Here is a 52,816-nt window from a genome sequence, read left to right as displayed (position 1 = left end):
TCCCCCGCCCCCCGCGCCGGCCGCGGGGCGGGCCCGCCCCGGCCCCCCCCCCCCCCCCCCCCCCCCCCCCCCCCCCCCCCCCCCCCCCCCCGCTCCCACAGGGTTCAGTGTTGGGTTTTGGTACCGTTTTCAGGCTCGCGGATCTTGTACCAGGCCACATACAACGCCGGCAGGAACAACAGCGTCAGCAGCGTTGCGCTGATGATGCCGCCAATCATGGCGTAGGCCATCGGCCCCCAGAACACCTCGCGGGCAATCGGGATCATGCCCAGGCTCGCCGCGGCGGCCGTCAGCAAGATCGGCCGGCGGCGGTGGTTGGTCGCTTCCATCACCGCGTCCCAAGGGGCATAGCCCTGCGCTTCGAACTCGTCGATCTGGGTGACCAGAATCACCGAGTTACGAATGATGATGCCCGCCAGCGCCAGGATGCCAAGGATCGCCACAAAGCCCATCGGCGTGCCCGTCGGCACCAGCGCCAGCACCACGCCAATCAGCCCCAGCGGCGCCACGCTGACCACCAGGAACAGCTTCTGCACGCTGTGCAGCTGGATCATCAGGAAGGTCGCCATGAGGAACAGCATCAGCGGAATGACCTTGGCAATCGGCCCCTGGGCCTTGCCGCTTTCTTCCACCGTACCGCCCGTGGCCACTTCGTAACCGACCGGCAGCTTGCTGGCAAACTCGTCGATTTTCGGCTTCAGCTCGGCCACCAGGTCGGTGGGCTGGATTTCGCCGTTGACCGAGGCCTTGATGGTGATGGTCGGCTTGCGGTCGCGGCGCCATACCAGCGGCTGCTCCAGCTCGTAGCGCACGGTGGCGAACGACAGCAGCGGGATTGAGGTGCCGTTGGGGGTGAGGATCTGCAGGTTCTGCAGGGTATCAGGCGAGCCGCGTTCGCTGTCTTCGGCACGGGCGACCACGTCGACCAGGTAGATGCTGTCGTTGACCTGGGTAATCTGCACGCCACTGACGATGCTGTTCATCACATTGGCCACGTCTTCCGACGACAACCCCAGCTGGCGCGCCTTGTCCTGGGCGATTTCCACGCGCAGCACCTTACCGGGCTCGTTCCAGTCGTAGATCATCTCGCCGATGTGCTCGTTCTGGTTGAGCAAGGTGGCCAGGTCGATGGCGTGCTTGCGCACCTCGTCGATACTGGCGCCACTGACCCGGTACTGGATCGGCCGGCCCACCGGCGGGCCCATTTCCAGCGATTGCACGTTGGTGCCGATGCCGACGAACTCTTCATGCAGGATCTTCTGCAAGCGCTCGATCATGCCCTGGCGCTCTTCGAAGCCCTTGCTGACAATCACCAGCTGCGCGTAATACGGGTTCTGCAGCTGCTGGTCGAGCGGCAGGTAGAAGCGGATGGCACCCTGGCCAATGTAGGTGCTCCAGTGCACCAGGTCAGGGTCGTCCTTGATCCGTGCCTCGAAGCGGTCGACCACCTTGCGTGTCTCTTCGATCGAAGCGTTTTGCGGCAGGTTGAGGTCAACCAGGATCTCCGGGCGGTCCGACGAGGGGAAGAACTGGTTCTGCACGAAGCGCATGCTGAACAGCGACAGGGCAAACAGCAGGATGGTACCGATGATGGTCAGCCAGCGATGGCGCATGCACCACAGCAGCCCGCCCTCGAACGCCCGGCCGACCCGCCCGGGCTCGGCTTCGTGGGCCTTGAGCTTGCTGCTGCTGAGAATGTGCACCCCCAGCACCGGGGCGAAGAACACGGCGACGATCCATGACACCAGCAAGGCCACGGCAATGACCGCGAACAAGGTGTAGGTGTACTCGCCCGCGGAGCTGGCGTTGAGGCCGATCGGCACAAAGCCGGCCACCGTCACCAGGGTACCGGTGAGCATCGGGAAGGCGGTGGAGGTATAGGCAAAGGTTGCCGCCTGCTCCTTGGTCTCGCCCATCTCCAGCCGCGTGACCATCACCTCGACGGTGATCATCGCATCGTCCACCAGCAGGCCTAGGGCAATGATCAGCGCGCCCAGCGAAATGCGCTGCATGGTGATGCCGCTGTACTCCATGAACACGAACACCATGGCCAGCACCAACGGAATCGAGCAGGCCACCACCAGCCCGGCACGCATGCCAAGGCTGACGAAGCTTACCGCCAGCACGATCACCACCGCTTCGAACAGCGCGCTGGTGAAGCCGCCAACCGCCTGCTTGACCACCACTGCCTGGTCCGACACGGTGTGCACGCCAACGCCAATCGGCAAATCCTGGATCACCTGGTCCATGCGCTTTTTCAGCGCGGCACCAAATACCTGCATGTTGCCGCCCGCCTTCATGCCAATGGCCAGGCCAATGGCGGCCTGGCCGTTGTAGCGGAACATCGGTGACGGCGGGTCGACATAGCCGCGCTCGATGTCAGCGATATCGGCCAGGCGGAAGAAACGGTCGTTGATCTTCAGGTTGACGGTTTGCAGGTCTTTTTCCGAGGCGAACTGCCCGGAGGTACGCACCGAGATGCGCTCCGGCCCGGCCTCGATCACCCCGGCCGGGGTAACCGCGTTCTGCGCCTGCAGGGCCTGCATGACCTGGCGCTGGTCAATGCCCAGGGCCGCCAGCTTGCGGGTGGAGAAGTTCAGGTACAGCACTTCATCCTGGGTGCCGATGAACTCGATCTTGCCGATGTTGGGCACATCGCGTACTTCGGCCCGCGCCTGCTCAACGTAGTCACGCAACTGGCGCAGGGTCAGGCCGTCGGCAGTAAAGGCGTAGATCGAGCCGAACACGTCGCCGAATTCGTCGTTGAACCCCGGTCCCTGGATACCGGCGGGGAACTGGCCGCGGATGTCCTGGATTTTCTTGCGTACCTGGTACCAGATTTCCGGGATGTCCTTGGCCTTGGTGGTATCACGCAGGTACACATAGACCGTGGATTCGCCGGGGCGGGTGTAGCTCTTGGTGTAGTCGAGCGAGTCGAGTTCCTCGAGCTTTTTCTCGATACGGTCGGTGACCTGGTACAGGGTTTCGTCCTGGGTCGCACCGGGCCAGCGGGTCTGGATGACCATGGTCTTGATGGTGAACGACGGGTCTTCTTCACGGCCCAGGTTGAAATAGGAAAAAATCCCCATCAACAGGCCGACGAACATCAGGTACCAGACGAACGATTGATGCTTGAGTGCCCAGTCGGATAGGTTGAAGCCGCCTTTCATTGCGCATCCTCGTCGAAGGTGACCTTCTGGCCAGGCTTGAGGCTGTTCACGCCCGCAGTCACCACGCGCTCACCGGGCTGCACGCCGGCGGCCAGGACGATGCTGTCGGACGTGCGGTCGATCAGGGTGACGTCACGGGTATCGACCGTTTTCTGCCCGGTATCGATCACCCACACCTGGGTCTTGCCGTCACGTTCAAGCAAGGCACTCAAGGGCAGCTCGCTGCGCGGGGACACTTGCGAAGTCAGGGTCACACTGACCGCGGTGCCCAGGTGGAACGCTGCCGGGGTGCTTGCCAGGGTCAGGCGTGCACGGCGGGTACGGGTGGTGGGGTCGGCCTGCGGCTCCAGCTCGCGCAGGGTGGCGGTGGTGTTGATGGTGGGGTCGAGCTGCGAGGCGACGGTGAAGGTCAGGTCCTTGTTCAGTTGCTCGGCCAGGCCGATCGGCAGGTCGATCACCGCCTCCTTCACGTCGGGCCGTGCCAGGGTCACCACGGCCTGGCCGGCAGTGACGGTTTGCCCGGCTTCGGCCTGCCAGGCGGTGATTACCGCTGCGTGGTCGGTGCGCAGGGTGCTGTAGTCCAGCTGGTCACGGGCCTGGCTGAGCGCAGAGCGCGCCTGCTCCAGCGCGGCACTGGTGGTTTTCAGGTTGGTCTGGGCGATATCCAACTGCGCCTGGGCACCGACGCCTCGGTCATACAGCTGTTGCTGGCGGCGGGCATCGGCCTGGGCGTTGATCCATTGCGCCTGCACCTTGGCCAGGTCGCCTTCGGCGGCACGCAGCTGGTTCTGCTGGTCGGTGGGGTCCAGCGTGGCCAGTGTGTCGCCCGGCTTGACCTGGGCGCCCACATCCAGCCAACGGCGGGCAATACGCCCGCCAACCCGGAAGCCCAAGGTGCTTTCGAAGCGCGCTTCGATATTGCCGGCAAAACGGCCCAGCTGCGACTGCACCTGGGGTTCTACCGTCACCGACAGCACCGGCCGGATCGGTTCCGGAGCTTGTTCCTCGCTCCCGCAGGCGGCCAGCAGCAGGCCGGCCGACAGCATCAGCAGGCGCTTCATAGCGCACCCCCTTGGGCCTTGGAATCGACCTTCTGCACCTGCATGCCGGGGTGCAGTAACTGGCTACCCGTGACCACCACGGTCTCGCCAGCCTGCAAGCCGCTGGCGACGACGATCTTGCCGGTCAGGTAACGGCTGACCTCGACCTTGCGCAGCTCGACCTTGTCGCCCTCGCCCACGACCCACACGGCAGGCTCATGCAGGGCCTTGGTCAACGCCGACCACGGCAGCTCGATGCTCGGCCGCCCCACGGCATTGGTGCTGGCCGTTACCGGTGCACCCAGCTGCATGCCCGCTGGCACGTCCTTCAGGGCCACCTTGACCTGCACCGTGCCACTTTGCGCCGACACGGTGGGGGTGATTTCGCGGACAAAGCCGTGTGCCTGGATCTTGGGGTCGTCCAGCAGGCTGACGATCACACCGGCGTCGCTGGGCGGTGCCACCAGCAAGGATTCATAGACGTTGAACACTGCATCGCGATCACCATCGACGGCCAGGCCGAAGATCGGCATGGTCGCCTGCACCACCTGGCCCACTTCGGCCTGGCGCTCGGTAATGACCCCGGCGGCTTCGGAAACCAGCGCGGTATAGCTGAGTTGTTCGTTGGCATTGGCCAATTGCGCCTGGGCGGCCTTGAGTGCGCTCTGGTTGCTGCGCAGCGCAGCTTCGGCGGAATCGTATTCGCTCTGGCTGGTGTAGCCCTTGGGCAGCAGTTTTTGCTGGCGCACGAAGGCAGCGCTGGTCTGGGTAACCCGCGCCTGCGCGGCGAACACCTCGGCCTTGGCCGAGTTGACGTTGTTTTGCAGGTCCTTCGGGTCCAGGCGTGCCAGCACCTGGTTGGCTTTTACGTGATCACCCACATCGACGCTACGGGAAATGATCTTGCCCCCCACGCGGAACGACAAGTCGGTCTGCACCCGTGCTTGCACATCGCCCGTCAGGGTGACCCTGGCAGCGAAATCGGTGGGTTGGACCTGTTGCACACCAACCCGAGGCAGCGTCTCGGGGACCTCTTCCTTGCTACAGCCGGTGAGCATGTACAGCAGCCCCAGGCAAACGACCGACAGCGGACGTATCAACGCCATGCTGGCTCCTTGCTTGCGCACAAATGATTTGTGGGATGCGACTGTGAGCGTAGTTCAGGGTTCGATAAACATCACTGACGGGGATCAGTTCGGCATTGTCGGCGCCTGTGCGGGCCTCTTCGCGGGCACGCCCGCTCCCACAGGGAGAGCGCAGGTCTGGAGGCTTGTGCAGTACCTGTGGGAGCGGGCGAGCCCGCGAAAGGGCCGGCACAGCCAAGCACATGCTTCAGTTATATCCGGAAACCATCAACCACCGGGCCACCCCGCTTCAGCCACTACTTTCAAAGGGAGGTTCAACTTCAAGGAAGATCACAATGCCGTTAGCCGAATCCCACCTGCTACGCCGTGGGCGCTTTTCCGAGCCGGGCAGGCTCTACCTGCTGACTACCAAAACACATCTGCGCCTGCCACTGTTCCATGACTTCGACCACGCTCGCCTGGTGGTCAGACACCTGCGGGTTTCTGATGACATTGAGGACTGCCGGTCGCTGGCCTGGGTAGTGATGCCCGACCATCTGCATTGGCTGATCGAGTTGAAGGAAGTGGCATTGGGAGCGCTGATGCGCAAATTCAAATCACGCACTGCCATTGCATTGCGCAAGGCAGGTGTCAGGCATAAGCCGATATGGCAACCGGGATACCACGACCATGCGCTGCGACGGGAAGAAAGTGTGGTGCATGTGGCCCGGTACATCGTTGCCAATCCCTTGAGGGCTGGGTTGGTCAGGAGTGTCCGGGATTATCCACACTGGGATGCGGTATGGCTTTGAATCGGTGTTGGGGCCTTCGCGGGCTTGCCCGCTCCCACAGGGAGAGCGCAGGCCTTGAGACTTGCGCTGTACCTGTGGGAGCGGGCAAGCCCGCGAAGGGGCCGGGTCAGGCGGACGCAGCCACCTGCGCCGGGCGCTTGACCTGCGGCTGCGAAGCATTGGCCGCAGCGCCTTCTTCGATGGCCTGCTGAATCGCCCGGCGGCGATTCTCTTCGGCACGGCGGCTGAAGAACCAGACAAAGAAGGTCACCAGCGAGACCGACAGCAGAATCAAACTGGCCACGGCGTTGATCTCTGGCTTCACACCCAACCGCACCGCCGAGAACACTTCCATCGGCAAGGTGGTCGAACCCGGGCCGGACACAAAGCTGGCCAGTACCAGGTCATCCAGCGACAGGGCGAACGACATCATGCCGCCCGCCGCCAGCGATGGCGCGATCATCGGGATGGTGATCAGGAAGAACACCTTCCACGGCTTGGCACCCAGGTCCATCGCCGCTTCCTCGATCGACAGGTCCAGCTCACGCAGGCGGGCCGACACCACCACCGCCACATACGCCGCACAGAACGTGGTGTGGGCGATCCAGATGGTGACGATGCCGCGCTCCTGCGGCCAGCCGATCATCTGCGCCATGGCCACGAACAGCAGCAACAGCGACAGACCGGTGATCACCTCGGGCATGACCAGCGGTGCGGTGACCAGGCCACCGAACAGCGTGCGGCCCTTGAAGCGGGTGACCCGGGTCAGCACGAAGGCCGCCAGGGTACCCAGCGCCACCGCCGCCACCGCCGTGTAGCAGGCGATTTCCAGCGAGCGCATCACCGAACCCATCAGCTGGGTGTTGTCGAGCAGGCCAACGTACCACTTCACCGACCAGCCGCCCCACACCGTCACCAGCTTCGAGGCGTTGAACGAGTAGATCACCAGGATCAGCATCGGCAGGTAGATGAACAGCAAGCCGAGCACCAGCATCAGCTTGGAGAAACTGAAGCGTTTCATGCGCGGCCCTCCATCTCTTTGGCCTGGCTGCGGTTGAACAGCAGGATAGGCACGATCAGGATCGCCAGCATCACTACCGCCAGCGCAGATGCCACCGGCCAGTCACGGTTGTTGAAGAACTCTTGCCACAGCACTTTACCGATCATCAGGGTTTCCGGGCCGCCGAGCAGTTCCGGAATCACGAACTCGCCCACCACCGGGATGAACACCAGCATGCAACCGGCGATGATGCCGTTTTTCGACAGCGGCACGGTGATCTTCCAGAAGCTGTTGAAGGTGCTCGACCCCAGGTCCGAAGCCGCCTCCAGCAACGCCGGGTCATGCTTCACCAGGTTGGCGAACAGCGGCAGGATCATGAACGGCAGGTACGAATAGACCACGCCGATGTACACCGCCAGGTTGGTGTTGAGGATCTGCAGCGGCTGGTCGATCAACCCGGTCCACATCAGGAAGCCGTTGAGCAGGCCGTTGTTGCTGAGGATGCCCATCCAGGCATAGACGCGGATCAGGATCGCGGTCCAGGTCGGCATCATGATCAGCAGCAGCAATACCGTCTGCGTCTCCTTCTTGGCGTTGGCGATGGCATAGGCCATCGGGAAGCCGATCAGCAGGCACAGCAGGGTGCTGAAGAAGGCCATCTTCAACGAACCCAGGTAGGCCGAGAGGTACAGCTCATCCTCGGTCAGCAGGCCGTAGTTGGCCAGGTTGAGTACAAGCTGGATCTTGTCTTCGACGTAGCTGTAGATCTCGGTATACGGCGGGATCGCCACGTCGGCTTCGGCGAAGCTGATCTTCAGCACGATGAAGAACGGCAGCATGAAGAACAGGAACAGCCAGATGAACGGCACGCCGATCACCACATGCCGCCCCTGCGGGGTCAGGCGCTGGAAGGCTCGCTTGAGCTTACGCAGTTTCATGACCGCAGTACCACGCCGCTGTCGTCTTCCCACCACACGTACACTTCATCGCCCCAGGTCGGTCGGGTGCCCTGGCGCTCGGCGTTGGCCACGAACGATTGCACGACCTTGCCGCTCGGCAGCTCCACGTAGAACACCGAGTGGCCGCCCAGGTAGGCGATGTCATGGACCTTGCCGCGCGACCAGTTGTGCTCGAACTCTGGCTGGCTGGTTGTCACCAGCAGTTTTTCAGGGCGCAGTGCGTAGGTGATGTGCTTGTCTTCGACCGAGGTGGTGATGCCGTGGCCCACGTAGATCTTGCGCTCCAGCTCGGGGCTGGCAATGATCGCGTGGCCTTCGGCATCATCAACCACATCGCCTTCGAACAGGTTGACGTTACCGATGAACTCGCACACCAGGCGGCTGGTCGGCGTCTCGTAGATATCCACCGGCGAACCGATCTGGGCGATCCAGCCCAGATGCATGATGGCGATGCGCTGGGCCATGGTCATGGCCTCTTCCTGGTCGTGGGTCACCATCACGCAGGTCACACCCACGCGCTCGATGATCTCCACCAGTTCCAGCTGCATCTGCGAACGCAGTTTCTTGTCCAGTGCACCCATCGGCTCGTCGAGCAGCAGCAGCTTGGGGCGCTTGGCCAGCGAGCGGGCCAGGGCCACACGCTGACGCTGGCCACCGGACAGCTGGTGCGGCTTGCGCTTGGCGTACTGGGTCATGTGCACCAGCTTGAGCATCTCGGCCACGCGGGCGTCGATCTCGGCCTTGGGCATCTTGTCCTGCTGCAGGCCGAAGGCGATGTTCTGCGCCACGGTCATGTGCGGGAACAGCGCATAGGACTGGAACATCATGTTGATCGGCCGCTCGTAAGGCGGCATGTCGGTGATGTCGACGCCATCGAGGAAGATCCGCCCTTCAGTCGGGCGCTCGAAGCCGGCCAGCATGCGCAGCAAGGTGGACTTGCCGGAACCGGAGCCGCCCAGCAGGGCGAAGATCTCGCCCTTGCGGATTTCCAGGGACACATCGTCCACGGCTACGGTTTCGTCGAATTTTTTCGTAACCCGGTCGATCTTGACCAGCACCTGCTTGGGTTGCTGGCCACCCTCGAGGGCTTTTTTATAGGCACCGGAGGCAACTGCCATGAGTGAAACTCCCAACAAGATTTTTGTGCCCGCGCGGCCTGTATTCCAGGTACCGCAGCGGGTCTGGATAATTACTTGCCCGACTTGACCTTGGTCCAGCTACGGGTCATCAGCCGTTGCACCTTGGGTGGCAACTCTGAGTTCACGAACATCTTGTCCAGCACTTCCTGCGGTGGGTAAACCGCGGCGTCAGTCCTCACGGCCTGGTCCATCAGGTCGCCAGCCTTGGGGTTCGGGTTGGCGTAACCGACGTAATCACTGACCTGGGCGATAACCTCAGGTTTCAGCAAATAGTTGATGAAGGCATGCGCCTCTTTCACGTTTTTGGCGTCCTTGGGAATCGCCAGCACGTCGAACCAGAGATTGCCGCCTTCCTTGGGAATGGCGTAGGCCAGGTTCACGCCCTTCTTCGCTTCTTCAGCGCGGGCCTTGGCCTGGAACACATCACCCGAGAAACCTGCCGCGACGCAGATGTCGCCGTTGGCCAGGTCGGTGATGTACTTGGACGAGTGGAAGTAGGTCACGTACGGGCGCACGGCCAGCAGCTTCTGCTCGGCCTTGGCGTAATCCTTGGGGTCGGTGCTGTTGGGGTTGAGGCCCATGTAGTTGAGTACCGCGGGGAGCATTTCGTCCGCCGAGTCGAGGAAGGCTACACCGCACTTGGAGAGCTTCTTCATGTTCTCGGGTTCGAACAGCACGGCCCAGGAGTCGATGGTGTCCACGCCCAGCGCGGCCTTGACCTTGTCGACGTTGTAACCGATGCCGTTGGTGCCCCACAGGTAAGGCACCGCGTACTGGTTGCCCGGGTCGTTCTTTTCCAGGCGCTTCATCAACGCCGGGTCGAGGTTGGAATAATTGGGCAGCAGGTTCTTGTCGAGCTTCTGGAACGCGCCCGCCTTGATCTGCTTGCCGAGGAAATGGTTGGACGGCACCACCACGTCATAGCCGGTGTTGCCGGCCAGCAGCTTGCCTTCCAGGGTTTCGTTGGAGTCGAACACGTCCTGCACGGGCTTGATGCCCGTGGCTTTCTCGAAGTCCGCGAGCGTGGTCGGGCCGATGTAATCGGACCAGTTATAGAAGTGCACCGTTGGCGCCGCTTGGACGCTGCATGCCAGCGTCAGGCCCGCGCCAGCCAGCAAGGCCTTGCGGAATACAGAAATAGACAAGTGGGTGGTCCTCACAATCAGTGCCTGGGTAGCGACAATGCTGCCGCACACGCAAAACCGGCGCGCAACTTACCTTCGCAGCTTCGATGCCGCAATCATCAATTGCCTTTCACTGGCTCTGGGCCGGAAAACCCCGGCCCAGAGGTGCCGCATCGGGGTTACTTGCCCGACTTGATCTTGGTCCAGCTGCGGGTGATCACACGCTGTACCGAAGCATCAGGCGCAGCGATTGCGTACAGCTGCTTCTTCACGTCGGCTGGCGGGTAGATGCTCGGGTCGCTGGTGATGTCCTTGTCCACGAACGGTGTAGCGGCAGCGTTGCCATTCGGGAAGCGTACGGCGTTGGTGATTTCAGCCATGATTTCCGGCTGCATCAGGAAGTTCATGAACTGGTAGGCAGCGTCTTTATGCTCGGCATCCTTGGGGATGGCGACCATGTCGTAGAAGGTACCGGCACCTTCTTTCGGAATGATGTAATCCACTTTGACCTTGTCGCCGGCTTCGTGGGCGCGGGCCTTGGACTGCTCCAGGTCACCCGAGTAACCGACGGCCACGCAGATGTTGCCGTTGGCCATGTCGCCGATGTACTTGGACGAGTGGAAGTAGGTGATCGAAGGACGGATCTTGAGGAACAGGTCCTCGGCAGCCTTCAGGTCTTCTTTCTTGGTGCTGTTGCTTGGCAGGCCCAGGTAGTGCAGCGCAGCCGGCAGCATTTCGGTCGGGGCATCCAGGAAGCTCACACCGCAGCTTTTGAGCTTGGCAATGTTCTCAGGCTTGAACACGGCATCCCACGAGTCGATGTGGTCCACGCCCAGCGCGGCCTTGACCTTCTCCGGGTTGTAGCCGATGCCGATCGAGCCCCACATGTACGGGAAGGCGTGCTTGTTGCCATTGTCGCTGGCATCGCCCACGGCCTTGAGCAGGTCCGGGTCGAGGTTTTTCCAGTTTGGCAGCTTGGTGCGGTCCAGTTCTTCGTACACGCCAGCCTTGATCTGCTTGGCCAGGAAGTTGTTGGACGGCACCACGATGTCGTAACCCGATTTGCCGGCCAGCAGCTTGGCTTCGAGGGTTTCGTTGCTGTCGAAGACGTCGTACTTGACCTTGATACCGGTCTGCTTCTCGAACTTGGCGATGGTGTCCGGAGCGATGTAGTCCGACCAGTTGTAGACATTCAACACTTTGTCTTCAGCCTGTGCAGCAGTAGCCATGGCACCCATCAGGGCTGCGGCCAGCAACGTCTTGCCCATTTTATTCATGCGTCATGCTCCAGATTTTTTTGATTAGCCATCCGTTCAGCAGCCAGGTCCCGCAGTACACGCGTTTGGGCGACTGAAGCAGCCGCTAGTCTGGCAAGTTACAAGGCCCTGTTTCAAGGAAAGCAGGGCCATGTAACGACTTAATGTCACATCGCTAGCCTAGCAGGTGCTCAGTTGATCGCTTCGAGGGTGAGGTCCAGGCACTTGCGGGCCTTTTCCACCAGCTCGTCGATCTCCGCGTGGCTTATCACAAGCGGCGGCGCGATGATCATGGTGTCGCCCACCGCACGCATGATCAGGCCGTTCTCGAAGCAGAAGTTACGGCAGATCATGCCTACGCCCTTGCCTTCGTAACGGCTGCGGGTGGCCTTGTCCTTGACCAGCTCGATCGCACCGAGCAGGCCCAGGCCGCGTACCTCGCCCACCAGCGGGTGGTCCTGCAGCTCACGCAAACGCTTTTGCAAATACGGTGCCGCTTCGGTGCGCGCCTTCTCGACAATTTTCTCGTCGCGCAGGATGCGCAGGTTTTCCAGGCCCACGGCGGCCGCCACCGGGTGCCCGGAGTAGGTGAAACCGTGGTTGAAGTCACCGCCTTCGCTGATCACCTTGGCCACGGTGTCACGCACGATCACACCGCCCATGGGGATGTAACCGGAAGTCAGCCCCTTGGCGATGGTCATCAGGTCGGGCTTGAGGCCGTAGTAGTCGGCGCCAAACCACTCGCCGGTGCGGCCGAAACCGCAGATCACTTCGTCGGCGACGAACAGGATGTCGTACTTGGCAAGGATCTCTTTCACCTTCGGCCAGTAGGTCTCAGGCGGGATGATCACGCCGCCCGCGCCCTGGATCGGCTCGGCGATGAAGGCGGCAACGTTGTCTTCGCCGACTTCGAGGATTTTCTGTTCCAGCTGCTCGGCGGCCCACACACCGAATTCATCCGGGGTCATGTCGCCGCCTTCGCCAAACCAGTACGGCTGCGGGATGTGCACGATACCCGGGATCGGCAGGCCGCCCTGCTCGTGCATGCCACTCATGCCGCCCAGGCTGGCACCGGCCACAGTAGAGCCGTGGTAGCCGTTGATGCGGCCGATGATGGTCTGCTTCTGTGGTTTGCCTTTCAGCGCCCAGTAGTGGCGGACCATGCGCAGCACGGTGTCGTTGCCTTCGGAGCCGGAGCCGGTGAAGAACACATGGGTCATGCCCTCTGGCGCCACGTCGGTGATCGCTTTGGCCAGCTCCAGCGCAGGCGGGTGGGCGGTCTGGAAGAACAGGTTGTAGTAGGGCAGCTCGCGCATCTGCTTTTCTGCCGCCTGCACCAGCTCTTCACGGCCGTAACCGACCGCCACGCACCACAGGCCGGCCATGCCGTCGAGAATCTTGTGCCCCTCGCTGTCCCACAAATGCACACCCTGGGCCTTGGTGATGATGCGCGGCCCCTTCTCTTTCAGCTGCTTGTAGTCACTGAAAGGTGCGAGATGGTGCTCCCCGCTCAGGGTTTGCCATTCACGGGTTTGCGGGTTGTTGACGCTCATGTGCTTCTCCGTTGTTCGACAGCCGCGCTCCAGCGGCACCAAGGTTGATCAGACAGCGAACAGCAGGAACTCACGCTCCCAGGAACTGATGACACGCTTGAAGTTTTCGTGCTCGGCGCGTTTGGTGGCGACGTAGCCGGTAATGAATTTCTTGCCCAGGTACTGCACCAGCGCACGGCTGTTTTCCATGCGTTCCAGGGCGTCTTCGATGGTCAGCGGCAAGCGCAGGTTGCGGCGCTCATAGCCACGGCCCTGTACGGGCGCGCTGGCTTCGATGCCTTCGACCATGCCGATGTAGCCACACAGCAGGCTGGCGGCGATGGCCAGGTACGGATTGGCGTCGGCGCCCGGCAGGCGGTTCTCGACCCGGCGGCTTTGAGGGCCGGCATCCGGTACGCGCAGGCCGACGGTGCGGTTCTCTTCGCCCCACTCCACGTTAACCGGCGCCGAAGTGTCGGGCAGGAAGCGACGGAACGAGTTGACGTTGGGGGCGAACAGCGGCAGCGCCTCGGGGATGAACTTCTGCAGGCCACCAATGTGGTTGAGGAACAGCTCGCTCATGCTGCCGTCTTCGTTACTGAAGATGTTCTTGCCGGTGGCCACGTCGACCACGCTCTGGTGCAGGTGCATGGCACTGCCCGGCTCGCCGGTCATCGGCTTGGCCATGAAGGTGGCGGCCACGTTGTGCTTGAGCGCAGCTTCGCGCATGGTGCGCTTGAACACGAGGATCTGGTCGGCCAGGTGCAGGGCGTTGCCGTGACGGAAGTTGATTTCCATCTGCGCCGTGCCGTCTTCGTGGATCAGTGTGTCCAGGTCCAGCTGCTGCAGTTCGCACCAGTCGTAGACGTCTTCGAACAGCGGGTCGAATTCGTTTGCAGCTTCGATCGAGAACGACTGGCGGCCGGTTTCCGGGCGCCCCGAACGGCCAACCGGCGGTTGCAGGGGGAAGTCCGGGTCTTCGCTGCGCTTGGTCAGGTAGAACTCCATCTCGGGCGCCACAATCGGCTGCCAGCCCTTGTCGGCGTAGAGTTTCAATACCTTCTTCAGCACGTTGCGCGGCGACAGTTCGACCGGGTTGCCCTTCTTGTCGTAGGTGTCGTGGATCACCTGGGCAGTCGGCTCGATGGCCCACGGCACCAGGAACACGGCGTTCTCGTCGGGGCGGCAGATCATGTCGATGTCGGCCGGGTCGAGCAGTTCGTAATAGATGTCGTCGTCGACGTAGTCGCCGGTCACGGTCTGCAGCAGCACGCTCTCGGGCAGGCGCATGCCTTTTTCGGCGATAAATTTGTTGGTAGGCGAAATCTTGCCGCGCGTGATGCCGGTCAGGTCACTGATCATGCATTCGACTTCGGTGATCTTGTGCTCTTTCAACCAATCGGTGAGCTGGTCGAGGTTGTTACTCATAAATACCTCAGGAGGTAAGGTGGTCCGCGACTTGATTCTGGATGGTGTAGGTTGCTAAAGCAAAAACACCCGCGCAGAGCCACAGTGGATACACTGAAAACAGCTGTATCCGTAATGAGTTCGATAGGCAGAAAGACGAAGCGAAAGGCGGCAAGCCGCTACGAGGGCGTGTCCGGGTACGCCAAACGTCAATTATTGCGGCCAGGGCGGCCACGCCATTGACGAAGCTTGCAAAAACGGCGGAGGTACCCGATGGCACTGCGCAGGCAGTGCTTTCAGGTCGCGGCAAGCGGACCATGTGACCCTCGTATTATTGTGTTTTGGGTTGAGACCGAGCTTAGCCTTGTTCATTTTTTTACACAACACCTGCGTAAAAAATAAAACACGGCACGCTTGAGATAGCCCTTCACAGGTGAAATAGCGGATAATGGCACGCCCCGATATGCAGCAAATCTGCCGTAGATGTGCCATTTCAGGGCATCATGGGGTTGGCTTGACATCAGTTGGGCTTTTCGATTGACTGGTCTTGCAAGCCCCCCTTGATTGATATTTTTAACAACAAAGGTGTTGCATCATGTCGGTACCCCCGCGTGCCGTTCAGCTTAACGAAGCGAACGCGTTCCTTAAGGAACATCCTGAGGTTCTCTACGTTGACCTTCTGATTGCAGATATGAATGGTGTGGTGCGTGGCAAGCGCATTGAGCGCACCAGCCTCCACAAGGTTTACGAGAAAGGCATCAACCTGCCGGCCTCCCTCTTCGCCCTGGACATCAACGGTTCCACCGTCGAAAGCACCGGGCTGGGTCTGGATATCGGCGATGCCGACCGCATCTGCTATCCAATCCCCGACACACTCTGTAACGAACCGTGGCAAAAGCGCCCTACCGCCCAGCTGCTGATGACCATGCACGAGCTGGAAGGCGAGCCGTTCTTCGCCGACCCGCGTGAAGTGCTGCGCCAGGTGGTGAGCAAGTTCACTGACATGGGCCTGACCATCTGCGCCGCGTTCGAGCTGGAGTTCTACCTGATCGACCAGGAGAACGTGAATGGCCGCCCGCAGCCACCACGCTCGCCTATTTCGGGCAAGCGCCCGCAGTCGACCCAGGTGTACCTGATCGACGACCTCGATGAATATGCCGACTGCCTGCAGGACATCCTCGAAGGCGCGAAGGAACAAGGCATCCCGGCCGACGCCATCGTCAAGGAAAGCGCCCCGGCGCAGTTCGAAGTCAACCTGCACCACGTGGCCGACCCGCTCAAGGCCTGCGACTACGCGGTACTGCTCAAGCGCTTGATCAAGAACATTGCGTACGACCATGAAATGGACACCACCTTCATGGCCAAGCCCTACCCGGGCCAGGCAGGCAACGGCCTGCATGTACACATTTCCGTGCTGGACAAAGATGGCAACAACATCTTCACCAGCGAGGATCCCGAGCAGAACGCCGCGTTACGTCACGCTGTCGGCGGTGTGCTCGAGACCCTGCCCGCGTCCATGGCGTTCCTTTGCCCGAACGTCAACTCGTACCGCCGCTTTGGTGCGCAGTTCTATGTACCGAACGCGCCAAGCTGGGGCCTGGACAACCGCACCGTGGCCCTGCGCGTGCCGACTGGCTCGGCGGACGCCGTGCGCATCGAGCACCGCGTGGCCGGTGCCGACGCCAACCCGTACCTGATGATGGCTGCTGTGTTGGCCGGTGTGCACCATGGCCTGACCAACAAGATCGAGCCGGGCGCCCCGATCGAAGGCAACTCGTACGAACAGCTGGAGCAGAGCCTGCCGAACAACCTGCGCGATGCCCTGCGCGAGCTGGACGACAGCGAGATCCTGAACAAGTACATCGATCCGAAGTACATCGACATCTTCGTCGCGTGCAAGGAGAGCGAGCTGGAGGAGTTCGAACACTCGATCTCCGACCTCGAGTACAACTGGTACCTGCATACCGTGTAATCAAAAACGCCGCCCCTAAGGGCGGCGTTGTTGTTTGAGATCGGTGTCGCCTGCTTCGCGGGCTTGCCCGCTCCCACAGGTACATCACAGGTTTCAGGCCTTGTGATTATCCTGTGGGAGCGGGCGAGCCCGCGAAGAGGCCGGCACAGGCTTACAGAGACTTCTCGAAAATCTTCGAATTGCGCTGGTAGTTGTACAGCGAAGCCCGCGCCGCCGGCAGCCGCTCTACCCCGCTCGGCGCAAAGCCACGCTCACGGAACCAGTGCGCAGTACGCGTGGTAAGCACGAACAAGGTATTCAGCCCCATCTGCCGCGCCCGGCTCTCGATGCGCTCCAGCAATTCATCGCCACGCCCGCCATGACGGTACTCCGGGTTCACCGCCAGGCACGCCAGTTCCCCTGCCTCGGAATCGGCTATCGGGTACAGCGCCGCGCAGGCGATGATCATGCCCTCGCGTTCAACCACGCTGAACTGCTCGATCTCCCGCTCCAGCACCTCGCGCGAACGACGCACCAGGATGCCCTGTTCTTCCAGCGGGCTGATCAGCTCCAGCAAGCCACCCACGTCCTCGATGGTGGCCTCGCGCACCACTTCGAACTGCTCCTGCGACACCAGCGTACCGCCACCGCCACGGGTGAACAGCTCGGTCAGCAAGGCGCCGTCTTCGGCATAACTGACGATATGGCTGCGTGCCACACCGCCTTTGCAGGCCTCGGCGGCAGCATCCAGCAACTCGCTCTGGTAGTCGCTACCCAAGCGCTGAAGATGCGGGGCAACCTGCTGCGGGCGCAGCTCCCGTACCAGCTTGCCGTCGGCATCCAGCAGCCCCGGCTCGGCACCGAACAGCAGCAGCTTGTCAGCGCCCAGCTCGATGGCAGCGCGGGTGGCCACGTCTTCGCAGGCCAGGTTGAAAATCTCGCCGGTTGGCGAGTAGCCCAGTGGCGACAGCAGCACGATGGAACGCTCATCCAGCAGGCGGCTGATGCCCTTGCGGTCGACCCGGCGCACTTCGCCGGTGTGGTGGTAGTCCACCCCTTCGAGCACGCCGATCGGCCGTGCGGTCACCAGGTTGCCAGACGCTACACGCAGGCGTGAGCCCTGCATCGGCGAAGCAGCGATGTCCATCGACAGGCGCGCCTCGATGGCCAGGCGCAGGGCACCCACGGCATCGATCACGCAGTCCAGGGTGGCTGCGTCGGTGATGCGCAGGCCATGGTGGTAATGCGGGGTCAGCCCGCGATCAGCCAGGCGGCTTTCGATCTGCGGGCGCGAGCCATGCACCAGCACCAACCGCACGCCAAGGCTGTGCAGCAGCACCAGGTCATGGACGATGTTGCCGAAATTAGGGTGTTCCACCCCATCGCCAGGGAGCATGACCACGAAGGTGCAGTCGCGATGGGCATTGATGTACGGGGAGGCATGACGCAGCCAGTTGACGTAGTCGGGCATGACAGGGCCTGTGGATAAGTGGACGGAGAACGGCGATACAGGGGGCGTTCAGGATCATCGTCGGAACAGGCTTGCGGTCACGCGCGGTCTCCTCTAGGCAGGAACGAATCAGGTCAATGGACGTTTAGTCCAGGCAATAGTGCCGGATCAAGTCACGCAATAGACGCACGGTAGGCTCGATTCGTGACATTTCAAGGTATTCGCCGGGCTGGTGGGCACAGGCGATATCGCCAGGGCCGAGCACGATGGTCTGGCAGCCCAGCTGCTGAAGATAAGGTGCTTCGGTGCCGAACGCCACCGCTTCGGCGCGATGGCCGGTCAGGCGCTCTGCCACTTGTACCAGCTCGGCGTCGGCCGCCTGCTCGAACGGCGGAACCTCCGGGAACAGCGGCGCGTAGTCGATGCGCACATCATGGCGCTCGGCCACGGGCACCAGCTTGTCGCGAATGGCGGCACGCAGTTGCTCCACATCCATGCCCGGCAACGGCCGCAGGTCGAACTCCAGGGCGCACTGGCCGCAAATGCGGTTAGGGTTGTCGCCACCGTGGATGCAGCCAAAGTTCATGGTCGGGGTGGGCACGGTGAATTGCGGGTTGCTGTAGGTTTGCTGCCAGTGCTGGCGCAGGCCCATCAGCTCGCCCATGACCGCGTGCATGGCCTCCATGGCACTACGGCCCAGGTTTGGGTCCGACGAATGGCCGCTGCGCCCGAGGATGTCGATGCGGTCCATGAGAATGCCCTTGTGCATGCGGATCGGCCGCAGGCCGGTCGGCTCGCCGATCACCGCCGCACGGCCCAGCGGCTGGCCGGCCTCGGCCAAGGCGCGGGCACCGGACATGGAGCTTTCTTCGTCGCAGGTGGCAAGGATCAGCAGTGGCTGCTTGAAGTCGTGCTCCAGCAGCGGGATGACCGCCTCGATGACCAAGGCGAAGAAGCCTTTCATGTCACAGCTGCCCAGGCCCACCCAGCGGCCATCGACCTCGGTCAGCTTCAGCGGGTCGCTGCTCCACAGCTGTTCGTCGTAGGGTACGGTGTCGCTATGCCCGGCCAGCACCAGGCCACCCGGGCCTGTGCCGCGGCTGGCCAGCAGGTTGAACTTGCCGGGGGTGACCTGCTGGATGTCACATTTGAAACCCAGGTCGCCCAGCCACCCCGCCAGCAGGTCGATGACCTGGCGGTTGGACTGGTCCAGCGCAGGTTGGGTGCAACTGACCGAAGGCGCGGCGATCAAGGCGGCAAACTGGTCTTTCAGCGTCGGCAACGGCATGCGCGTACTCCTTGGAAGCGTTGCCCATCATAGCAATGCCATTCGTTCGCAGGGCAACCGTGTGGCCTTCTTCGCGGGCTTGCCCGCTCCCACAGGGATATCACTGCCCTCAAGAGCCGCGTTTCACCTGTGGGAGCGGGCGAGCCCGCGAAGAAACCACCACGATCCAACAGACCACAGCCGACTGCTGTAAACTCCTTGCCAACCACGCCCCCTCCTTCGAGTCTGTGATGCACAAAGAAACCGAACTCAAGCTCCGCGCCAGCCGCGAGACCCTTGCCGCCCTGCGCGAGCACCCTCTGCTGAAAAAGCGCAACAAGTCCGGCTGGCAGACCCGCGAACTGACCAACCAGTACTTCGACACCCCCGAGCGTGAGCTGTCCGCCGCGCGTGTCGCCCTGCGCCTGCGCCGCGATGGCGATGTGGTCATCCAGACCCTCAAGTGCCGCGGCCAGAGTGTGGCGGGCCTGTCCGAGCGCAACGAGTACGAGTGGAACCTGGACAAAGCCAAGCTCGACCTGAAAAAGCTCGACGCCACCTGCTGGCCCGAGCAACTCGCCGAGCTGGACAAAAAGACCATCAAGCCACTGTTCACCACCGACTTCACCCGCGAGTTCGCTGAAATCGCCTGGGGCCGAGGCAAGAGCAAAGTCGTGATCGAGGCCGCGCTGGACCAGGGCTTCGTGGTGGCCGGCAAGCGCAAGGAAGAGATCTGCGAGCTGGAACTCGAACTGCGCGAGGGTGAACCGCAAGCCCTGCTGGAACTGGCCGCCGAGCTGGCCGCCAGCCTGCCACTGATGCCCTGCGACATCAGCAAGGCCGAGCGTGGCTACCGCCTGCTGGAGCCGGACAGCTACGAGCTGGGCCTGCCGCACACCGAGCTGGACGCCGAAATGGCCGTGGACGACGCCTACGCCGCGCTGGCCTGGCAACTGCTGGGCAGCAGCCAGCGCCTGGCTGAGCAATATCGCCATAATGGCCACTGGCGCCTGCTGCAGGATTGGGTCGCGTGCCTGAGCGAGCTGCGCGCCATCACCGCCAGCCTGGGCCAGGCCGCGCCGCGTGCCACTACCCGCGACCTGCGCAGCAGCCTTGATGCCTTGCTGGAAGACTGGCGCCCGCTGGTACAAGCCGGCAACGATGACGAAGACATCCGCCGCGCCGCCCCCGAGCAATTCGCCGAAGAGCTGGAGGACGTGCGTTGGGGCCAGTTCTCGCTGGAAACCTCGCGCTGGCTGCTGGCCCGTGCCTGGACCTCAGAGCGCAAGGGCCGTGGCGAACGCCAGGGCAAAGCGCAACTGGCCAGCTGGCTGGGGCATTTGCTGGGCGAAGAAGGCCGAGCGCTGAAGCTGCCGCTGTACACCCAGCGCCCGGAAGACCTGGCCGAGCAGTTGCCGCGTATCGAACAGCTGCTGGCCTGGCTGCACCATGCCCGTCAGGTACTGGAGGCGCCGCAGATGGACCGCTTGTATGGCGACCTGAAGAAACTGCATGAGCTGGCAGAGCTGCCGATCAGCGATGAAGTGCTTGAGGCACGTATCGAGCAAGCTCGGGCTGTGGACCAGAGCCGTGGCTGGAAGCACCTGCTCAAGGCGTGATACCGCGTCGCCTGCTTCGCGGGCGCGCCCGCTCCCACAGGAAATTGCGCCAGGCCTGAAGCCTGCACAGGACCTGTGGGAGCGGGCAAGCCCGCGAAAGCTTTACCGCGACAGTGGCAGGCTGGTGGTGGACTTGATCTCCGACAACGCCACAATCGAATTCACTTCCTGAATCCCCGGCACGTTCGACAGCTTTTCGAAGAAGAATCGCTCATAAGCCTCGATATCCGCGGTGACGATGCGCAGCAAAAAGTCCACCGCCCCCATCAGCACATAACACTCCAGCACCTCCGGGAAGCCGCGGATTGCCTCGGTAAACTCGGTAAAGTTGGAGCGCCCATGTGCATTCAGTTTCACCTCGGCAAAAATCTGCGTGTTCAGGCCAACCTTCTTGCGGTCCAGCAAGGTCACCTGCCCGCGAATCACCCCCTCCTCCTTCAAGCGCTGGATACGCCGCCAGCACGGCGATTGTGACAAGCCCACACGCTCGGCGATCTGCGCGCTGGACAGAGAAGCGTCCTCTTGCAGCAGTTCTAGAATACGGCGGTCGTAGGCGTCCAGCTCGCTATGCATTATTCAATCTCTTGAAAGCCAATATCTGAATTAATCAATTCGCTAACATTGCGAAATGATCAAATCATAGCGAAAAAATACCGCCACCAAAGTGCAAAAATTTCTCCCACATTCGCGGAGACCAGCATGAACGCACAGCCCCGTACCGACGCCTGGGCCGCCAGCAACGTCCATAGCACCGTCCACTATCGCCTGCAGGCCGAAGCCGAACCCGACAGCTTGTGCCGGGTACTCAACCTGTTTGCCCTGCAATTCCTGACCCCACACAGTGTGCAGGTGAGCCAGCACGAGGATTGGCTGAACATCGAGGTGGGCATCGGCGGGCTGAGCTGGCACAGGGCCGAGGTGATTGCGCAGAAACTGCGCAACCTGGTGTGCGTGGGTGAAGTGAGCCTGACCAACCAGCAGCGGGTGGAACTGGCGGTGGTCTGAGGTATCCGTTGTTCCTGCTCTGGCCCCTTCGCGGGCACGCCCGCTCCCACAGGTCCAGCGCAAGCCTCGAACGCTGTGCAGATCCTGTGGGAGCGGGCGTGCCCGCGAAGAGGCCAGTACCGGCAGCGCAAAATCCCGAAACCCTTCACCGCCATCAACCTCCCCACGTCCGGCTAGCCTTTATCAGCACACCCTCATCAGGCACGGACGCAACCATGCACACCCCCGACAACCCGGCACTCGACCTCAAGCGCGTGCTCCAGGCCCTGCTCGCCGACCGGCACCTGCACGCCAATGACACCCTGCAAGTCCTGGAACACGCCGCCGCCCACCCGGCCAGCCACCCGCTTGAGCAGATAGCCGCCTGCAGACTGGAGAACCGCCTGCACCCAGGCCAATGCCTGGACCTGGATCACCTCTGCCAATGGCTGGCCAACAAGGTCGGCCAGCCCTACCTGCGCATCGATCCCATGCAACTCGACCTGCCCCAGGTCAGTGGGCTGATCTCGCCGGCGTTCGCCCAGCGCCACGGCATTCTCATCGTCGCCGCCGACGCCACCAGCGTCACCGTCGCCAGCGCACAACCCTATGAGGACGACTGGCATGCCGACCTGGCTCATAGCCTTGGCCGGCCCATCCGCCGCGTGCTGGCCAGCCCGTTGCAAATCCGCCAGTCAGCGCAGTCGTTCCAGCGCCTGGCCCAGTCGGTCAAGGGCGCGCAATACCAGCAGGCGGCCAGCCTGGGCGAGCTCGAACAGCTGCTGGAGCTGGGCAAACGCCAATCCGAAGCCAGCGCCGATGATGCGCACATCGTGCATATCGTCGACTGGCTGCTGCAGTACGCGATTGAACAGCGCGCCAGCGACATTCACCTGGAGCCGCGCCGCGATCAGGGCCGTCTGCGCTACCGCATCGACGGCCTGCTGCACAGCGTTTACAGCTTCCCCGCCGGCGTAACCCTGGCCCTGATCAGCCGCCTGAAGCACCTGGGGCGCATGGACGTCGCGGAAAAACGCCGGCCGCAAGATGGCCGCCTGCAAAGCCGCCTGCCAGGCGGTGGCGAGGTAGAACTGCGGCTGTCGACCCTGCCAACCCCGTTTGGCGAGAAGCTGGTGCTGCGCCTGTTCGACCCGCAGCAGTTGCAACAAGGCTTCGACCGCCTGGGCCTGCAAGGCCGGCAACTGGCCCAGTGGCAAAGCCTGTTGCAGCAGCGCCAAGGCATCATCCTGGTTACCGGCCCCACTGGCTCCGGCAAGACCAGCACGCTGTACGCCAGCCTCAAGCTGCTGGCCACGCCGCAGGTCAACCTGTGCACCATAGAAGACCCGATTGAACGACTTGAGCCGGCCTTCAACCAGTTGCAGGTCCAACCGGCCCTGGACCTGGGCTTTGCCGACGGCGTGCGGGCTTTACTGCGCCAGGACCCGGACATCATCATGATCGGTGAAATCCGCGACCGCGAAACCGCGCTGGTGGCGGTGCAGGCAGCCCTGACCGGGCATCTGGTGCTGTCGACCCTGCATACCAACGACGCCTGCGCGGCGATCACCCGCCTGCAAGAGCTGGGGGTGGCCGACTACCTGATCAAGGCGACCCTGGTCGGGGTCATGGCCCAGCGGCTGGTACGTACCCTGTGCATGGATTGCCGGGCGACGGCAGCAGCCAACTGCCGCACCTGCCGGGGTACCGGTTTTCATGGGCGCACGGGGTTGTTCGAACTGCTCGAGCCCAGCGACAGCCTGCGGGCACTGATCTGCCCGAACGCCGACCTGACCCGATTGCGGCGCCAGGCACTGGCCGACGGCCTGGTGGACCTACGCCGTTGTGGCGAGGCGAAAGTGGCCAGTGGGCAGACGCGAGAGGAAGAAGTGCTGCGCGTCTGCAGCTGACGAAAAGCCTATGTATTCAGGAACTTGCCTCGCCTGAAAAGATCCAACCGCGCATCTTCAACCCCTCACCCTTCGAGGTGTTTCAACATGCGTCTCAAAACCGCCATCGCTGCCGCTGCCTTGCTTTCGCTGCCTGTGGGCTCGGCCATGGCCGATACCTTCTGGCGTAACATAATGACTTCCGGTGCGACCACGGCATCGAGCTACCTGACCTCGCGGGATCACAAGCTGGTAGTAGCGGCACAGGATGATGCCGGCAGCTTCGTGGCCAGCGAGGGGGCCATTCGTGGGCCGTTTCTGGAAGCGGCGTTGAAGCAGGTACGGGCTGAGAACGCGGGGATGCAAGCTTCCGATATGGAACTGGCCAATGCCATCCTGGCCAAGAATGCGGTAGCCGAGTAACCGCGTCGCCTGCTTCGCGGGCTTGCCCGCTCCCACAGGAGTTGCACAATATTCAAGCCCTGCACGGTCCCTGTGGGAGCGGGCAAGCCCGCGAAGAAGCCACCACCAATCTCAGCGATACGCCTCCACCGGTACACACGAACAGAACAGGTTCCGGTCCCCATACACGTTGTCGACCCGGTTCACCGCCGGCCAGTACTTATGCTGGCGCACGTGGGCACTGGGCGCCACCGCCTGCGCCTGGCTATAGGGCCGATCCCACACCCCCAGCACATCCTCCAGCGTATGCGGCGCATGCTTGAGCGGGTTGTTCTCCGCCGACCAGTTGCCTTCCTGCACCTGGGCAATCTCCGCGCGAATCGCCAGCATCGCCTCGATAAACCGGTCCAGCTCGGCCTTCGACTCGCTCTCGGTCGGCTCCACCATCAGCGTGCCCGGCACCGGGAACGACATGGTCGGCGCATGGAAGCCATAGTCCATCAGGCGCTTGGCCACATCTTCCTCGCTGATGCCGGTCAGCGCCTTCAACGGCCGCAAGTCGAGGATGCACTCGTGCGCCACGCGCTGGTTGCGCCCGCGGTACAGCACCGGGAAGGCCCCGCCCAACTGGCTGGCCAGGTAGTTGGCCGAGAGGATCGCCACCTCGCTGGCATCAGCCAATTGCGGGCCCATCATGGCGATGTACATCCAGCTGATCGGCAGAATGCTCGCGCTACCCCAGGGCGCGGCACTGACTGCGCTGTTGTTAGGGTCCAGGCCGGGCACCGGCACCACCGGGTGGCTGGCGACAAACGGCTTGAGGTGCGCGCGGATGCCGATCGGCCCCATGCCCGGGCCACCGCCGCCGTGGGGGATGCAGAAGGTCTTGTGCAGGTTCATGTGCGAAACGTCGGCACCAATGTCGGCAGGGCGCGCCAAACCCACTTGGGCATTGAGGTTGGCACCGTCCATGTACACCTGGCCGCCGTGCTGGTGCACCACTTCGCAGATTTCGCGAATGCCCTCCTCGTACACACCATGGGTCGAGGGGTAGGTGATCATCAGGCACGACAGGCGCTCTCCGGCGGTGCTGGCCTTGGCCTTGAGGTCGGCCAGGTCGACGTTGCCGTCGTTGTCGCAATCGACAATCACCACCTCCATTCCGGCCATCTGCGCTGACGCCGGGTTGGTACCGTGGGCCGACGACGGGATCAGGCACAACGTGCGCTGCGGTTGGTGGCGGCTGCGGTGGTAGCGGGTAATCGCCATCAGGCCGGCGTACTCGCCCTGGGCGCCGGAGTTGGGCTGCATGCAGATGGCATCGAAGCCGGTGATCACGCACAACCAGCTTTCCAGCTCGTCGATCATCGCCTTGTAGCCGGTGGCCTGCCCCGCCGGGGCAAATGGGTGCAGTTGGGCAAAACCGGGCCAGGTGATGGGGATCATCTCGCTGGTGGCGTTGAGTTTCATGGTGCACGAGCCCAGCGGGATCATCGACTGGTTCAGGGCCAGGTCCTTGTTCTCCAGCTGCTTGAGGTAGCGCAGCATTTCGGTTTCGCTGTGGTGCAGGTTGAACACCGGGTGAGCGAGGATGGGTGAACGCCGCACCAGGCTGGCCGGGATGCCTTCGGGCAGGGCCAACTGGTCAAGGGCGGCGATCTCCAGGCCGTGATCCACACCGAGGAAGATGTCGAGCAAGCGCAGCACCGTCTGTTCGTTGCAGGTTTCGTCCAGGCTCACGCCAAGGTGCCCGCGGCCGAGGATACGCAGGTTGATCTGCGCGGCTTCGGCGCTTTCGATAATGGCCGCCTGGGCACCGCCGACATCCAGGGTAAGGGTGTCGAAGAAATGCTGGTTGAGGCGCTTGATGCCTTTGGCTTCAAGCCCGGCAGCCAGGATGAAGGTCAGCCGGTGTACGCGCTGGGCGATGCGTTGCAGGCCTTCCGGGCCGTGGTAGACGGCGTAGAAGCCAGCAATGTTGGCCAGCAATACCTGGGCCGTGCAGATGTTGGAGTTGGCCTTCTCGCGGCGGATATGCTGCTCACGGGTTTGCAGGGCCATGCGCAGCGCGGTGTTGCCACGGGCGTCGCGTGATACGCCGATGATGCGCCCGGGCATGGCCCGCTTGTAATCGTCGCGGCAGGCGAAGTAGGCGGCATGTGGGCCGCCGTAGCCCATCGGCACGCCAAAACGCTGGGTCGAACCCAGCACTACATCCGCGCCCAGTTCCCCAGGCGGCGTGAGTACCACCAGGCTGAGCAGGTCGGCGGCCACGCAGGCCATTGCCTGCTGGCTGTGCAGCTGGTCGATCAGCGGGCGCAGGTCGCGCACCTCGCCATGGGTATCCGGGTATTGCAGCAAAGCGCCAAACACCGAGTGTTTGCCAAGGTTATCCACAGTGTCGACGATCAGCTCGAAGCCAAAGCCCTCGGCGCGGGTCTTGAGCACCGACAGGGTCTGCGGGTGGCAGTGCTGGTCGGCAAAGAAGGCGTTGCTCTTGTTGCGCGCCACCCGCTTGGCCAGGGCCATGGCTTCGGCGGCGGCGGTGGCTTCATCGAGCAGCGACGCATTGGCCAACGCCAGCCCGGTGAGGTCGATGACCATCTGCTGGAAGTTCAGCAACGCCTCCAGCCGGCCCTGGGCGATTTCGGGTTGGTACGGCGTGTAGGCGGTGTACCAACCGGGGTTTTCCAGCACGTTGCGCAGGATGACCGTAGGCGTGATGGTGCCGTGGTAGCCCATGCCGATCAGGCTGGTCCACACCTGGTTCTGTGCGGCGTAGCCGGCAAGTTTGGCCAGGGCGGCCTGCTCGTCCAGTGCCGGGGGCAGGTCGAGGGCGCGATTGAGGCGGATGTCTGGCGGTACGGTCTGCTCGATCAGCTCAGTGCGGCTGGCAACGCCCAGCGCGTTGAGCATGGCCTGCTGCTCGGCAGCATCCGGGCCCAGGTGGCGACGCAGGAAAGGGTTGAGCTCTTGCAGTTGATGCAGGGACGGCGACTGGGACATGACGACGCTCTCTTCCTGAAACAGCTCTCATGGAGACTTACAAGTCTAGGAAGGGATTGCCGATTGTGCGGGGAAACTTGCTTTGCAGGGCTGGCCTCTTCGCGGCTAAAGCCGCTCCCACAGGGACCGCACAAGTATCAGACGCTGTGCAGTACCTGTGGGAGCGGCTTTAGCCGCGAAGCAGGCGACGCGGTCTTACTCGCCGATCGCGGCCTTGTAGGCAGCAGCATCCAGCAGCTTTTCCAGCTCGGCAGGGTTGCTTGGCTTGAGCTTGAAGATCCACGACTCATAAGGTTCTTCGTTGAGCAGCTCCGGGCTGTCTGCCAGGTCTTCGTTCACCGCGATCACTTCGCCATCCACCGGGGCGTAGATGTCCGAAGCGGCCTTGACCGACTCGACCACGCCAGCAGCATCGCCAGCGGCAAACACCTTGCCAACTTCGGCCAGCTCGACGAACACCACGTCACCCAGGGCTTGCTGGGCGTGGTCGCTGATGCCCACGGTGACGGTGCCGTCGGCTTCCAGGCGAGCCCACTCGTGGCTTTCGGCAAAACGCAGGTCGGCGGGGATATTGCTCATGTCTTGAATTCCTCGATTGGCTCAGCGGTACGCCCGCCGGTTATAAATGGTTCAGATCAGGATCTTGCCGTGGCGCACGAAGGTCGGTTTGACCACCCGCACCGGGTACCACTTGCCGCGAATTTCCACCTCGGCCCGATCACCGGTGGCCATGGGTACGCGCGCCAAGGCAATGGACTTGCTCAGCGTAGGTGAGAAACTACCACTGGTGATCTCCCCTTCGCCAATGCCTGATACACGCACCACCTGATGGGCGCGCAACACGCCGCGCTCCTCCAGCACCAGGCCGACCAGCTTTTCCTGCACGCCGTTCTCGATTTCCGCCAGCAGGCCGGCGCGGCCGATGAAGTCGCGCTCAGCCGGCTCCCAGGCGATACTCCAGCCCAGGTTGGAGGTCAGCGGTGTGTGGGTTTCATCGATATCCTGGCCGTACAGGTTCATGCCGGCTTCCAGCCGCAGGGTATCGCGGGCGCCAAGACCACTGGGCGCGATGCCGGCGCCAACCAGGTCGTTGAAGAAGGCTACCGCCTGCTCACCCGGGAAGATGATCTCCAGGCCGTCCTCGCCGGTATAGCCCGTGCGGGCAATGAACCAGTCGCCTTCGCTGACGCCCTCGAACGGGCGTAATTCGCGGATCAGCGCAGCGCGTGCGGGGCTGAGCAGGGCCGCAACCTTTTCGCGGGCATGCGGCCCCTGGATGGCAAGGATGGCAAGGTCGGGGCGGGGCTGGAAGCCCACGGCGAAACCGGCCCGCTGCTGCTGTAGCCAGTCGAGCACTTTGGCCCGGGTGGCGGCATTGGTAACCAGGCGGTAGCCGCCTTCTGTGCGGTAGACCAGCAAGTCGTCGATTACCCCACCCTGCGCGTGCAGCAGCGGGCTGTACAGTGCCTTGCCGACGTCGTCGAGGCGGGCCACGTCGTTGGCCAGCAGGCGCTGTAGCCAAACGCAGGCATCGGTGCCCTCGACGTCGATCACGGTCATGTGGGAAACATCGAAAACGCCGCAGTCGCTGCGCACCTGATGGTGCTCCTCGACCTGCGAGCCATAGTGCAGGGGCATGTCCCAGCCACCGAAATCGACCGTCTTGGCGCCTAGCGCCAGGTGCAGGTCAAACAAAAGCGTGCGCTGTCCCATGGGTTTCTCCTTCCGGGCGTGGCGAAGCGGCGGCGGTCGATGACGTTGCTCGTCAGCTCTTCTTGTTTAACACCCGTCGCGCGAATGCCGCGCATTGTAGCCGCAAGGTGGCAAGCTGGCACCCTCAGTCACTGTGACCGGGTCGACGTGCCGAACGGCGGATCAGGCCGATGACCGGCAGCAACCCCACCAGCACCAGCGTCAACGCCGGCAGCGAGGCACGCGCCCACTCACCTTCGCTGGTCATCTCGAACACCCGCACGGCAAGGGTGTCCCAGCCGAACGGTCGCATCAGCAAGGTGGCCGGCATTTCCTTGAGCACATCGACGAATACCAGCAGCGCAGCGCTCAGGGCGCCGGGCACCAATAGCGGCAGATACACCTTGAAAAACAATCTCGCGCCACCGACGCCCAGGCTGCGGGAAGCCTCGGGCAGTGACGGGCGGATACGCTCCAGGCTGTTCTCCAGCGGCCCATAGGCCACCGCGATGAAGCGCACCAGGTAGGCCAGCAGCAACGCCGAGAGGCTGCCCAGCAGCAGTGGCTTGCCTGCCCCGCCCAACCAGCTGGACAGCGGGATGACCAGGTGGTTATCGAGGTAACTGAAGGCCAGCATGATCGCCACCGCCAGCACCGAGCCAGGCAACGCATAGCCCAGATTGGCTAACCCGACACCGGCACGGATCGCACCAGTCGGCGCCTGGCGCCGGGCAAACGCCAGCAGCAGCGCCACGCACACGGTGACCAGCGCCGCCATGCCACCCAGGTACAAGGTGTGCAGCACCAGGCCGACATAACGCTCGTCCAGGTCATGCCGACCGCGCTGCCAGAACCACGCCAGCAACTGCAGCAGCGGGATGACGAAGGCGCAGGCGAACACCAGCAGGCACCAACCGCTGGCCAGCAGCGCCTTGACCCCGCGCAAGTGGTACAACGCCTGCCCACGCGGGCGCTCGTTACCGCTGCGGCTGGCCCCGCGGGCACGGCGCTCGCCGTACAGCACCAGCATCACCGCCAGCAACAGCAGGCTGGCCAGTTGGGCGGCACTGGAAAGGCTGAAGAAGCCGTACCAGGTCTTGTAGATGGCAGTGGTGAAGGTGTCGAAGTTGAACACCGCCACCGCGCCGAAGTCGGCCAGGGTTTCCATCAGGGCCAGGGCGATGCCGGCACCGATCGCCGGCCGCGCCATGGGCAGGGCCACACGCCAGAATGCTTGCAAGGGTGACAATCCCAGTACCCGCGCTGCCTCCATCAGGCCCTTGCCCTGGGCCAGAAAGGCCGTGCGTGCCAGCAAGTAGACGTAGGGGTAGAACACCAGCACCAGAACGATGATCACCCCACCGGTGGAGCGCACCCGCGGCAGGCGCATGGGCCCGAACACTTCGCGCAGGGCGCTTTGCACCGGGCCGGCGAAGTCCAGCAGGCCGACGAAGACAAACGCCAGCACGTAGGCCGGGATGGCGAACGGCAACATCAGCGCCCAGTCCAGCCAGCGTCGGCCGGGGAACTCGCAGAGGCTGGTGAGCCAGGCCAGGCTGACGCCCAGCACGGTGACGCCGATGCCGACGCCCACCACCAGGGTCAGGGTATTGCTGAGCAGGCGGGTCATCTGGGTGTCGAGCAGGTGCGACCAGATCTGCGTATCGACCGACTGCCAGGACAACAGCAACACGCTCAGGGGCAGGAGGACCAGGGCGGCGATCAGGGCGACCGGGAGGTACCAGCGGCGTTGGGGGGTGTGGGGCAAGTTGAATGTCTCTGTGGCTGAATTGCGACCGCTTTGCGGTCGTTCGCGGGCATGCCCGCTCCCACAGGGCTCGCACAGCAATTGAACCCTGTGCAGTTCCTGTGGGAGCGGGCGAGCCCGCGAAAGGGCCCTTGCAGGCCCCAAAAGCTTAAAGCCTGGCGCTTAGTTGTAGCCAGCCCGATCCATCAGGCGGATGGCTTCAGCCTGGCGCTTGCCGGCAATTTCCACTGGAATGGTGTCGGCCTTGAAGCTGCCCCACGCCGCCACTTCCTCCGAAGGTTTCACCTTCGGGTTGGCCGGGAATTCCTGGTTGATGTCGGCGAACAGCTTCTGCGCCTCCTCGCCGGTCATCCATTCCACCAGCTTTTTCGCCGCTTCCGGGTGCGGTGCGTGCTTGGTCAGGCCAATACCCGACAGGTTCACGTGCACACCACGGTCACCCTGGTTTGGCCAGAAAATCTTCACCGGCAGGTTCGGGTTCTGCTTGTGCAGGCGGCCGTAGTAGTAAGTGTTGACCACGCCCACGTCGCACTGGCCGGCCTCGATGGCCTGGATCACTGCGTTGTCGTCGGAGAACACGTCGGTGGACAGGTTGTTGACCCAGCCTTTGACGATTTGCTCGGTCTTGGCCTCGCCATGGGTTTCGATCAGGGTGGCGGTAAGCGACTGGTTGTACACCTTCTTCGCCGTGCGCAGGCACAGGCGGCCTTCCCAATGTTTGTCGGCCAGGGCTTCGTAGGTGCTCAGCTCTTCGGGCTTGACCCGCTCGGTGGAGTAGATGATGGTGCGCGCGCGCAGGCTCAAGCCGGTCCAGTCATGGGACGAGGCACGGTACTGCGACGGGATGTTCTGGTCGATGATGTCAGACTTGATCGGCTGCAGGATGCCCATCTGCTCGGCCTGCCACAGGTTGCCGGCGTCGACGGTCAGCAGCAGGTCGGCCACGCCGTTGTTGCCCTCGGCCTTGATGCGCTGCATCAGCGGGGCTTCCTTGTCGGTGATGAACTTGATCTTGACCCCGGTCTTGGCGGTATAGGCATCGAACACCGGCTTGATCAGCTCGTCGATACGCGAGGAGTACACCACCACTTCGTCCGCCGCCTGGGCGGTGCCGCCGAACAGGGTCAGGGCCAGGGCGGCCAGTAGGGGCTTGCGTGGCAACATGTGAAGCACTCCTCGGATCGTTTGAGAGGTGCAAATGGTAGTGAATCCCATTTTCTGGCTCATCTACCTAGCAGTTACCGGATGTTGCAAAGCGGCCCCGACAATCTCAAGCCTTTGCCAGCTCCGGCAGGTCACCACTCAACCCCAGCGCCTGGCGCACAAACACCGCCTTGGCCTCCGGCATCTGCTCTACCAGTTTCAACCCGCTGTTACGCAACCAACGCAACGGCAACGGATTGGCCTGGAACAACCGCTCAAAGCATTCCATCGCCGCCATCAGCGCCAGGTTATGCGGCATGCGCCGCCGCTCGTAACGGCTCAATACCTTCACATCTGCCAGACGCTCTCCACGCTCGCAGGCATTGACCAGCACTTCGGCCAGCACTGCGGCATCGAGAAAGCCCAGGTTCACGCCCTGCCCGGCCAGCGGGTGAATGGTGTGCGCCGCGTCGCCGATCAAAGCCAGGCCTTCATCCACATAGCGCTTCGCGTGGCGCTGGCGCAGCGGCACACACACCCGCGGGTCGGCCTGCAGCACATCGCCCAGGCGCCCTTCGAACGCCCGCTCCAGAGCCTTCAGGAAGGCTGGTTCATCAAGCGCCATCAGTTGCTCGGCATGCTCCGGGGTAGTCGACCACACAATCGAGCACCAGTCCTGCTGGCCATCGCGGGTCAATGGCAGGAAGGCCAAAGGCCCTTCATCGGTAAAGCGCTGCCAGGCCGTGGCCTGGTGCCCGGCGCTGCAACGCACGCTGGTAACGATGGCATGGTGCAGGTAATCCCACTCGCGGGTCTCGCAACCGGCCAGGCGGCGCACGGCCGAATTGGCGCCGTCGGCCGCGATCACCAGCGGCGCACGCAACTGGCGGCCATCGGCCAGGGTCAGCAGCCATTCATCGCCGGAGCGGCGCAGCTGCTCCAGCCGGGCATTGGGCAGCAGACCGATGTCACTGTCGTGCAGGCGCTCCAGCAAGCCATCCTGCACCACGCGGTTCTCGACGATATGGCCGAGCACCTGGGCATGCACGCTGGCCGCCGAGAAGTGAATCTGCCCGGTGCCACTGCCATCCCACACATGCATGTCGGCGTACGGCGTGGCACGCCGCTGGGCAATCCCGTCCCAGGCGCCAAGGCGCTCCAGGATGCGCTGGCTGGCCGCCGACAGCGCGCTGACACGTGGCTCGAACGGGGCCTGGGCATCGAATGGCTTGACCGTGAGCGGCCCGCCATCGAGCAAGAGGATTTGCAGGCCGCTGTGGCGCAACGCCAGGGCCAGTGCGCTGCCGACCATACCGGCACCGACAATCAACAGATCTGCGCGCATTTCCATGCCTTACGCCAGCCTCGCTTGCGGCTTGAGCCGCACATATAGGGTTTTATCGACCCGCGCCACCAGCTCGCCGGCACCGTCGCGGATATCGACCTGCAAACGCGGCAGGCACTTCTTGCCGGTGGCGGTCTGCTGGCGGATGTCGTCCAGCAGTACGTCATCGACGTGGAATTCGGCATACACCGGGCCTTTGCCCGGCGAGATGAAATCGATGCTGGCGGCTTTGTCCCAGACGATGTAGTCGCGGCCCAGTTGCTCGATCAGCAACAACATGTAGAACGGGTCAACCATCGAATACAGGCTGCCACCGAACTGCGTACCGACATAGTTGCGGTTCCAGCGGGTCAGCTTCATCGCCACCTTGATGCTGCGCAGGTCCGGGCTGATGGACTGCACGCGGATGCCAGCGCCCAGGTATGGCGGGTAGAGGTTCAGTATCCAGCGCAGCATGCGCGCCCGGCGTGCCAGTTTACGCGGGTTGCTCATGCCTGGCCCCGCAAGTCGGGACGGGTACCCAGGCCCATGGCCTGGCGAGCGAACCAGCTTTTGGCCGGCGGCAGCAGGTCGAGCCCGAGCAGGCCGAGGTTGCGCCCGAGCGCCAGCAACGGCTGGTTGCTGCCGAACACCCGCGTGACCTGGTCGGAAAAACCGATGGTCATGGCCTGGTCCAGCCGTTGGCGCTGGTGATAGGCCTGCAAGGTGGTCAGGTCACCGGGCTGCTGCGGGCCAGCCAGCAGCGCATCAGCCAGCGACTGCACATCGCGCAGCGACAGGTTGAAGCCCTGACCGGCAATGGGGTGCAGGCTGTGTGCAGCATTGCCCAGCACGACCAGGTGCGGCCGCACCTGCTCCTGGGCCTCGATCAGTGAAAGCGGGTACAGGTGCCGTGCGCCGACCTGGCGCAACGCCCCCAGGCGATAGCCAAACACGCCCTGTAGCTCACGCAGGAAGCTGCGCTCGTCGATGTCGGCCAGGCGCCGCGCATCCATGCCCTGGCGGGTCCACACCAGCGCACAGCGGTTATCCGGCAGCGGAAGCAGGGCCATGGGGCCTTCTTCGGTGAAACGCTCGAACGCCTGGCCGCCGTGGGCCTCACCTGGGGTGATGTTGGCGATCAACGCGCTCTGCTGGTAAGGCGTGTGACGCACGTGAATGCCCAGTTGCTCGCGCAGGCCGGAGCGGCCGCCATCGGCCAGTACCGCCAGGTCGCACTCCAGCTGGGTATCGTCATTCAGGCGCAGGCGGTAACCACCGTCGATGGCCTGCATCGAGGTCACTTCTGCCGGGCAGCGCCAGCTCACTACCTCACTGTCCAGCCCTTGCCACAAGCATTGGCCCAACCAGGCGTTTTCCACCACGTAGCCCAACGCCGGCACACCCTCTTCCAGGGCATCCAGGCGCGTGGCGCCGAAGCGGCCGCGGTCGGACACATGAATTTGCCGGATCGGCTCGGCGCGGCGGCCGATGGCCTGCCACAGGCCCAACTGCTGATAGATCTGCTGGGTGCCGAACGACAACGCCGAAGAGCGCGCATCGTAGCTGGGCTGGAAGCTGTCGCCAGGGGCGAACGGCTCGATCAGCAGGATCTTCCAGCCGCGCGCCTTGGCCCCGGCCTGCAGGGCCAACGCCAGGCTTGCACCCACCAGACCACCGCCGATGATCGCCAGGTTTACCCGGTTCATGCCGCATCCTTGCGGGCGGCCTGCATCAGCGCCTCGATCTCGGCGACCGTGCGCGGCACGCCTGAAGTCAGGATTTCACAACCTTGCCGGGTCACCACCACGTCGTCCTCGATCCTTACACCAATGCCGCGCCACTTTTTGGCCACGGCCTGATTGTCGGCACCAATGTAGATGCCCGGTTCGACGGTCAGCGCCATGCCGGGCTCCAGCACCCGCCACTCGCCGCCCACCTTGTACTCGCCCACATCGTGCACATCCATGCCAAGCCAGTGCCCGGCACGGTGCATGTAGAAGGCGCGATAGGCCTCGCTGTCGATCAGCGCCTGCACCTCACCGGTGAGCAGGCCCAGTTCCACCAGGCCTTCGGTAATCACCTTCACGGTCGCCTCATGGGCGTGATTCCAGTGCTTGCCCGGGGCGATCTCGGCAAAGGCCGCCGCCTGGGCCTTGAGCACCAGTTCGTAGATGGCCTTCTGCTCGGGCGAAAAGCGCCCGCTGACCGGGAAGGTGCGGGTGATGTCGCTGGCGTAGCAGTCGATTTCGCAGCCCGCGTCGATCAGCACCAGGTCGCCATCCTTGAGCGGGGCGTCGTTCTGCTGATAGTGCAGGATGCAGCCATTGCGCCCGGCCGCGACGATCGAGCCATAGGCCGGCATCTTCGCGCCGCCTTTGCGGAACTCGTAGTCCAGCTCGGCTTCCAGGCTGTATTCGTGCAGCCCGGCGCGGCAGGCCTGCATGGCCCGCACATGGGCCCGCGCCGAAATGTCTGCGGCCGCGCGCATCACTTTCACTTCCGCTGCCGATTTATACAGGCGCATGTCGTGCAGCAGGTGATCCAGCGCAACGAACTCGTTCGGCGGCTGGGCACCCAGGCGGGCCTTGGAGCGGATCACGTTGATCCAGTCCATCAGCCGGCGGTCGAACTCGGCATTGCTGCCCATGGCGCTGTACACCCGCTCGCGGCCTTCTATCAGGCCCGGCAGGATCTCGTCGATATCAGTGATGGGGAAGGCGTCGTCGGCGCCGAAGTCGCGCACCGCGCCTTCCTGGCCGGCCCGCAGGCCGTCCCACAGCTCACGCTCGGGGTTGCGTTCACGGCAGAACAGCACGTACTCGCCATGCTCGCGCCCGGGAATCAGGGCAATCACCGCCTCAGGCTCCGGGAAGCCGCTGAGGTACTGGAAGTCGCTGTCCTGGCGGTACACATGCTCGACGTCGCGGTTGCGGATGGCAACTGCGGCGGCGGGCAGGATGGCGATGCTGTTGGGGACCATCTGCGCCATCAGCGCCTTGCGCCGACGGGCATACTCGCCCTTGGGAATGTGGCTCATGGGCAGATTACCCCCGGTTGATCAATGCAGCGATGGCTTGGGCGCGGGTGCGGCCGGCTTGGCCAGCTCGGAGAACAGCAGCAGAGGCGCCACACGCAGGTATTCCATGACTTCCATGTAGTCGCTCTCGCCGTCTTCGGATTCTTCGAGCGCTTCTTGCACCTGGGAAATGGCCACCAGGTCTTGCAACACCTCCTTGGCCTCGTCGGACAAGTCCTTGCCGCCGGCGTTCAAGCCGAAACCGGTGATGAAACCTTGGCACCACTGGCCCAGCGCGGTGGCGCGATCGCTCAGTGCGGCGTCATCGGTAGGCAGCAGCAGGACGATGGCCATGTCGTCGCTGGTGAGCTCGCCCTTGACCATTTCCTGCAGGCCGACCAGGGCGTTGCGTACGGTGTCACCGGGTTCGGTTTCCAGCAGCTGGGCGGCATCGGCCAGCCAGCTGTCGGCGTCAAAGCCGGCACCGGCGCAGCTGCGGCCGATCAGCAGGCCGTGCAGTTCGGCCGGGGTGACAGGGTGGCCATTGCTCGAAAGCAGCATGGCGAAGGCAATGTAAGGCGATTGGGTATTGGGCATGGGCAGCTAGGCGCCAGACGGCGCAATGACTAGAATGGAGGCCTTGTATCCTAGCACCGGCAGGCGCGCCAAGACCATCGGCACTGGCCGTCGGCACCCAGGGAGAGGCATCATCGCCAGGTGACTCAACGACGGAGCGAATCGAGTGCAACCTACGCAAGAGAACGACCTGCAGGCACTGATGAGCCGATTCGAGTTGCTGATCGAACGCGTCGAGCAACTAAAACGGCAAAATGCACTCCTAGTAGCTCAGGAAAGATCCTGGCGCGAAGAGCGCGCCCACCTCATCGAAAAGAACGAGATCGCCAAGCGCAAAGTCGAGTCGATGATTTTACGCCTCAAGGCTCTGGAGCAAGACTCATGAGTTCAAGCAATAGCGTCACCGTGCAGATCCTCGACAAGGAATACTCGATCATCTGCCCGCCGGAAGAGCGCAACAACCTGGTCAGCGCCGCGCGCTACCTGGACGGCAAGATGCGCGAGATCCGCAGCAGCGGCAAGGTGATCGGCGCCGATCGCATCGCAGTGATGGCGGCATTGAACATTACCCACGAAATGCTGCATCGCCAGGAAGACCGCGCCGATGCCCCGGTCAGCGGCACCAACCGCGAACAGGTGCGCGACCTGCTGGATCGCGTGGACAAGGCTTTATCCGACGACACGGATACCAAAATCGGCTGAGATTGGTATACTGGCGCCACTCCCTGGTGGATGCGCCAGTCGGTTATGTCCCTGAGCCGATACGCACAACCACGGGGGTTGCACGCTGGGGCCGGTGTGCATGTCCGCCCGACGGAAAGCCTTAACGCCCCCTGCAATCTCCACCTTGAACTTTCGGGTTCAAGGGCTACACCGACAGCGGTCTGATCGGGGAGCCTGAATTTTCTTGCCCGCCTGCTCCGGCGGGCAATTCGTTTTGGTCAACTGCCTTGAAGTTGGCCAGCACTCCTGGGATCGCCCGTGCCATGACCGACACCGCGCCGCTCACCCGCCCCCAGCTTCGTCGCCTGCTTCGCAATGCCCGCCGCGCCCTCAGCCCTGCCCAGCAACGCCAGGCAGCCCTTGGCCTGTACCGCCAACTGGCGCAGAACCCGCTGTTCCGCCGCGCCCGGCACATTGCCCTGTATCTACCCAACGACGGTGAAATCGACCCTTGCCTGCTGCTGCGCGAGGCCCAGCGCCGCGGCAAGCGCACCTACCTGCCCGTGCTGCACGCCTGGCCGCGCACGCGCATGGTGTTCCAGCGCTTCGAACAGGGTGAAAAGCTCAAGCCCAATCGCTTCCGCATTCCCGAGCCGGTGACCGACCGCAAGCGCCAACGGCCAATCTGGGCGCTGGACCTGATCCTGCTGCCGTTGGTCGGTTTTGATGAAGTGGGCGGGCGCTTGGGGATGGGCGGCGGTTTCTATGATCGCAGCCTGGCCTACCAGGGGCGTCGCAAAACCTGGAAAAAGCCTTTGCTGATGGGGCTGGCCCATGAATGCCAGAAGGTCGAACGGCTGGCACAGGCCAGTTGGGATGTACCGCTGCAGGGCACGGTCTCGGACCGTGGCTGGTACCTGGCGCCGCGTTGAGCGGCACCAGCGGGGGCATCAACGTTGCGGCTGGCCGGCGTCGACCGGCATCTGATAGGCGTTGTCCAGCTTGCGCTCCCAGAACCCTTGCGCATAACCGGTAGTGACCACACCCAGGCCAAAAATGAACACCAGGATCCACAGCAGATCCGGCTTTTTACGTTGATTCATCGAAGATTGCCCCCCAGGCAAACTGTTCAGTGCACGGCGACTTTCTGGGTGCCGCCGGCGCATTGCGCTTTAAACGGGGCGCATTTTCCGACAACCTGCGTCCGCACGCAAACCTTGACGCCAACCGGCTGTCGGTTTCGTGCAACAGGTTATTTCAAACCTTTTCAGGAGCAGCATCCATGGCCTACTGGCTGATGAAATCCGAGCCCGACGAGCTCTCCATCGAAGCCCTCGGCCGCCTGGGCGAAGCGCGCTGGGACGGCGTGCGCAACTACCAGGCGCGTAATTTCCTGCGGGCCATGAGCGTTGGCGACGAATTTTTCTTCTACCACTCCAGCTGCCCGCAACCGGGCATCGCCGGCATTGCCCGAATCATTCGCGCAGCCTACCCCGACCCGACCGCGCTGGACCCGCAAAGCCACTATTACGATGCCAAGGCCACGGCCGAGAAGAACCCGTGGAGCGCGGTGGATGTGGCCCATGTGCAAACCCTGCCACGGGTGCTTGAACTGGGCTGGCTGAAGCAGCAGGCCGGCCTGGCCGAGTTGCCACTGGTGCAGAAAGGCAGCCGCCTTTCGGTGATGCCGGTGACGCCCGAGCAATGGGCGGTGATTGTGGCGTTGCGCTGAAAAAGCGGCCAACGCCAAGGTTTGCTGTCGAACGCGCCCTGTAGGAGCGGCCTTGTGTCGCGAAAGGGCTGCAAGGCAGCCCCGGCGATTTCGGCGTTGATGCTGAAACCGCGGGGCCGCTCTGCGGCCCTTTCGCGACACAAGGCCGCTCCTACAGGGGGCGCGCCACTCGGTGAAAGCGGGTTACTGCACGATCAGGTTGTTGAACAACAGGTCTTCAACAATCGGCTTGCCCTCCTCCGCCTCCAGCACCTGCTGCACTTGCTTCAGCGCCTCTTGGCGAAGGTGTTCCTTGGCCTCGACGTTGCTCATGCTGTCTATAGTCTGCTGGGTGAACAAGGCCACCAGCTGGTTGCGAATCAGCGGTTCGTGGTGCTGCACCGCCTTGGCGGCTTCGTCGCCGGTCACCCTCAGGGCCACGTCGGCCTTGTACACGCGCAGCCGTGGGCCGCCGTCGAGGGCATAGTTGCCGACAAAGGGCGGGCTCAGGCTGATGTAGGCGACCTTGGGCGCCCCTTCCTTGGCTTCCTCGGCCATGGCCGCAGCCGGCAGCAGCAGCGCCAGTACCATCAAGATCCACGCTTTCACGAATTCGCTCCTCATTACAGTTGGCGCCAGCTTACCCAGCATGCCGCACAAACCCAAGCCCGGGCTTGTGCCGCCACTTATGCCTGCACATCAGGGCGGGCCATGCTCGTTGACCCGGCAGGCGGCCCTCCTACACTTATCGGCCACTACCCGCAAAGGAATAGCCCCGATGAAAGCTGTGTTGTGCAAAACCCTGGGCCCGGCGCGCAACCTGGTGCTGGAAGACGTGGCCAGCCCGCTGCCGAAGAAGAACGAGATCCTGCTGGATGTGCAGGCCGCCGGGGTCAACTTCCCCGACACCCTGATCATCGAAGGCAAGTACCAGTTCCAGCCGCCACTACCGTTCTCCCCGGGCGGCGAAGCCGCGGGGGTGGTTGCGGCAGTCGGGGAAAAGGCCGGCGCGTTCAAGGTGGGTGACCGCGTGATGGCGCTGACCGGCTGGGGCGCGTTCGCCGAGCAGGTGGCGGTGCCGTTCTACAACGTGCTGCCGATCCCGGCGAGCATGGACTTTACCACCGCTGCGGCGTTTGGCATGACCTACGGCACGTCCATGCATGCCTTGCGTCAGCGTGGCCAGCTGCAAGCGGGCGAGACATTACTGGTGCTGGGCGCTTCCGGTGGCGTCGGCCTGGCGGCGGTGGAAATCGGCAAGGCCATGGGCGCACGGGTGATCGCAGCGGCCAGCAGTGCCGAGAAACTGGCCGTGGCCAAAGCGGCCGGGGCGGATGAGCTGATCGACTATAGCCAGGCCAGCCTGCGCGAAGAGATCAAGCGGCTGACCGGTGGCCAGGGTGTGGACGTCATCTACGACCCGGTCGGAGGCGAGTTGTTCGAGCAGGCGGTGCGCGGGCTGGCCTGGAATGGCCGGTTGCTGGTAGTGGGCTTTGCCAGTGGGACCATCGCGCAGTTGGCGGCCAACCTGGTGTTGCTCAAGGGCGCGGCGGTGCTGGGAGTGTTCTGGGGGGCGTTTGCACAACGTCAGCCGGAAGACAACGCGGCCAACTTCAGGCAGCTGTTTGCCTGGCATGCCGAAGGCAAGTTGAAGCCGCTGGTTTCGCAGACTTATCCACTGGCCGAGGCTGGGGCTGCCATTGAAAAGCTGGGGCAGCGGCAGGCTGTGGGCAAGTTGGTGGTGCTGGCGAAGTAAGACAGTTCTGGCCCTTTCGCGGGCAAGCCCGCTTCCACAGGGATCTCACCAACCTTGAGAAATATGCAGTACCCGTGGGAGCGGGCTTGCCCGCGAAAAGGCCGGTACAGGTTACTCACACTTCGCGCAGGTTATGGCACCGCCTGAACCGCGCCTCCAGGTTGCGATCGGGCATCTGGTGGCTGCGCAGGGCATTCAATGTCTGTTCAACATAATCGCGCGTGGTGCCATAGCGCCCCTTGGCACTGGCCAGGATCTGGCTAAGCAAGGTATCCGGCAGGTTCCCCGCATAGCAAGGCAAATGCCGCTCCAGCACAAAGCCCAGGGCCTGGACCTTGCTGCCATCGCCAAGGCGGCAGCTGAGCCAGTGCGGCCGGTAGGCCGGGTACGGCATCTCCCGCTGCCACAGGGCCATCAGGGAGTCATCCAGGTTGCTTTCATCCAGCCGATAGGCAAAACCGCTGCAAGAGCCACCCCGGTCCAGGCCAAACACCAGCCCAGGGGTTTCCGGCGTGCCACGATGTTCATGCGACCACAGGTACAAACCGCGGTGATAACCATGTACCCGCGCGCGCTGGCGTTCCACCGAGTTGCACTCAGGCCGCCAGATCAACGAACCATAGGCAAACAACCACACTGGCCCGCCCTGATGGCGTGACATAGTCATTTGCACGGAGTTGTACAACTGGTCACGCGTATGTTGCTGACCAAAGTCGAGTGCCGGAGGATATGAAACTTCCCAAGACATACTTTCGAGTGCCGACATAAGCTGCCGCCATTGCCCCTGTGAACTACGGATGTAGCGCGATTCGATTACCGTGCGGCTCAAGACCGCGGCGCCTCGGGCGCTTACAGTAACCATAGGACAAATAGGCGGAAACACTCAAGCCCTCGCGACAGAGTTTCATGCGAGGTTCCGACGATTGGGAATTACTGTTTCAGTACCAGTGAAAGTTATTAGCCAAGGCGGTAATAATTACCGCCTTATACCCAAGCTTTCAAACTTCGGTTATTAACCGCGTGGTGCGTAGGCAAACACATCCGCACGCATACGGTGCGCATCCATTCCGGCTTCGACCAGGGCATCGAGCGTGGCATAGATCATGTTTGGCGAACCGCTGGCGTACACATGCACGGTATTGAGGTCGGCGATGTCTTCGCAAACCGCCTCATGCAGCATGCCGCAACGGCCTTCCCAACCGCACAGGTCGCTGACTACCTGATGCAGGAACAGGTTGGGCAGGCGCTGCCATTCGTCCCAGTGCTCGATCTGGTAGAAGTCTTCGGGCCGTCGCACACCCCAGTACAGGTGCACCGGGTGCTTGAAGCCCTTGGCCCGGCAATGTTCGACCAGGCTGTGCATCTGGCCCATGCCGGTGCCCGCCGCGATCAGTACCAGCGGGCCGTCGGGCAGCTCGGCCAGGTGGGTGTCGCCAAAGGGCATTTCGATGCGCGCCAACCCGTCACGCCTGAGTTGGTCAATCAGTTGCAGCGCACTGGGTTCACGCGCCAGCACATGCAGCTCCAGCTCACGCCCTGCATGGGGTGCGGAGGCCAACGAGAAGGCCGCCTGCTTGCCGCCCTCGCGCTCGATCATCAGGTACTGCCCGGCGTGGTAGCGCGGTAGCTTGCCGGCAGGCGCACGCAGGCGCACCCGCCAGACGTCACCACCGACGTCGACGCACTCACTGACGCTGCACGCCAGCTTGCGCACCGGCAGCTCGCCCAGGGCGAGCACACCATCCCAGAGCAACACACAGTCCTCCAGCGGTTCGGCAATGCAGGTGAACAACTCGCCATGGTCGCGGACTTCGCCGTCCTGGCGTACCCGGCCTTCGACCAACAACGCGGCGCAGACATGGCAATTGCCATTGCGGCAGCTGTTCGGGCAGTCATAGCCCAGCCGCCGCGCTCCATCCAGGATCCGTTCCCCGGGTTCGAGCGCCAGCACCGCCCCGGACGGCTGCAACGTTACCTGCATCAATCTATTCCCAACTGATCCCACAGCTCATCGATACGGCGGGTGACGGCTTCGTCCTTGACGATGACCCGTCCCCATTCGCGTGTAGTCTCGCCCGGCCACTTGTGCGTGGCATCCAGGCCCATCTTCGACCCCAACCCCGAAACCGGCGACGCGAAGTCGAGGTAATCGATCGGGGTGTTGTCGATCATCACCGTATCACGCTTGGGGTCCATGCGCGTGGTGATGGCCCAGATCACATCGTTCCAATCGCGGGCGTTGATATCGTCATCGGTGACAATAACGAACTTGGTGTACATGAACTGTCGCAGGAACGACCACACACCCAGCATCACGCGCTTGGCGTGGCCCGGGTACTGCTTTTTCATGGTAACCACGGCCATGCGGTACGAACAGCCTTCCGGCGGCAGGTAGAAGTCGGTGATTTCCGGGAACTGCTTCTGCAGGATCGGCACGAACACTTCGTTCAGCGCCACACCCAGGATTGCCGGCTCATCTGGCGGCCGGCCGGTGTAGGTGCTGTGGTAGATCGGCTTTTGCCGGTGGGTGATGCGCTCGACGGTGAACACCGGGAAGCTGTCCACTTCGTTGTAGTAGCCGGTGTGGTCGCCATACGGGCCTTCCGGGGCCATTTCACCCGGGTGGATCACGCCTTCCAGGATGATTTCGGCGGTGGCTGGCACCTGCAGGTTGCTGCCACGGCACTTGACCAGCTCGGTGCGGTTGCCACGCAGCAGGCCGGCGAAGGCATATTCGGAGAGGGTGTCCGGCACCGGGGTCACGGCACCGAGAATGGTCGCCGGGTCAGCGCCCAGGGCCACGGCCACCGGGAACGGCTGGCCGGGGTTTTTCTCGCACCACTCGCGGTAGTCGAGGGCGCCGCCACGGTGGCTGAGCCAGCGCATGATGACCTTGTTGCGGCCGATCACCTGCTGACGGTAGATGCCCAGGTTCTGGCGGTCCTTGTTCGGGCCGCGGGTAACGGTAAGGCCCCAGGTAATCAGCGGCGCCACGTCACCGGGCCAGCAGTGCTGGATCGGCAGCGCGCCGAGGTCGACGTCGTCACCCTCGACCACCACCTCCTGGCACACCGCGTCCTTGACCACTTTCGGCGCCATCGACACGACCTTCTTGAAGATCGGCAGCTTGGACCAGGCGTCCTTCAGGCCCTTCGGCGGCTCCGGCTCTTTGAGAAAGGCCAGCAGCTTGCCGATTTCGCGCAGTTCATCGACCGACTCGGCGCCCATGCCCATGGCCACGCGCTCCGGGGTACCGAACAGGTTGCCGAGCACCGGGATGTCGAAGCCGGTGGGCTTTTCGAACAGCAACGCCGGGCCCTTGGCACGCAGGGTGCGGTCGCAGACCTCGGTCATTTCCAGGACGGGGGAGATCGGAACCTGGATGCGCTTGAGCTCGCCGCGCTGTTCCAGGCCACGGATGAAGTCGCGCAAGTCGCGATACTGCATGCAGGAGCCTCGTGTTGGCCGTATCGGTCGGGGGTGCAGAGTGTAGCGCCTAAGGAGGCAAAATGGCCAAAGGAGTCTGTTCAGCTTCCGTGGTGTTGCTCGCTGCTGCGCGAAACCACTTTCGACAGCCCGATTCCCAGGGCTTGCAGCACCTTCAACACGGTCGACAATCTTGGATCACCATCTGCTGCCAATGCTCGATAGAGATTTGGACGCGCAAGCCCAGTCGCTTGGGACAGATTTCCCATGCCGCCGCGTGCTTCTGCCACGCGTCGAACCGCCGTCAGAAAACCTGCGGCGCCACCAGGCTCATCGATTTCCTCAAGCGCCACGGCGAGATAATCGATGGCGAAGGCCTCGTCGCTGCGAAGCATTTCTAGAACACTTTCTTCATGGGAACGTGTGCCGGTCATAGCTTTACCTTGTGCCTGCGCCAAAGTGATCTGGCTTGGTCAATATCGGCTTGCTGCCGGTCTTTTGAACCACCACCGAGCAGGAAAATAATCCTCCGCCCAATGGTGGCGTAATAGATGCGGTAGCCTGGCCCGAAATCCAGTTTCATCTCGAACACGCCATCACCTACTGGCTCGGTCACGCCAAAATGGCCCTGCGCTGCCCGGTCGACCCTTGTAGTAATTCGCGCTTTCACCCTTGTGTCACGAATGGTGCCCAGCCATGCCTGGTAGAGATCCACGCCGTTGGCGGATAGAACGTGATGAACTGCGTACATCCATACTGTACCTTAAAAGAGACAATTCCGTGTCATTCTTTTGATCAGTCAGCTATGCGAGCTGATTATTAGCGGGCGCCACAGTGCTTTGAGGGGTATGGCAACCCGCAGGCAGCATGGTGCCCGGCATTGCAGGTGCTGGCGAACGGTGTTTTGTGACAAACAGCAAAAAGCCGGGTTTCCCCGGCTTTTTGCGTGCCCCTGCGAAGCTTACTTACGCTTCATCGACAAGAAGAACTCGTCGTTGGTCTTGGTCTGCTTGAGCTTGTCGACCAGGAACTCGATGGCGGCGATTTCGTCCATCGGGTGCAGCAGCTTGCGCAGGATCCACATGCGCTGCAGTTCGTCGTCGGCGGTCAGCAGCTCTTCGCGGCGGGTACCGGAGCGGTTGATGTTGATGGCCGGGAACACGCGCTTCTCGGCGATACGACGGTCCAGTGGCAGCTCCATGTTGCCGGTGCCCTTGAACTCTTCGTAGATCACTTCGTCCATCTTCGAGCCGGTTTCGACCAGCGCGGTGGCGATGATGGTCAGCGAGCCGCCTTCCTCGATGTTACGCGCAGCACCGAAGAAGCGCTTTGGCTTCTCCAGGGCGTGGGCGTCGACACCACCGGTCAGCACCTTGCCGGAGCTCGGGATCACGGTGTTGTAGGCACGCGCCAGACGGGTGATGGAGTCCAGCAGGATGACCACGTCCTTCTTGTGCTCGACCAGGCGCTTGGCCTTCTCGATCACCATTTCGGCAACCTGCACGTGGCGGGTTGGCGGCTCGTCGAAGGTGGAGGCGACCACTTCGCCGCGCACGGTGCGCTGCATTTCGGTCACTTCTTCCGGGCGCTCGTCGATCAGCAGGACGATCAGGTGGCACTCGGGGTTGTTACGGGTGATGTTGGCCGCGATGTTCTGCAGCATGATCGTCTTGCCGGCTTTTGGCGGAGCAACGATCAGGCCACGCTGGCCTTTGCCGATCGGGGCGCACAGGTCGATGACGCGGCCGGTCAGGTCTTCGGTGGAGCCGTTACCGGCTTCCATCTTCAGGCGCTTGTTCGGGAACAGCGGCGTCAGGTTTTCGAACAGGATCTTGTTCTTGGCGTTTTCCGGGCGGTCGAAGTTGATGGTATCAACCTTCAACAGGGCGAAGTAACGCTCCCCTTCCTTCGGCGGGCGGATCTTGCCGACGATGGTGTCGCCGGTACGCAGGTTGAAACGACGGATCTGGCTAGGCGAGACGTAGATATCGTCCGGGCCGGCCAGGTAGGAGGCATCAGCCGAGCGCAGGAAACCGAAACCATCCTGGAGAATCTCCAGCACGCCGTCACCCGAGATCTCTTCGCCGCTCTTCGCGTGCTTCTTCAGCAGGGCGAAAATCACGTCCTGTTTGCGCGAACGGGCCATGTTTTCGATGCCCATCTGTTCGGCCATTTCCAACAGATCGGTAATCGGCTTTTGCTTGAGTTCAGTCAGGTTCATAAGGGGAGTGACGTAATCATGTAAGAAGGGAGAATTAAGCTTCTGGCTTAATGAGGCCGCGCCGCTAGATGGCGACAGGATCGCGTACTGATTCGAATTAGGGATGCTTCGGCGACGGCGTGTAGAGGGCACTGGAAAAGCAGTGCGAGGCCGAATGTAACACTTGCTTTTTTCTGCGTCTAGTGCTCTGAAAAAGAAAAGCCCCGCATTTGCGGGGCTTTTTCACATCACAGATGGGCGTCGAGGAACGCGGCCAGCTGCGACTTGGACAGTGCGCCAACCTTGGTGGCTTCGACGTTGCCGTTCTTGAACAGCATCAGCGTCGGGATACCACGCACGCCGTGCTTGGCCGGGGTTTCCTGGTTCTCGTCGATGTTCAGCTTGGCGACGGTCAGTTTGCCCTTGTAGGTTTCGGCGATGTCGTCCAGTACCGGAGCGATCATCTTGCATGGACCGCACCATTCAGCCCAGTAGTCAACCAGTACAGCACCTTCAGCCTTCAGTACATCGGCTTCGAAGGTAGCGTCGGTGACGTGTTTGATCAGATCGCTGCTCATGGAAATCTCCAGGGTCGTAAGCAAAAAAACGTGGCCCATGATAGCCGCACCCAAGCCCGACAGGAAGCCGCGGACGATTGAGTGTAACTATAGTTGTGCAAGACGCCGCGAATCGAAACTGTCACACAAGCGTCATAGCATCGAATGGCACATTGCCTTGCATCAACGCCTGGCGTGTCACGCGTTGGCGACAGCCTGCTATCGTGGCACGATTGCCAGGTTAACGACCGAGAACAACCAGATCATGCCGCATACCATCGCGAAGAACCTGTCCCTGATCGCCGCCATCGACCTTGGCTCCAACAGTTTTCACATGGTCGTGGCCAAGGCCCACCATACCGAAATCCGCATCCTCGAGCGGCTCGGCGAGAAGGTTCAGCTGGCCGCCGGCATCGGCGAGGACCGCCTGCTTAGCGAAGAAGCCATGGAACGGGGGCTTGAATGCCTCAAGCGCTTCGCCCAGCTGATCAACGGCATGCCGGCAGGCGCCGTGCGCATCGTGGGCACCAACGCCCTGCGCGAAGCCCGCAACCGCAACGCATTCATCCAGCGCGCCGAAGCCATCCTCGGCCACCCGGTGGAGGTGATCTCCGGCCGTGAAGAAGCGCGCCTGATCTACCTGGGCGTGTCGCACACACTGGCGGATACCCCCGGCAAGCGCCTGGTGGCCGACATTGGCGGCGGCAGCACCGAATTCATCATCGGCCAGCGCTTCGAGCCGCTGCTGCGCGAAAGCCTGCAAATGGGCTGCGTCAGCTTCACCCAGCGCTACTTCCGCGACGGCAAGATCACCCCTGCCCGCTATGCCCAGGCCTACACCGCTGCCCGCCTGGAACTGATGAGCATCGAGCATGCCCTGCACCGCCTGACCTGGGACGAGGCCATCGGCTCGTCAGGCACCATCCGCGCCATCGGCGCCGCCATCAAGGCCGGCGGCCTGGGCAATGGCGAGGTCAACGCCGAGGGCCTGGCCTGGGTCAAGCGCAAGCTGTTCAAGCTGGGCGAGGTCGACAAGATCGACTTTGACGGCATCAAACCGGACCGCCGCACCATCTTCCCGGCAGGCCTGGCGATTCTCGAAGCCATCTTCGATGCCCTGGAACTGCAGCGCATGGACCACTGCGACGGCGCACTGCGCGAAGGCGTGCTGTTCGACCTGCTGGGCCGCCACCACCACGAAGATGTACGCGAGCGAACGCTCAATTCGCTGATGGAGCGCTACCACGTGGACCAGGGCCAGGCCGCACGTGTCGAGCGCAAGGCCCTGCACGCCTTTGACCAGGTGGCTGACACGTGGCAGCTGAAAGATGGCAACTGGCGCGATCTGCTGGGTTGGGCGGCAAAAGTGCACGAAGTGGGCCTGGATATCGCCCACTACCACTACCACAAGCACGGCGCCTACCTGATCGAGCACTCCGACCTGGCGGGCTTCTCCCGTGAGGACCAGCAGATGATGGCCTTGCTGGTGCGCGGCCACCGCCGCAATATCCCCAAGGACAAGTTCGCCGAGTTCGGCGATGAAGGCGTACAGCTGATCCGCCTGTGCGTGCTGCTGCGCTTCGCCATCCTGTTCCACCACATCCGCGGCAACCAGCAAATGCCTAAAGTGGTACTAAAGGCCGGAGACAACAGCCTGGACGTGGCCTTCCCGGAAGGCTGGCTGGAGCAGAACCAGCTGACCCAGGCCGACTTCGCCAACGAGGCGGAGTGGCTGACCCGGGTCGGCTTCGTCCTCAGCGTACGTTGAGCAGCGGGTTGCTCAGGCGCTCCAGCAGGGTCGCCTGAGCACTGCGCGGGTTCTGGTTGCCAGTCGGGGTGCTGCGCACGTAGCGCCCGTCTGGCTGCAAGGTCCAGGCGTGGGTGTTGTCGGTCAGGTAGCCTTCCAGCTCCTTCTTCACCCGCAGCAACAGCTTCTTGCCTTCCACCGGGAAGCAGGTTTCCACGCGCTTGTCGAGGTTGCGCTCCATCCAGTCGGCGCTGGACAGGTAGATCTGCTCTTCGCCGCCATTGAGGAAGTAGAACACCCGCGTGTGCTCCAGGAAGCGGCCGATGATCGAGCGCACCTGGATGTTGTGCGAAACCCCCGGAATGCCTGGGCGCAGGCAGCACATGCCACGCACTATCAGGTCAATCTTCACGCCCGACTGGCTGGCCTTGTACAGCGCCTTGATGACCTTGGCGTCGGTCAGTGAGTTGAACTTGGCGATGATGTGCGCTGGCTTGCCATCGAGGGCGAACTGGGTTTCCCGCGCGATCATGTCGAGCATGCCCTTCTTCAGGGTAAACGGCGCGTGCAGCAGCTTTTTCATGCGCAGGGTCTTGCCCATGCCGATCAACTGGCTGAACAGCTTGCCGACGTCTTCGGTCAGGGCGTCGTCAGAGGTCAGCAGGCTGTAGTCGGTGTACAAGCGGGCGTTGCCGGCGTGGTAGTTACCGGTACCCAAGTGCGCGTAACGCACGATCTCACCCTGCTCGCGGCGCAGGATCAGCATCATCTTGGCGTGGGTCTTGAAGCCGACCACGCCGTAGATCACCACCGCACCGGCCGCTTGCAGGCGGCTGGCCATCTGCAGGTTGGACTCTTCGTCGAAGCGTGCGCGCAATTCGATCACCGCGGTGACCTCCTTGCCGTTACGCGCAGCGTCCACCAAGGCATCGACGATTTCCGAGTTGGCCCCGGAGCGGTACAGGGTCTGGCGCACGGCCAGTACGTGCGGGTCCTTGGCAGCCTGGCGCAACAGGTCGATCACCGGGGTGAAGGACTCGAACGGGTGCATCAGCAGGATGTCCTGCTTGCCGATCACGCTGAAGATGTTGTCGGCGTTCACCAGCAGCTTGGGAATCGCCGGGGTGAACGGCGTGTATTGCAGCTCCGGGTGGCTGTCCAGGCCAGTGATGCTGAACAGACGGGTGAGGTTGACCGGGCCATTGACCTGGTACAGCTCGCTTTCGCTGAGGCTGAACTGCTTGAGCAGGTAGTCCGACAGGTGTTTCGGGCAGGTGTCGGCCACTTCCAGGCGCACGGCGTCGCCGTAGCGGCGCGAGAACAGCTCGCCGCGCAAGGCGCGGGCCAGGTCGTCGACCTCTTCGGAGTCCAGCGCCAGGTCGGCGTTGCGGGTGAGGCGGAACTGGTAGCAGCCCTTCACCTTCATGCCCTGGAACAGGTCGTCGGCGTGCGCGTGGATCATCGACGACAAGAACACGTAGTTGGCGCCTGGGCCACCTACCTCTTCCGGCACGCGGATAACCCGCGGCAGCAGGCGCGGGGCCGGAATGATCGCCAGGCCCGAGTCGCGACCGAAGGCGTCCACACCTTCAAGCTCGACGATAAAGTTGAGGCTCTTGTTCACCAGCAGCGGGAACGGGTGGGTCGGGTCGAGGCCGATCGGGGTAATGATCGGGGCGATTTCGTCGCGGAAATAGCGGCGCACCCAGGTCTTGAGCTTGGGCGTCCAGTAGCGGCGGCGGATGAAGCGGATCTGGTGCTTTTCCAGCTCCGGCAGCAGCACGTCGTTGAGGATCGCGTACTGGCGCTCTACCTCGATGTGCACCAGCTCGCTGATGCGGGCCAGCGCCTGGTGCGGCTGCAGGCCGTCGGCACCGGCCTGTTCACGGGCGAAATTGATCTGCTTCTTCAGGCCGGCGACGCGGATCTCGAAGAATTCGTCGAGGTTGCTGGAGAAGATCAACAGGAACTTGAGGCGTTCGAGCAGCGGGTAGTTCTCGTCCAGTGCCTGTTCCAGCACGCGGATGTTGAACTGCAGCTGCGACAGCTCGCGATGAATGTACAGGCTGCTGTCGTCCAGGCCAGGGACGGCAATTGCCGGAGCCGGCGCGGGTGCAGGGGCTGCGGGCTCGTTCGCCAGCTCCGCTACAGGCTCGGGCTCGGGTGCCGGCGGCAGGTCTGGCGGGGTTTGCACAATCTCTTCGGGGAGCTCTTGAGCATCCTTGATCACGACAGGGGTGAGCACTTCATTATTCATCTGGCGTTCCTGAGGACGTTAACGCCCTATCATCTATTGAGCGGCAAGATAAGCGCCCATTATGACGTCTGTGTTACACACCAGGGCAAGCCATGGTGCGTGCCTTCTGGCATTGTCTGTGTAGGAATTGTTCACGTCGAGACACATTTGGACACTTTCACGAACGCGCGCGAAGGGGTAGGCTGCGCGTTCATTTCGCCAGCACCTCAGAAAATGCTTCAACAATTCCTGCAGGATTTCGGCTACTTCGCCCTTTTTCTTGGCACCTTCTTCGAAGGCGAGACCATCCTGGTGCTCGCGGGATTCCTTGCGTTCCGTGGTTACATGGACATCAAGCTGGTGTGCCTGGTGGCGTTCTTCGGCAGCTATGCCGGTGACCAGTTGTGGTACTTCATGGGCCGCCGCCACGGGCGCAGGATTCTGGCGCGCAAACCGCGCTGGCAGGCGATGGGCGACCGGGCGCTGGACCATATCCGCCGCCACCCCGACATCTGGGTGCTGAGTTTCCGGTTCGTCTATGGCCTGCGCACGGTCATGCCGGTGGCCATTGGCCTGTCTGGCTACCCGCCGCGGCGCTACCTGCTGCTGAACGGGATTGGTGCGGCCATCTGGGCAATAGCCTTGGGCGCCGCCGCCTATCACTTCGGCGCCATTCTTGAAGGCCTGCTGGGCAACGTCAAGCGTTACGAGCTATGGGTGCTCGGTGGCCTGGTGGGGCTGGGCGCCCTGTTGTGGCTGCGCCGGCGCTTCCGCACCCTGCGCGCGGAACGCAAGGCGGCGAGCCAGGCCCAAACCCCAGAGGCTGAGCAGGCTGTAGACCACGAGCAGGACCCAGCCCAGCGGCGCGACCACCGCTAGGCCCGATGCGCCGGCCAGGTACAGCGCCGGCGCAGCCAGCACCAGCCGCGCCATTTCAAGGCGCGCAGCCCAGGGCCGGTTTTCCAGCAACGCGCCCAGCACGAACAAGCCAAACGCCATGAGCGACCAGCCGAGTACCAGGGCGGCGTTCGGCACACGTTCGGCCACATCCATCAAGTAGCTGCCCAACGCCACGTAGAGCACGAACTGCAGCGCCACGTAGGCCTGCTGGGCACGGCCCAGGGCAACCGCGAACTTGCGAAACAACGCCAGGTCCTGCTTGGCCTGCGGGTAGCGTGCAGCCACATCGGCCGGGCGCCAGCCGGTGGGCATGAACCAGATACGCAGCTTGTCCCACAGGCTGGTGGTGCGCCGGGCGTCATGCCAGAGCTGGGCATAGAACTGCAGGTTGGCCCACAGCGGGTTCCAGCTGGCCAGCGCTGTGGTCACCCCGAACACTACCGGTTCGGCAGGGTCTTCCTCCTTGAAGGTACCGAACAGGCGGTCCCAGAGAATGAACACGCCGCCGTAGTTACGATCCAAGTAAACAGGATTCTGCGCATGGTGGACACGATGGTTGGAGGGCGTGATCAACACCCACTCAAGCCAGCCAAGCTTGGGAATGTGCCGGGTGTGTACCCAGAACTGATACAGCAGGTTGAGCGAGGCCACCGTGATGAACACCAGTGGTGGCACGCCCAGCAGCGCCAACGGCAGGTAGAAGATCCACGAGAAGATGAACCCGCTACTGGTCTGGCGCAACGCCGTAGTGAGGTTGTACTCCTCACTCTGATGGTGCACCGAATGCGCGGCCCACAGCACATTGCGTTCATGGCCCAGGCGGTGCAGCCAGTAATAGCAGAAGTCGTACAGGACGAAGGCCAGCAGCCACACCCACCAGGCCTCGGGCGGCAGGCGCAGCAGCGCCATGTGTTCGAATGCCAGGGCGTAGGTCACCAGCCCGAAGCCTTTGGTCAGCAACCCGGTGCTGGTCGACAGCGCGCCGGTGCTCAGGCTGTTGATCGAGTCGGCCAGGGTGAAGTTGCGCTGACCGCGCACACGGTCGGCC

46 protein-coding genes, 1 other RNA gene and 1 pseudogene are annotated in these 52,816 nt (G+C 62.9%); 14 read left to right on the top strand and 34 right to left on the bottom strand.

All coding sequences use genetic code 11. From position 1 onward, the window contains the following. Positions 1-104: 104 nt before the first annotated feature. Genes ACIQUI_RS03650 through ACIQUI_RS03640 form a run of 3 tightly spaced genes read right to left on the bottom strand, consistent with a single transcriptional unit; the run spans position 105 to position 5,316 of the window. Positions 105-3,170 carry an efflux RND transporter permease subunit gene (locus ACIQUI_RS03650; RefSeq protein ID WP_403195024.1) on the bottom strand — a complete coding sequence of 1,022 codons (3,066 nt, stop codon included), beginning with the start codon at positions 3,168-3,170 and terminating at the stop codon, positions 105-107. Continuing rightward, positions 3,167-4,231 (bottom strand): efflux RND transporter periplasmic adaptor subunit, encoded by a 1,065-nt coding sequence (locus ACIQUI_RS03645; protein ID WP_403195023.1) that lies wholly within the window; start codon positions 4,229-4,231, stop codon positions 3,167-3,169. The genes ACIQUI_RS03650 and ACIQUI_RS03645 overlap by 4 nt, the downstream gene beginning before the upstream one ends. Further along, a complete protein-coding gene (locus ACIQUI_RS03640) occupies positions 4,228-5,316 on the bottom strand; it encodes an efflux RND transporter periplasmic adaptor subunit (protein WP_403195021.1) in 1,089 nt (362 codons plus the stop codon). Before ACIQUI_RS03640 ends, ACIQUI_RS03645 begins: the two co-directional genes overlap by 4 nt. A 314-nt stretch (positions 5,317-5,630) precedes the next feature. Here ACIQUI_RS03640 and ACIQUI_RS03635 point away from each other — a divergent pair, with 314 nt between their 5' ends. Beyond that, positions 5,631-6,086 carry an REP-associated tyrosine transposase gene (locus ACIQUI_RS03635; protein ID WP_403195019.1) on the top strand — a complete coding sequence of 152 codons (456 nt, stop codon included), beginning with the start codon at positions 5,631-5,633 and terminating at the stop codon, positions 6,084-6,086. Positions 6,087-6,192: 106 nt separating this feature from the next. On the opposite strand, the gene ACIQUI_RS03630 is transcribed toward ACIQUI_RS03635, so the two are convergent. The 7 genes from ACIQUI_RS03630 to ACIQUI_RS03600 form a co-directional block, all read right to left on the bottom strand. Further along, a complete protein-coding gene (locus ACIQUI_RS03630; protein WP_403195017.1) occupies positions 6,193-7,086 on the bottom strand; it encodes an ABC transporter permease subunit in 894 nt (297 codons plus the stop codon). Then, a complete protein-coding gene (locus ACIQUI_RS03625; protein ID WP_201201200.1) occupies positions 7,083-8,003 on the bottom strand; it encodes an ABC transporter permease subunit in 921 nt (306 codons plus the stop codon). Before ACIQUI_RS03625 ends, ACIQUI_RS03630 begins: the two co-directional genes overlap by 4 nt. Then, positions 8,000-9,142, bottom strand: coding sequence for a polyamine ABC transporter ATP-binding protein (potA, locus tag ACIQUI_RS03620; protein WP_403195015.1), 1,143 nt, complete (start codon positions 9,140-9,142; stop codon positions 8,000-8,002). Before potA ends, ACIQUI_RS03625 begins: the two co-directional genes overlap by 4 nt. Positions 9,143-9,213: 71 nt before the next feature. Then, positions 9,214-10,308, bottom strand: coding sequence for a polyamine ABC transporter substrate-binding protein (locus tag ACIQUI_RS03615; protein ID WP_201201196.1), 1,095 nt, complete (start codon positions 10,306-10,308; stop codon positions 9,214-9,216). Between the two features lie 158 nt (positions 10,309-10,466). Next, positions 10,467-11,564 carry a polyamine ABC transporter substrate-binding protein gene (locus ACIQUI_RS03610; RefSeq protein ID WP_403195012.1) on the bottom strand — a complete coding sequence of 366 codons (1,098 nt, stop codon included), beginning with the start codon at positions 11,562-11,564 and terminating at the stop codon, positions 10,467-10,469. A 170-nt stretch (positions 11,565-11,734) separates the two neighbouring features. Further along, complete coding sequence (locus tag ACIQUI_RS03605; protein ID WP_403195010.1) at positions 11,735-13,096, bottom strand: aspartate aminotransferase family protein; 1,362 nt, start codon at positions 13,094-13,096, stop codon at positions 11,735-11,737. A 48-nt stretch (positions 13,097-13,144) separates the two neighbouring features. Then, positions 13,145-14,503 (bottom strand): glutamine synthetase family protein, encoded by a 1,359-nt coding sequence (locus ACIQUI_RS03600; protein WP_391130567.1) that lies wholly within the window; start codon positions 14,501-14,503, stop codon positions 13,145-13,147. 574 nt (positions 14,504-15,077) lie between these two features. Between ACIQUI_RS03600 and ACIQUI_RS03595 the strand changes: the two genes are divergently transcribed. After that, on the top strand, positions 15,078-16,454 hold the full coding sequence (locus ACIQUI_RS03595; protein WP_014592784.1) for a glutamine synthetase family protein: 1,377 nt from the start codon (positions 15,078-15,080) through the stop codon (positions 16,452-16,454). Between the two features lie 151 nt (positions 16,455-16,605). Here ACIQUI_RS03595 and argA read toward each other — a convergent pair whose 3' ends face one another. Further along, complete coding sequence (argA, locus tag ACIQUI_RS03590) at positions 16,606-17,904, bottom strand: amino-acid N-acetyltransferase (protein WP_403195007.1); 1,299 nt, start codon at positions 17,902-17,904, stop codon at positions 16,606-16,608. Positions 17,905-18,028: 124 nt separating this feature from the next. Next, positions 18,029-19,171, bottom strand: a complete 1,143-nt coding sequence (gene argE / locus ACIQUI_RS03585; RefSeq protein WP_403195005.1) for an acetylornithine deacetylase — start codon at positions 19,169-19,171, stop codon at positions 18,029-18,031. A 230-nt stretch (positions 19,172-19,401) separates the two neighbouring features. Here argE and ACIQUI_RS03580 point away from each other — a divergent pair, with 230 nt between their 5' ends. Then, on the top strand, positions 19,402-20,769 hold the full coding sequence (locus tag ACIQUI_RS03580) for a CYTH domain-containing protein (protein ID WP_403195003.1): 1,368 nt from the start codon (positions 19,402-19,404) through the stop codon (positions 20,767-20,769). 102 nt (positions 20,770-20,871) lie between these two features. Here the strand turns inward: ACIQUI_RS03580 and ACIQUI_RS03575 are convergent, their stop codons facing one another. Beyond that, positions 20,872-21,342 carry an Lrp/AsnC family transcriptional regulator gene (locus ACIQUI_RS03575; protein WP_403195002.1) on the bottom strand — a complete coding sequence of 157 codons (471 nt, stop codon included), beginning with the start codon at positions 21,340-21,342 and terminating at the stop codon, positions 20,872-20,874. Between the two features lie 126 nt (positions 21,343-21,468). Between ACIQUI_RS03575 and ACIQUI_RS03570 the strand changes: the two genes are divergently transcribed. The 3 genes from ACIQUI_RS03570 to ACIQUI_RS03560 all read left to right on the top strand — a co-directional run bounded on the left by ACIQUI_RS03570 (position 21,469) and on the right by ACIQUI_RS03560 (position 24,065). Beyond that, a complete protein-coding gene (locus ACIQUI_RS03570) occupies positions 21,469-21,774 on the top strand; it encodes a hypothetical protein (RefSeq protein ID WP_403195000.1) in 306 nt (101 codons plus the stop codon). Positions 21,775-21,989: 215 nt separating this feature from the next. Then, on the top strand, positions 21,990-23,663 hold the full coding sequence (locus ACIQUI_RS03565) for a GspE/PulE family protein (RefSeq protein WP_403194998.1): 1,674 nt from the start codon (positions 21,990-21,992) through the stop codon (positions 23,661-23,663). Between the two features lie 87 nt (positions 23,664-23,750). Further along, positions 23,751-24,065 carry a DUF2388 domain-containing protein gene (locus ACIQUI_RS03560; protein WP_403194996.1) on the top strand — a complete coding sequence of 105 codons (315 nt, stop codon included), beginning with the start codon at positions 23,751-23,753 and terminating at the stop codon, positions 24,063-24,065. Positions 24,066-24,176: 111 nt separating this feature from the next. Here the strand turns inward: ACIQUI_RS03560 and gcvP are convergent, their stop codons facing one another. The 10 genes from gcvP to ACIQUI_RS03510 form a co-directional block, all read right to left on the bottom strand. Next, positions 24,177-27,050, bottom strand: coding sequence for an aminomethyl-transferring glycine dehydrogenase (gcvP, locus tag ACIQUI_RS03555; protein WP_403194994.1), 2,874 nt, complete (start codon positions 27,048-27,050; stop codon positions 24,177-24,179). Positions 27,051-27,245: 195 nt separating this feature from the next. Further along, positions 27,246-27,629 (bottom strand): glycine cleavage system protein GcvH, encoded by a 384-nt coding sequence (gene gcvH, locus ACIQUI_RS03550; RefSeq protein WP_403194992.1) that lies wholly within the window; start codon positions 27,627-27,629, stop codon positions 27,246-27,248. 51 nt (positions 27,630-27,680) lie between these two features. After that, positions 27,681-28,763 carry a glycine cleavage system aminomethyltransferase GcvT gene (gcvT, locus tag ACIQUI_RS03545; RefSeq protein WP_403194991.1) on the bottom strand — a complete coding sequence of 361 codons (1,083 nt, stop codon included), beginning with the start codon at positions 28,761-28,763 and terminating at the stop codon, positions 27,681-27,683. 124 nt (positions 28,764-28,887) lie between these two features. Further along, on the bottom strand, positions 28,888-30,510 hold the full coding sequence (locus tag ACIQUI_RS03540) for an ABC transporter permease (RefSeq protein WP_403194989.1): 1,623 nt from the start codon (positions 30,508-30,510) through the stop codon (positions 28,888-28,890). A 162-nt stretch (positions 30,511-30,672) separates the two neighbouring features. Beyond that, positions 30,673-31,674, bottom strand: a complete 1,002-nt coding sequence (locus ACIQUI_RS03535) for an extracellular solute-binding protein (RefSeq protein ID WP_403194987.1) — start codon at positions 31,672-31,674, stop codon at positions 30,673-30,675. Between the two features lie 106 nt (positions 31,675-31,780). Continuing rightward, positions 31,781-32,998: a 2-octaprenyl-3-methyl-6-methoxy-1,4-benzoquinol hydroxylase gene (locus tag ACIQUI_RS03530; RefSeq protein ID WP_403194985.1), complete on the bottom strand. Its 1,218-nt coding sequence runs from the start codon at positions 32,996-32,998 to the stop codon at positions 31,781-31,783. A gap of 9 nt (positions 32,999-33,007) precedes the next feature. Beyond that, entirely contained in the window at positions 33,008-33,490 is a 483-nt protein-coding gene (locus ACIQUI_RS03525) for a DUF4442 domain-containing protein (RefSeq protein ID WP_403194983.1), read from the bottom strand. Next, the gene (gene ubiH, locus ACIQUI_RS03520) at positions 33,487-34,686 is read right to left on the bottom strand and encodes a 2-octaprenyl-6-methoxyphenyl hydroxylase (RefSeq protein ID WP_403194981.1); all 1,200 of its coding nucleotides are present in this window, start codon (positions 34,684-34,686) and stop codon (positions 33,487-33,489) included. The genes ACIQUI_RS03525 and ubiH overlap by 4 nt, the downstream gene beginning before the upstream one ends. Next, entirely contained in the window at positions 34,683-36,017 is a 1,335-nt protein-coding gene (gene pepP, locus ACIQUI_RS03515; protein WP_403194979.1) for a Xaa-Pro aminopeptidase, read from the bottom strand. Before pepP ends, ubiH begins: the two co-directional genes overlap by 4 nt. Positions 36,018-36,038: 21 nt before the next feature. After that, entirely contained in the window at positions 36,039-36,593 is a 555-nt protein-coding gene (locus ACIQUI_RS03510; protein ID WP_403194977.1) for a YecA family protein, read from the bottom strand. A 181-nt stretch (positions 36,594-36,774) separates the two neighbouring features. On the opposite strand from ACIQUI_RS03510, the gene ACIQUI_RS03505 reads away from it, so the two are divergent. The 4 genes from ACIQUI_RS03505 to ACIQUI_RS03490 all read left to right on the top strand — a co-directional run bounded on the left by ACIQUI_RS03505 (position 36,775) and on the right by ACIQUI_RS03490 (position 38,167). Further along, the gene (locus ACIQUI_RS03505; RefSeq protein ID WP_119371819.1) at positions 36,775-36,957 is read left to right on the top strand and encodes a TIGR02449 family protein; all 183 of its coding nucleotides are present in this window, start codon (positions 36,775-36,777) and stop codon (positions 36,955-36,957) included. After that, a complete protein-coding gene (locus ACIQUI_RS03500) occupies positions 36,954-37,274 on the top strand; it encodes a cell division protein ZapA (protein WP_284353039.1) in 321 nt (106 codons plus the stop codon). Before ACIQUI_RS03505 ends, ACIQUI_RS03500 begins: the two co-directional genes overlap by 4 nt. A gap of 17 nt (positions 37,275-37,291) precedes the next feature. Further along, positions 37,292-37,471, top strand: a non-coding RNA gene (ssrS, locus tag ACIQUI_RS03495) — 6S RNA. 87 nt (positions 37,472-37,558) lie between these two features. Further along, positions 37,559-38,167, top strand: coding sequence for a 5-formyltetrahydrofolate cyclo-ligase (locus tag ACIQUI_RS03490; protein ID WP_403194975.1), 609 nt, complete (start codon positions 37,559-37,561; stop codon positions 38,165-38,167). A gap of 18 nt (positions 38,168-38,185) precedes the next feature. Here ACIQUI_RS03490 and ACIQUI_RS03485 read toward each other — a convergent pair whose 3' ends face one another. Next, the gene (locus ACIQUI_RS03485) at positions 38,186-38,338 is read right to left on the bottom strand and encodes a hypothetical protein (protein WP_012274758.1); all 153 of its coding nucleotides are present in this window, start codon (positions 38,336-38,338) and stop codon (positions 38,186-38,188) included. A 179-nt stretch (positions 38,339-38,517) separates the two neighbouring features. Between ACIQUI_RS03485 and ACIQUI_RS03480 the strand changes: the two genes are divergently transcribed. Beyond that, positions 38,518-38,967, top strand: a complete 450-nt coding sequence (locus ACIQUI_RS03480) for an EVE domain-containing protein (RefSeq protein ID WP_403194973.1) — start codon at positions 38,518-38,520, stop codon at positions 38,965-38,967. Positions 38,968-39,150: 183 nt separating this feature from the next. On the opposite strand, the gene ACIQUI_RS03475 is transcribed toward ACIQUI_RS03480, so the two are convergent. Beyond that, positions 39,151-39,555 carry a flagellar basal body-associated protein FliL gene (locus ACIQUI_RS03475; protein ID WP_403194971.1) on the bottom strand — a complete coding sequence of 135 codons (405 nt, stop codon included), beginning with the start codon at positions 39,553-39,555 and terminating at the stop codon, positions 39,151-39,153. Between the two features lie 169 nt (positions 39,556-39,724). Here ACIQUI_RS03475 and ACIQUI_RS03470 point away from each other — a divergent pair, with 169 nt between their 5' ends. After that, positions 39,725-40,702 (top strand): NADPH:quinone oxidoreductase family protein, encoded by a 978-nt coding sequence (locus tag ACIQUI_RS03470; protein WP_403194969.1) that lies wholly within the window; start codon positions 39,725-39,727, stop codon positions 40,700-40,702. Positions 40,703-40,817: 115 nt separating this feature from the next. Here the strand turns inward: ACIQUI_RS03470 and ACIQUI_RS03465 are convergent, their stop codons facing one another. From ACIQUI_RS03465 to trxA, 7 genes are all read right to left on the bottom strand, one after another. Next, complete coding sequence (locus tag ACIQUI_RS03465) at positions 40,818-41,468, bottom strand: gamma-glutamylcyclotransferase (RefSeq protein WP_403194967.1); 651 nt, start codon at positions 41,466-41,468, stop codon at positions 40,818-40,820. Between the two features lie 246 nt (positions 41,469-41,714). Beyond that, positions 41,715-42,683, bottom strand: a complete 969-nt coding sequence (locus ACIQUI_RS03460; RefSeq protein ID WP_403194965.1) for a CDP-6-deoxy-delta-3,4-glucoseen reductase — start codon at positions 42,681-42,683, stop codon at positions 41,715-41,717. Continuing rightward, the gene (gene ubiD / locus ACIQUI_RS03455) at positions 42,683-44,149 is read right to left on the bottom strand and encodes a 4-hydroxy-3-polyprenylbenzoate decarboxylase (protein ID WP_016489755.1); all 1,467 of its coding nucleotides are present in this window, start codon (positions 44,147-44,149) and stop codon (positions 42,683-42,685) included. Before ubiD ends, ACIQUI_RS03460 begins: the two co-directional genes overlap by 1 nt. Before the next feature lie 80 nt (positions 44,150-44,229). After that, entirely contained in the window at positions 44,230-44,562 is a 333-nt protein-coding gene (locus ACIQUI_RS03450; RefSeq protein ID WP_403194964.1) for an addiction module antidote protein, read from the bottom strand. Then, the gene (locus ACIQUI_RS03445) at positions 44,559-44,879 is read right to left on the bottom strand and encodes a type II toxin-antitoxin system RelE/ParE family toxin (RefSeq protein ID WP_403194962.1); all 321 of its coding nucleotides are present in this window, start codon (positions 44,877-44,879) and stop codon (positions 44,559-44,561) included. The genes ACIQUI_RS03450 and ACIQUI_RS03445 overlap by 4 nt, the downstream gene beginning before the upstream one ends. A gap of 210 nt (positions 44,880-45,089) precedes the next feature. Then, positions 45,090-46,349: a transcription termination factor Rho gene (rho, locus tag ACIQUI_RS03440; protein ID WP_003253661.1), complete on the bottom strand. Its 1,260-nt coding sequence runs from the start codon at positions 46,347-46,349 to the stop codon at positions 45,090-45,092. 227 nt (positions 46,350-46,576) lie between these two features. Continuing rightward, the gene (gene trxA / locus ACIQUI_RS03435; protein ID WP_403194960.1) at positions 46,577-46,906 is read right to left on the bottom strand and encodes a thioredoxin TrxA; all 330 of its coding nucleotides are present in this window, start codon (positions 46,904-46,906) and stop codon (positions 46,577-46,579) included. 244 nt (positions 46,907-47,150) lie between these two features. On the opposite strand from trxA, the gene ppx reads away from it, so the two are divergent. Beyond that, positions 47,151-48,653: an exopolyphosphatase gene (gene ppx, locus ACIQUI_RS03430; RefSeq protein ID WP_403194958.1), complete on the top strand. Its 1,503-nt coding sequence runs from the start codon at positions 47,151-47,153 to the stop codon at positions 48,651-48,653. Here the strand turns inward: ppx and ppk1 are convergent. Next, positions 48,640-50,889, bottom strand: a complete 2,250-nt coding sequence (gene ppk1, locus ACIQUI_RS03425; protein ID WP_403194956.1) for a polyphosphate kinase 1 — start codon at positions 50,887-50,889, stop codon at positions 48,640-48,642. The two genes, ppx and ppk1, sit on opposite strands and share 14 nt — an antisense overlap. A 213-nt stretch (positions 50,890-51,102) precedes the next feature. On the opposite strand from ppk1, the gene ACIQUI_RS03420 reads away from it, so the two are divergent. Further along, a complete protein-coding gene (locus tag ACIQUI_RS03420; protein ID WP_403194955.1) occupies positions 51,103-51,747 on the top strand; it encodes a DedA family protein in 645 nt (214 codons plus the stop codon). Between the two features lie 501 nt (positions 51,748-52,248). Here the strand turns inward: ACIQUI_RS03420 and ACIQUI_RS03415 are convergent. Continuing rightward, a pseudogene (locus ACIQUI_RS03415) lies at positions 52,249-52,677 on the bottom strand (sterol desaturase family protein); the annotation flags it as partial. Positions 52,678-52,816: the final 139 nt, after the last annotated feature.

Source organism: Pseudomonas sp. NPDC090592 (assembly GCF_044769185.1).
Classification (GTDB): Bacteria; Pseudomonadota; Gammaproteobacteria; order Pseudomonadales; family Pseudomonadaceae; genus Aquipseudomonas.
This window is presented reverse-complemented; position numbering and strand designations above follow the sequence as displayed.

Coding starts and splice junctions, on each gene's coding strand:
- ubiH (WP_403194981.1), bottom strand. CDS start 34,686: ATGAACCGGGTAAACCTGGCGATCATCGGCGGTGGTCTGGTGGGTGCA.
- ACIQUI_RS03450 (WP_403194964.1), bottom strand. CDS start 44,562: ATGACCGGCACACGTTCCCATGAAGAAAGTGTTCTAGAAATGCTTCGC.
- ACIQUI_RS03500 (WP_284353039.1), top strand. CDS start 36,954: ATGAGTTCAAGCAATAGCGTCACCGTGCAGATCCTCGACAAGGAATAC.
- ACIQUI_RS03460 (WP_403194965.1), bottom strand. CDS start 42,683: ATGCAGGTAACGTTGCAGCCGTCCGGGGCGGTGCTGGCGCTCGAACCC.
- ACIQUI_RS03445 (WP_403194962.1), bottom strand. CDS start 44,879: ATGTACGCAGTTCATCACGTTCTATCCGCCAACGGCGTGGATCTCTAC.
- ACIQUI_RS03640 (WP_403195021.1), bottom strand. CDS start 5,316: ATGGCGTTGATACGTCCGCTGTCGGTCGTTTGCCTGGGGCTGCTGTAC.
- ACIQUI_RS03420 (WP_403194955.1), top strand. CDS start 51,103: ATGCTTCAACAATTCCTGCAGGATTTCGGCTACTTCGCCCTTTTTCTT.
- ACIQUI_RS03635 (WP_403195019.1), top strand. CDS start 5,631: ATGCCGTTAGCCGAATCCCACCTGCTACGCCGTGGGCGCTTTTCCGAG.
- ACIQUI_RS03510 (WP_403194977.1), bottom strand. CDS start 36,593: ATGCCCAATACCCAATCGCCTTACATTGCCTTCGCCATGCTGCTTTCG.
- ACIQUI_RS03570 (WP_403195000.1), top strand. CDS start 21,469: ATGAACGCACAGCCCCGTACCGACGCCTGGGCCGCCAGCAACGTCCAT.
- rho (WP_003253661.1), bottom strand. CDS start 46,349: ATGAACCTGACTGAACTCAAGCAAAAGCCGATTACCGATCTGTTGGAA.
- ACIQUI_RS03505 (WP_119371819.1), top strand. CDS start 36,775: ATGAGCCGATTCGAGTTGCTGATCGAACGCGTCGAGCAACTAAAACGG.
- ACIQUI_RS03580 (WP_403195003.1), top strand. CDS start 19,402: ATGCACAAAGAAACCGAACTCAAGCTCCGCGCCAGCCGCGAGACCCTT.
- potA (WP_403195015.1), bottom strand. CDS start 9,142: ATGGCAGTTGCCTCCGGTGCCTATAAAAAAGCCCTCGAGGGTGGCCAG.
- ACIQUI_RS03625 (WP_201201200.1), bottom strand. CDS start 8,003: ATGAAACTGCGTAAGCTCAAGCGAGCCTTCCAGCGCCTGACCCCGCAG.
- ACIQUI_RS03650 (WP_403195024.1), bottom strand. CDS start 3,170: ATGAAAGGCGGCTTCAACCTATCCGACTGGGCACTCAAGCATCAATCG.
- ACIQUI_RS03595 (WP_014592784.1), top strand. CDS start 15,078: ATGTCGGTACCCCCGCGTGCCGTTCAGCTTAACGAAGCGAACGCGTTC.
- gcvP (WP_403194994.1), bottom strand. CDS start 27,050: ATGTCCCAGTCGCCGTCCCTGCATCAACTGCAAGAGCTCAACCCTTTC.
- ACIQUI_RS03490 (WP_403194975.1), top strand. CDS start 37,559: ATGACCGACACCGCGCCGCTCACCCGCCCCCAGCTTCGTCGCCTGCTT.
- ACIQUI_RS03600 (WP_391130567.1), bottom strand. CDS start 14,503: ATGAGTAACAACCTCGACCAGCTCACCGATTGGTTGAAAGAGCACAAG.
- ACIQUI_RS03610 (WP_403195012.1), bottom strand. CDS start 11,564: ATGAATAAAATGGGCAAGACGTTGCTGGCCGCAGCCCTGATGGGTGCC.
- ACIQUI_RS03480 (WP_403194973.1), top strand. CDS start 38,518: ATGGCCTACTGGCTGATGAAATCCGAGCCCGACGAGCTCTCCATCGAA.
- pepP (WP_403194979.1), bottom strand. CDS start 36,017: ATGAGCCACATTCCCAAGGGCGAGTATGCCCGTCGGCGCAAGGCGCTG.
- ACIQUI_RS03560 (WP_403194996.1), top strand. CDS start 23,751: ATGCGTCTCAAAACCGCCATCGCTGCCGCTGCCTTGCTTTCGCTGCCT.
- ubiD (WP_016489755.1), bottom strand. CDS start 44,149: ATGCAGTATCGCGACTTGCGCGACTTCATCCGTGGCCTGGAACAGCGC.
- ACIQUI_RS03630 (WP_403195017.1), bottom strand. CDS start 7,086: ATGAAACGCTTCAGTTTCTCCAAGCTGATGCTGGTGCTCGGCTTGCTG.
- ACIQUI_RS03535 (WP_403194987.1), bottom strand. CDS start 31,674: ATGTTGCCACGCAAGCCCCTACTGGCCGCCCTGGCCCTGACCCTGTTC.
- ppx (WP_403194958.1), top strand. CDS start 47,151: ATGCCGCATACCATCGCGAAGAACCTGTCCCTGATCGCCGCCATCGAC.
- ACIQUI_RS03575 (WP_403195002.1), bottom strand. CDS start 21,342: ATGCATAGCGAGCTGGACGCCTACGACCGCCGTATTCTAGAACTGCTG.
- gcvT (WP_403194991.1), bottom strand. CDS start 28,763: ATGGGACAGCGCACGCTTTTGTTTGACCTGCACCTGGCGCTAGGCGCC.
- ppk1 (WP_403194956.1), bottom strand. CDS start 50,889: ATGAATAATGAAGTGCTCACCCCTGTCGTGATCAAGGATGCTCAAGAG.
- trxA (WP_403194960.1), bottom strand. CDS start 46,906: ATGAGCAGCGATCTGATCAAACACGTCACCGACGCTACCTTCGAAGCC.
- ACIQUI_RS03485 (WP_012274758.1), bottom strand. CDS start 38,338: ATGAATCAACGTAAAAAGCCGGATCTGCTGTGGATCCTGGTGTTCATT.
- gcvH (WP_403194992.1), bottom strand. CDS start 27,629: ATGAGCAATATCCCCGCCGACCTGCGTTTTGCCGAAAGCCACGAGTGG.
- argA (WP_403195007.1), bottom strand. CDS start 17,904: ATGCCCGACTACGTCAACTGGCTGCGTCATGCCTCCCCGTACATCAAT.
- argE (WP_403195005.1), bottom strand. CDS start 19,171: ATGCCGTTGCCGACGCTGAAAGACCAGTTTGCCGCCTTGATCGCCGCG.
- ACIQUI_RS03470 (WP_403194969.1), top strand. CDS start 39,725: ATGAAAGCTGTGTTGTGCAAAACCCTGGGCCCGGCGCGCAACCTGGTG.
- ACIQUI_RS03525 (WP_403194983.1), bottom strand. CDS start 33,490: ATGAGCAACCCGCGTAAACTGGCACGCCGGGCGCGCATGCTGCGCTGG.
- ACIQUI_RS03645 (WP_403195023.1), bottom strand. CDS start 4,231: ATGAAGCGCCTGCTGATGCTGTCGGCCGGCCTGCTGCTGGCCGCCTGC.
- ACIQUI_RS03465 (WP_403194967.1), bottom strand. CDS start 41,468: ATGTCGGCACTCGAAAGTATGTCTTGGGAAGTTTCATATCCTCCGGCA.
- ACIQUI_RS03605 (WP_403195010.1), bottom strand. CDS start 13,096: ATGAGCGTCAACAACCCGCAAACCCGTGAATGGCAAACCCTGAGCGGG.
- ACIQUI_RS03565 (WP_403194998.1), top strand. CDS start 21,990: ATGCACACCCCCGACAACCCGGCACTCGACCTCAAGCGCGTGCTCCAG.
- ACIQUI_RS03530 (WP_403194985.1), bottom strand. CDS start 32,998: ATGCGCGCAGATCTGTTGATTGTCGGTGCCGGTATGGTCGGCAGCGCA.